At 64.5% G+C, this 57,100-nt stretch carries 49 protein-coding genes, 1 tRNA gene, 1 pseudogene and 1 riboswitch (1 of these 52 cut by a window edge); of the genes and pseudogenes, 37 read left to right on the top strand and 14 right to left on the bottom strand.

Going from position 1 to position 57,100, the window contains the following annotated elements:
• Positions 1-619, bottom strand: partial view of a DUF58 domain-containing protein gene (locus ACHAC9_RS16735; protein ID WP_435761390.1) — the 5' portion only. The gene continues 365 nt to the left of window position 1, outside the view; only the first 619 of its 984 coding nucleotides appear in the window; its start codon is at positions 617-619; its stop codon lies off the left edge, out of view.
• A gap of 10 nt (positions 620-629) precedes the next feature.
• Positions 630-1,550, bottom strand: a complete 921-nt coding sequence (locus ACHAC9_RS16730) for an AAA family ATPase (RefSeq protein ID WP_435761388.1) — start codon at positions 1,548-1,550, stop codon at positions 630-632.
• A 172-nt stretch (positions 1,551-1,722) separates the two neighbouring features.
• Here ACHAC9_RS16730 and ACHAC9_RS16725 point away from each other — a divergent pair, with 172 nt between their 5' ends.
• The 4 genes from ACHAC9_RS16725 to ACHAC9_RS16710 all read left to right on the top strand — a co-directional run bounded on the left by ACHAC9_RS16725 (position 1,723) and on the right by ACHAC9_RS16710 (position 6,185).
• Positions 1,723-2,655 (top strand): histone deacetylase family protein, encoded by a 933-nt coding sequence (locus ACHAC9_RS16725; RefSeq protein WP_435761386.1) that lies wholly within the window; start codon positions 1,723-1,725, stop codon positions 2,653-2,655.
• A 373-nt stretch (positions 2,656-3,028) separates the two neighbouring features.
• Positions 3,029-3,868 carry a hypothetical protein gene (locus ACHAC9_RS16720; RefSeq protein WP_435761384.1) on the top strand — a complete coding sequence of 280 codons (840 nt, stop codon included), beginning with the start codon at positions 3,029-3,031 and terminating at the stop codon, positions 3,866-3,868.
• Positions 3,858-5,120: a choice-of-anchor X domain-containing protein gene (locus tag ACHAC9_RS16715; protein WP_435761382.1), complete on the top strand. Its 1,263-nt coding sequence runs from the start codon at positions 3,858-3,860 to the stop codon at positions 5,118-5,120. Before ACHAC9_RS16720 ends, ACHAC9_RS16715 begins: the two co-directional genes overlap by 11 nt.
• 171 nt (positions 5,121-5,291) lie before the next feature.
• Positions 5,292-6,185: a hypothetical protein gene (locus tag ACHAC9_RS16710; protein ID WP_435761380.1), complete on the top strand. Its 894-nt coding sequence runs from the start codon at positions 5,292-5,294 to the stop codon at positions 6,183-6,185.
• A gap of 68 nt (positions 6,186-6,253) precedes the next feature.
• Here ACHAC9_RS16710 and ACHAC9_RS16705 read toward each other — a convergent pair whose 3' ends face one another.
• Positions 6,254-6,493 (bottom strand): hypothetical protein, encoded by a 240-nt coding sequence (locus ACHAC9_RS16705; protein WP_435761378.1) that lies wholly within the window; start codon positions 6,491-6,493, stop codon positions 6,254-6,256.
• 181 nt (positions 6,494-6,674) lie between these two features.
• On the opposite strand from ACHAC9_RS16705, the gene ylqF reads away from it, so the two are divergent.
• From ylqF to ACHAC9_RS16670, 7 genes are all read left to right on the top strand, one after another.
• On the top strand, positions 6,675-7,622 hold the full coding sequence (ylqF, locus tag ACHAC9_RS16700) for a ribosome biogenesis GTPase YlqF (RefSeq protein WP_435761376.1): 948 nt from the start codon (positions 6,675-6,677) through the stop codon (positions 7,620-7,622).
• A 46-nt stretch (positions 7,623-7,668) separates the two neighbouring features.
• A riboswitch (cobalamin riboswitch) is annotated at positions 7,669-7,896 on the top strand.
• Positions 7,897-7,965: 69 nt separating this feature from the next.
• Complete coding sequence (locus tag ACHAC9_RS16695) at positions 7,966-9,954, top strand: TonB-dependent receptor (protein ID WP_435761374.1); 1,989 nt, start codon at positions 7,966-7,968, stop codon at positions 9,952-9,954.
• Positions 9,954-11,009: a FecCD family ABC transporter permease gene (locus tag ACHAC9_RS16690; RefSeq protein WP_435761372.1), complete on the top strand. Its 1,056-nt coding sequence runs from the start codon at positions 9,954-9,956 to the stop codon at positions 11,007-11,009. The genes ACHAC9_RS16695 and ACHAC9_RS16690 overlap by 1 nt, the downstream gene beginning before the upstream one ends.
• On the top strand, positions 11,006-11,806 hold the full coding sequence (locus ACHAC9_RS16685; protein ID WP_435761370.1) for an ABC transporter ATP-binding protein: 801 nt from the start codon (positions 11,006-11,008) through the stop codon (positions 11,804-11,806). The genes ACHAC9_RS16690 and ACHAC9_RS16685 overlap by 4 nt, the downstream gene beginning before the upstream one ends.
• Complete coding sequence (locus tag ACHAC9_RS16680; RefSeq protein WP_435761368.1) at positions 11,803-12,675, top strand: cobalamin-binding protein; 873 nt, start codon at positions 11,803-11,805, stop codon at positions 12,673-12,675. Before ACHAC9_RS16685 ends, ACHAC9_RS16680 begins: the two co-directional genes overlap by 4 nt.
• A 102-nt stretch (positions 12,676-12,777) precedes the next feature.
• Entirely contained in the window at positions 12,778-13,443 is a 666-nt protein-coding gene (locus tag ACHAC9_RS16675; RefSeq protein ID WP_435761366.1) for a thiol:disulfide interchange protein DsbA/DsbL, read from the top strand.
• Positions 13,440-13,754: a hypothetical protein gene (locus ACHAC9_RS16670; RefSeq protein ID WP_435761364.1), complete on the top strand. Its 315-nt coding sequence runs from the start codon at positions 13,440-13,442 to the stop codon at positions 13,752-13,754. The genes ACHAC9_RS16675 and ACHAC9_RS16670 overlap by 4 nt, the downstream gene beginning before the upstream one ends.
• A 41-nt stretch (positions 13,755-13,795) precedes the next feature.
• Here the strand turns inward: ACHAC9_RS16670 and ACHAC9_RS16665 are convergent, their stop codons facing one another.
• Positions 13,796-15,100 carry an ATP-binding protein gene (locus tag ACHAC9_RS16665; protein ID WP_435761362.1) on the bottom strand — a complete coding sequence of 435 codons (1,305 nt, stop codon included), beginning with the start codon at positions 15,098-15,100 and terminating at the stop codon, positions 13,796-13,798.
• A gap of 340 nt (positions 15,101-15,440) precedes the next feature.
• On the opposite strand from ACHAC9_RS16665, the gene ACHAC9_RS16660 reads away from it, so the two are divergent.
• The 3 genes from ACHAC9_RS16660 to blaOXA are packed head-to-tail and all read left to right on the top strand — an operon-like array spanning position 15,441 to position 17,835.
• A complete protein-coding gene (locus ACHAC9_RS16660; protein ID WP_435761360.1) occupies positions 15,441-16,307 on the top strand; it encodes a MipA/OmpV family protein in 867 nt (288 codons plus the stop codon).
• Positions 16,308-16,315: 8 nt separating this feature from the next.
• A complete protein-coding gene (locus ACHAC9_RS16655) occupies positions 16,316-17,008 on the top strand; it encodes a hypothetical protein (protein WP_435761358.1) in 693 nt (230 codons plus the stop codon).
• Positions 17,009-17,055: 47 nt separating this feature from the next.
• Positions 17,056-17,835 carry a class D beta-lactamase gene (blaOXA, locus tag ACHAC9_RS16650; RefSeq protein WP_435761357.1) on the top strand — a complete coding sequence of 260 codons (780 nt, stop codon included), beginning with the start codon at positions 17,056-17,058 and terminating at the stop codon, positions 17,833-17,835.
• A 4-nt stretch (positions 17,836-17,839) separates the two neighbouring features.
• Here blaOXA and ACHAC9_RS16645 read toward each other — a convergent pair whose 3' ends face one another.
• From ACHAC9_RS16645 to ACHAC9_RS16635, 3 genes are all read right to left on the bottom strand, one after another.
• Positions 17,840-18,544 (bottom strand): response regulator, encoded by a 705-nt coding sequence (locus ACHAC9_RS16645; RefSeq protein WP_435761668.1) that lies wholly within the window; start codon positions 18,542-18,544, stop codon positions 17,840-17,842.
• A 107-nt stretch (positions 18,545-18,651) separates the two neighbouring features.
• On the bottom strand, positions 18,652-20,115 hold the full coding sequence (locus ACHAC9_RS16640; RefSeq protein WP_435761355.1) for an aminotransferase class V-fold PLP-dependent enzyme: 1,464 nt from the start codon (positions 20,113-20,115) through the stop codon (positions 18,652-18,654).
• A 25-nt stretch (positions 20,116-20,140) separates the two neighbouring features.
• The gene (locus tag ACHAC9_RS16635) at positions 20,141-20,551 is read right to left on the bottom strand and encodes a Rid family detoxifying hydrolase (RefSeq protein WP_435761666.1); all 411 of its coding nucleotides are present in this window, start codon (positions 20,549-20,551) and stop codon (positions 20,141-20,143) included.
• A 538-nt stretch (positions 20,552-21,089) separates the two neighbouring features.
• On the opposite strand from ACHAC9_RS16635, the gene ACHAC9_RS16630 reads away from it, so the two are divergent.
• Positions 21,090-21,380 carry a hypothetical protein gene (locus ACHAC9_RS16630; RefSeq protein ID WP_435761353.1) on the top strand — a complete coding sequence of 97 codons (291 nt, stop codon included), beginning with the start codon at positions 21,090-21,092 and terminating at the stop codon, positions 21,378-21,380.
• A 497-nt stretch (positions 21,381-21,877) separates the two neighbouring features.
• Here ACHAC9_RS16630 and ACHAC9_RS16625 read toward each other — a convergent pair whose 3' ends face one another.
• Both ACHAC9_RS16625 and xseA read right to left on the bottom strand, forming a co-directional pair.
• On the bottom strand, positions 21,878-22,456 hold the full coding sequence (locus ACHAC9_RS16625) for a superoxide dismutase (RefSeq protein WP_435761351.1): 579 nt from the start codon (positions 22,454-22,456) through the stop codon (positions 21,878-21,880).
• 110 nt (positions 22,457-22,566) lie between these two features.
• Complete coding sequence (gene xseA, locus ACHAC9_RS16620; RefSeq protein ID WP_435761349.1) at positions 22,567-23,928, bottom strand: exodeoxyribonuclease VII large subunit; 1,362 nt, start codon at positions 23,926-23,928, stop codon at positions 22,567-22,569.
• 1,096 nt (positions 23,929-25,024) lie between these two features.
• Between xseA and ACHAC9_RS16615 the strand changes: the two genes are divergently transcribed.
• The 7 genes from ACHAC9_RS16615 (at position 25,025) to ACHAC9_RS16585 (ending at position 31,254) form a co-directional block, all read left to right on the top strand.
• Complete coding sequence (locus ACHAC9_RS16615; protein ID WP_435761347.1) at positions 25,025-25,633, top strand: MotA/TolQ/ExbB proton channel family protein; 609 nt, start codon at positions 25,025-25,027, stop codon at positions 25,631-25,633.
• Positions 25,633-26,073, top strand: a complete 441-nt coding sequence (locus ACHAC9_RS16610) for an ExbD/TolR family protein (protein WP_435761664.1) — start codon at positions 25,633-25,635, stop codon at positions 26,071-26,073. Before ACHAC9_RS16615 ends, ACHAC9_RS16610 begins: the two co-directional genes overlap by 1 nt.
• Before the next feature lie 88 nt (positions 26,074-26,161).
• A complete protein-coding gene (gene lpxK, locus ACHAC9_RS16605; protein ID WP_435761345.1) occupies positions 26,162-27,166 on the top strand; it encodes a tetraacyldisaccharide 4'-kinase in 1,005 nt (334 codons plus the stop codon).
• On the top strand, positions 27,147-27,317 hold the full coding sequence (locus tag ACHAC9_RS16600) for a Trm112 family protein (RefSeq protein WP_435761343.1): 171 nt from the start codon (positions 27,147-27,149) through the stop codon (positions 27,315-27,317). Before lpxK ends, ACHAC9_RS16600 begins: the two co-directional genes overlap by 20 nt.
• 6 nt (positions 27,318-27,323) lie before the next feature.
• On the top strand, positions 27,324-28,076 hold the full coding sequence (gene kdsB / locus ACHAC9_RS16595) for a 3-deoxy-manno-octulosonate cytidylyltransferase (protein ID WP_435761341.1): 753 nt from the start codon (positions 27,324-27,326) through the stop codon (positions 28,074-28,076).
• A gap of 191 nt (positions 28,077-28,267) precedes the next feature.
• Entirely contained in the window at positions 28,268-28,924 is a 657-nt protein-coding gene (adk, locus tag ACHAC9_RS16590) for an adenylate kinase (RefSeq protein ID WP_435761339.1), read from the top strand.
• 161 nt (positions 28,925-29,085) lie between these two features.
• On the top strand, positions 29,086-31,254 hold the full coding sequence (locus ACHAC9_RS16585) for a sodium-translocating pyrophosphatase (protein ID WP_435761337.1): 2,169 nt from the start codon (positions 29,086-29,088) through the stop codon (positions 31,252-31,254).
• Between the two features lie 48 nt (positions 31,255-31,302).
• Here ACHAC9_RS16585 and ACHAC9_RS16580 read toward each other — a convergent pair whose 3' ends face one another.
• Positions 31,303-31,830: a DsbA family protein gene (locus tag ACHAC9_RS16580; protein ID WP_435761335.1), complete on the bottom strand. Its 528-nt coding sequence runs from the start codon at positions 31,828-31,830 to the stop codon at positions 31,303-31,305.
• 85 nt (positions 31,831-31,915) lie between these two features.
• Here ACHAC9_RS16580 and ACHAC9_RS16575 point away from each other — a divergent pair, with 85 nt between their 5' ends.
• Positions 31,916-32,110 carry a DUF1059 domain-containing protein gene (locus ACHAC9_RS16575; protein ID WP_435761333.1) on the top strand — a complete coding sequence of 65 codons (195 nt, stop codon included), beginning with the start codon at positions 31,916-31,918 and terminating at the stop codon, positions 32,108-32,110.
• A 20-nt stretch (positions 32,111-32,130) separates the two neighbouring features.
• Here the strand turns inward: ACHAC9_RS16575 and ACHAC9_RS16570 are convergent, their stop codons facing one another.
• Both ACHAC9_RS16570 and ACHAC9_RS16565 read right to left on the bottom strand, forming a co-directional pair.
• The gene (locus tag ACHAC9_RS16570; RefSeq protein WP_435761331.1) at positions 32,131-32,607 is read right to left on the bottom strand and encodes a DoxX family protein; all 477 of its coding nucleotides are present in this window, start codon (positions 32,605-32,607) and stop codon (positions 32,131-32,133) included.
• 90 nt (positions 32,608-32,697) lie between these two features.
• Positions 32,698-33,996 carry an acetyl-CoA hydrolase/transferase family protein gene (locus ACHAC9_RS16565; protein ID WP_435761329.1) on the bottom strand — a complete coding sequence of 433 codons (1,299 nt, stop codon included), beginning with the start codon at positions 33,994-33,996 and terminating at the stop codon, positions 32,698-32,700.
• Positions 33,997-34,175: 179 nt separating this feature from the next.
• Here ACHAC9_RS16565 and ACHAC9_RS16560 point away from each other — a divergent pair, with 179 nt between their 5' ends.
• The 5 genes from ACHAC9_RS16560 to ACHAC9_RS16540 all read left to right on the top strand — a co-directional run bounded on the left by ACHAC9_RS16560 (position 34,176) and on the right by ACHAC9_RS16540 (position 42,655).
• The gene (locus tag ACHAC9_RS16560) at positions 34,176-34,814 is read left to right on the top strand and encodes a hypothetical protein (RefSeq protein WP_435761327.1); all 639 of its coding nucleotides are present in this window, start codon (positions 34,176-34,178) and stop codon (positions 34,812-34,814) included.
• A gap of 90 nt (positions 34,815-34,904) precedes the next feature.
• A complete protein-coding gene (locus tag ACHAC9_RS16555) occupies positions 34,905-35,663 on the top strand; it encodes a 3-hydroxyacyl-CoA dehydrogenase (RefSeq protein WP_435761325.1) in 759 nt (252 codons plus the stop codon).
• Between the two features lie 95 nt (positions 35,664-35,758).
• The gene (ggt, locus tag ACHAC9_RS16550; RefSeq protein WP_435761323.1) at positions 35,759-37,540 is read left to right on the top strand and encodes a gamma-glutamyltransferase; all 1,782 of its coding nucleotides are present in this window, start codon (positions 35,759-35,761) and stop codon (positions 37,538-37,540) included.
• Between the two features lie 144 nt (positions 37,541-37,684).
• The gene (locus tag ACHAC9_RS16545; protein WP_435761321.1) at positions 37,685-41,911 is read left to right on the top strand and encodes a two-component regulator propeller domain-containing protein; all 4,227 of its coding nucleotides are present in this window, start codon (positions 37,685-37,687) and stop codon (positions 41,909-41,911) included.
• Between the two features lie 54 nt (positions 41,912-41,965).
• Entirely contained in the window at positions 41,966-42,655 is a 690-nt protein-coding gene (locus tag ACHAC9_RS16540; protein ID WP_435761319.1) for a response regulator, read from the top strand.
• A gap of 7 nt (positions 42,656-42,662) precedes the next feature.
• Here the strand turns inward: ACHAC9_RS16540 and ACHAC9_RS16535 are convergent, their stop codons facing one another.
• Entirely contained in the window at positions 42,663-43,298 is a 636-nt protein-coding gene (locus tag ACHAC9_RS16535) for a DedA family protein (protein WP_435761317.1), read from the bottom strand.
• Between the two features lie 125 nt (positions 43,299-43,423).
• On the bottom strand, positions 43,424-46,075 hold the full coding sequence (locus ACHAC9_RS16530; RefSeq protein WP_435761315.1) for a PKD domain-containing protein: 2,652 nt from the start codon (positions 46,073-46,075) through the stop codon (positions 43,424-43,426).
• 416 nt (positions 46,076-46,491) lie between these two features.
• On the opposite strand from ACHAC9_RS16530, the gene ACHAC9_RS16525 reads away from it, so the two are divergent.
• From ACHAC9_RS16525 to ACHAC9_RS16485, 9 genes and pseudogenes are all read left to right on the top strand, one after another.
• Positions 46,492-46,566, top strand: a tRNA-Arg gene (locus ACHAC9_RS16525).
• A gap of 148 nt (positions 46,567-46,714) precedes the next feature.
• A pseudogene (locus ACHAC9_RS16520) lies at positions 46,715-46,795 on the top strand (hypothetical protein); the annotation flags it as partial.
• 175 nt (positions 46,796-46,970) lie between these two features.
• Positions 46,971-47,915, top strand: a complete 945-nt coding sequence (locus ACHAC9_RS16515; protein WP_435761313.1) for an RNA-guided endonuclease InsQ/TnpB family protein — start codon at positions 46,971-46,973, stop codon at positions 47,913-47,915.
• Between the two features lie 100 nt (positions 47,916-48,015).
• Positions 48,016-49,926, top strand: a complete 1,911-nt coding sequence (locus ACHAC9_RS16510) for an ATP-binding cassette domain-containing protein (protein ID WP_435761311.1) — start codon at positions 48,016-48,018, stop codon at positions 49,924-49,926.
• 268 nt (positions 49,927-50,194) lie between these two features.
• Complete coding sequence (locus ACHAC9_RS16505; protein WP_435761309.1) at positions 50,195-52,156, top strand: alginate lyase family protein; 1,962 nt, start codon at positions 50,195-50,197, stop codon at positions 52,154-52,156.
• A 39-nt stretch (positions 52,157-52,195) separates the two neighbouring features.
• On the top strand, positions 52,196-53,317 hold the full coding sequence (gene wecB / locus ACHAC9_RS16500; RefSeq protein ID WP_435761307.1) for a non-hydrolyzing UDP-N-acetylglucosamine 2-epimerase: 1,122 nt from the start codon (positions 52,196-52,198) through the stop codon (positions 53,315-53,317).
• Positions 53,318-53,401: 84 nt separating this feature from the next.
• The gene (galE, locus tag ACHAC9_RS16495) at positions 53,402-54,406 is read left to right on the top strand and encodes a UDP-glucose 4-epimerase GalE (RefSeq protein WP_435761305.1); all 1,005 of its coding nucleotides are present in this window, start codon (positions 53,402-53,404) and stop codon (positions 54,404-54,406) included.
• Positions 54,407-54,483: 77 nt separating this feature from the next.
• Positions 54,484-55,632, top strand: a complete 1,149-nt coding sequence (locus ACHAC9_RS16490) for a sugar phosphate nucleotidyltransferase (RefSeq protein ID WP_435761303.1) — start codon at positions 54,484-54,486, stop codon at positions 55,630-55,632.
• Positions 55,633-55,646: 14 nt separating this feature from the next.
• Positions 55,647-57,065, top strand: coding sequence for a mannose-1-phosphate guanylyltransferase/mannose-6-phosphate isomerase (locus tag ACHAC9_RS16485; RefSeq protein ID WP_435761301.1), 1,419 nt, complete (start codon positions 55,647-55,649; stop codon positions 57,063-57,065).
• Positions 57,066-57,100: the final 35 nt, after the last annotated feature.

Genomic DNA, 57,100 nt, shown 5'->3' with positions numbered 1-57,100 from the left:
CGCCATCGACACGACTGCTGGCGGGCGCGGGCAGCGGCGGCGCGCCTTCTTCGGGGAAGGGGTAGACCAGGGCGCGCGCATCGGGACGCCAGTAGCTCCAGGCGCGAAACAGCCCGAGCGGAAAACGGGTGCTCAGCGTCAGGCGGGGCGCTTCGAGCCAGCCGCGGGCAAGGCTCGGCAGCGCCAGGCGCACGGTGGCGCTGTCATTCGCAGGCACGTCGACCGCGTGGCGCGGCTCGCCGCTGCCGGCGACATCGACCAGTATCGCGTAGCGGGCGCGCTGCGTCGTGTTGCGCAGCTGGAGTTCAAAAATGGCTTCCTGCCCGGCGAAGACGTTCGGCGCGCGCACGACGTTCAGGCGCAGGTAGGCCAGGTTGCGCCAGGTGAGCACCATGTCGACCAGCGCGCAGGACAGGGCCAGGAAGGTCAGCGCGTAGCCCAGACCCAGGTTGTAGTTGATGGAACCGATCAAGAGCACCAGCAGCAGGGCGCCGAAGCCCAGGCCCGGCCTGGTGGGCAGGATGTAGATGCGGCGCTGGCCGAGCAGCAGTTCGCCGCTGTCGACGGCGGCTGGCCACATGCGCGCCCCCAGGCGCTGGGTCAGGGTGGAGCGCGCCATGTCCCTGTCCCTAGAGGGGCACCGATTTTTGCAGCTGCAGCACCAGGTCGCGGCTGGCCAGCGCCAGGCCTTGCGCTGACTTGAGTGGACGCAGGCGGTGCGCGCAGACCGGCACCAGCACCGCCTGGATGTCTTCCGGCAGCACGTGGTCGCGTCCCTCGAGCGCGGCCCAGGCGCGTCCGGCCTGCAGCAACGCGATCGCGGCGCGCGGCGACAGGCCTTCGGCAAACAGCGACCCGGAGCGCGAGGCCTGGGCCAGTGCCTGCACGTAATCGATGAGGGAGCTGGAGGCGTGGATCGAGCGCAGGGCGCGCTGGGCCTCGATCAGCTCCTCCGGGTTCATGGCCGGCGCCAATGTGCGCAGCATGGCGCGCCGGTCTTCGCCCATCAAGAGCGCGCGTTCGGCGGCCGCGTCCGGGTAGCCTAGCGACAGGCACATCAGGAAGCGGTCGAGCTGCGACTCGGGCAGCGGGAAAGTGCCGACCTGGTGCGCCGGATTTTGCGTGGCGATGACAAAGAAGGGTTCCGGCAGCGGACGCGTCATGCCATCAATGCTGACCTGGCCCTCTTCCATGGCTTCGAGCAGGCCGGACTGGGTCTTGGGCGTGGCGCGGTTGATTTCGTCGGCCAGCAGCACCTGGGTAAAGATCGGGCCCGGGTGGAAGGCGAACCCATTCTTCTCGCGCTCGTAGACCGAAATGCCGGCGACATCGGCCGGCAGCAGGTCGCTGGTGAACTGGACGCGGTTGAATTTCAGGCCGAGCGAGAGGGCCAGCGCATGCGCCAGCGTGGTCTTGCCGACGCCCGGCACATCCTCGATCAAGAGGTGGCCGCCGGCGAGCAGGCAGGTAAAGGCGAGGCGCACCTGCTGGTCCTTGCCGACCACGATCTGGCCGACCTGGCGGGCGCAAGCGTGCAGTTTGTTGAACATGCTGGGTTCCAATCGTCGAATGCTGCGGGGCCGCAGGTGGCATGGTAGATTAGCGTCATTGACAACTATTCTTTCCATGCGGCGGCGCGCCATCCGGATGATTCTATGCGAGAACGGATAATCCCGTTGTATGGCTGAGCAGCAGGCAGGAAACTTACAAATTCGCACCATCATGAGCACAGCAATCTACAGCCATCCCGACTGCCTGCGGCATGACATGGGCGACTGGCATCCCGAGTCGCCGAGTCGCCTGCAAGCGATCGAGGACCAACTCATCCTGGCCCGCCTGGATGGCCTGATCGAGCGCCGCCTGGCGCCGCTGGCCGAGGTGCCGGCCATACTGCGCAACCATACCGAAGGCGCGCTGGCGCTGGTGCGCGACCATATTCCCGCCACGCCGGGCGAGACCTATCCGCTCGATGCCGACACCCTGCTGTGCCACGCCAGCTATGACGCGGCCCTGCGCGCGGCCGGGGCGGCGCTCGCCGCGACCGATGCCGTGATCGCCGGCGACATCAGTAACGCTTTCTGTTCGATCCGCCCGCCCGGGCACCACGCCACCCCAACCCAGCCGATGGGCTTTTGCCTCTTCAACAACGTGGCGATCGCCGCGCGCCATGCGCTCGAGTCGCACGGGCTCGAGCGCGTCGCCATCGTCGACTTCGACGTCCACCACGGCAACGGGACCGCCGAATCCTTCCGCGACGATCCGCGCGTGCTGATGGTCAGCTTCTTCCAGCATCCGTTCTATCCGAATACGGAACCGGAACCGATCACCGCCACCAATGTCAACGTGCCGGTGCCCGCAGGCAGCGGCGGCGAGGTCGTGCGCCAGGTGGTGCACGAGTACTGGCTGCCGGCGCTGCATGCACACCGCCCGCAGATGATCTTCATCTCGGCGGGATTCGATGCCCACCGCGACGACGACATGGGCGGCATGGCCCTGGTCGAAGCGGACTACGCCTGGATCACGCGCCAGATCATGATGGCCGCGCGCGAACACGCCGGCGGACGCATCGTCAGCTGCCTCGAGGGTGGCTACGAACTCTCGGCACTCGGCCGTAGCGTCGTTGCACACCTGAAAGTTCTGGCGGAACTTGATTAAAGGCAAACTGCGCATGGTTTTGCAGTAATACAACGCAATATTCTTCTACCAATTGTTCAGTTGACTCTGATCGGGCCCAGGCATACATTCGGCTGAGCCGCAGAAAGCGGCCACGCCTGGCGCTGCCGGCAGTGAAGGCGACCGATACAGGCGTCCACCATGAGCCTATCCCAGCAGCCCGGAGTCGCTGTTGGCGTGCCTGACAAGCGGGTGCAGCGTTGCTCGTCGTTGCATGGCGAGCCATGCGGCCTCCTCGCGCCTTGCCCGCGCTTGCCAGTCATCGCCACCAGCTTCCCCCGGTCTACTGGGACAGGCTCTACAACGAGGAGATATTGTGAAGAAAGCCTTACAAATGGTAATGGCGGTCTGTCTCATGGCCGTTTCAAGCTTCGCAGCAGCAGCAAACTACACGCTCTGGGTCAACGGCCGCACCGGTGGCGGCGTGGTCGGCAACTACGACAGCTGGACCTACTGGGGCCCCGGCACCACGGCGGCCGGCGTCAACAAGAAATCAGTCAACTGGGATGGCCGCAGCAGCATCGCTTCGCAAAGCGGCAAGATCCGCGACGCGCTCGACTGCTTCTGCACCGGCGGCAACTGGTGCTATGTCGTTACCCACAGCGCCGGCGACCTGATGATGGGCTACACGATGGCCAACTACGGCGGCTCGGCGCGGGTCAAGAAGGACGCCGTCGCGAATTCCTCCGGCGTATGCGGCAACAGCGACGGCAGCGCCCAGACCGGCTGGAACATCAAGTGGGTGCGTGCCGCATCTGGGGCCGCAGGCGGCTCCGAATTGTCGGATGTCGGTTCCTGGACCACCTCCGAGCCGCTCGTGCAAGACCTGAAGACGACCACCGCGCGCGCGATGTACAACCACAACACCACGCGCAACGTCTGGTTCTACATGTATGCCGGCGCCAAGGGCACGGCCTATTCGGGGGTGTTGCCGGGCCAGGACGACGAAGCCGTGGCCTATCACAGCACCGGCGGCGTGGCCGGCAGTTCGGGCGGCTCCTACTGCAATCCGAGCGACTGGCTGTGCAACGACCTGGCGCTGGGTTCGGCGGCCAACGAGGGAGGGAGCCTGAAATGGAGTTATCACTCGGTGAGTTTCCGGGATGATAGCGAAGCCTACAATCACTATGCGAACGGCAACTGGGGCGGCATCGTCGGGGTCGTGCGCAGTGCCGTGGTGAACAGTGCCCTCTGATCCATCACAACCGGGCCGCCCAAACGGCCCACGCCGCCGCTGGCCGCTGGTGCTGCTGGCGGCAGTGCTGGCGGCGGTCCTGTGGCTGGCGCTGAAAGGAGACGAGCCAGGCGTCCCCGCCGCAGCCGTCGCCACGGACGGCGGCCAGCCGCTGGGCCCGCAGTTTTTCGGCCAGGTCGATGGCCAGGCGGTCGCGGTGCTGCCGGGCGAGCGCGCGCGCCAGCGCCAGCAGCTGGTCGACAACTACGCGCTGGCCGACCACACCTATTGCAGCTATCGCGAAGGCAGCATGTACCCGGCCCACTCGCGGCCGATGTCGCAAAATCCGGATCAGGCCTGGCCGAACAAGCCTGTGCTTGAAACCAATCCGATGCGCGGCGACGACCGCCGCAGCAATCCGAACGTCCTCGTGCAAACTTCGCAGTCGCGCGTGTATCTCGCGGCCGGCGAATCGGTCGCGTTTTCGCTGCGCGCGGTCGAGCCGAATGGGAATCTGGTGCCGCTGGTGGTCACGCGCGCGATTGCCGCCGGCATTGTCGCCACAAACGGGCGCGCGACGACCCAGGTGCCGCTGACCTTTGCCGACGATGGAACGGGGGCCGATCCGGTGGCGAACGACGGCGCCTTTGGCGGCGTGCTGACCCCGGGTCAGACCGGATTGGCCGGCTTTCACGGCACCATCCGCACCGAGCTGCGATTCGTGGCGGGCGGCAAGAACGGCGTGGTGATCTTCGACGTGATTTATTCGCCGAAGCTGCCGGCGGTCTGGGTCGGTGCGCCGCGCGAAGTGCTGGAAGACGGCTCGCTTGCCTTTGTCCTGCGCGCCGACGTGCGCCAGCCGGGCCGCTATGTCGTCACCGGCCGCATCGACGATGCGAAAGGGCGTCCGTTCGCCCTCGCCACGTTCAACGAGGCGCTGGGACCGGGACCGAACGACATCAAGCTGGTCGTGTTCGGCAAACTGATGATCGATGGCGGCCCCGCGCTGCCGCTGACCCTGCGCGACGTCGACGGCTACCTGCTCAAGGAAAACACCGATCCCGACCGCGAGCTGATGCCGCGCCTCGAGGGGCCCTTGCTGACCAGCCGCACCCAGTCGCTCAAGGGTGTGTCCGATGCCGAGTGGACCAGCGAGGAGCGCGAGCGCTACCTGACGGAATTTGCCAGGGACCGCAAGGGCGCCGCGGCTGAACTGGCGCGTTTCGATCCTTCGCAGCCGTTGCCGCCGAGTGCTTGCGGGCCGGTGAAATGACCGTCCCCGGCGCCGCTTTGTAGCCGGCGCCGGGTTCTCCCCGCTGTTCGGTATTGTTCCAACAACGTCTCCTCTGTGCGCGATTGACCTGCCGTCCAACTTGTCACACGATTGGCTGTTCGCGGTCGGCCGTCGACACGTCCCACTGCAACCAGAACGATGGAGGATGACATGGGACGTTCCGCACGCCTTGCGCATTTGCCGTACCTGCTGTGCCTGCCCGGCCTCTTTGCCGCCGGGGTGGCCAGCGCCACCGACTACACGCTCTGGATCCACGGCCGCACCGGCGGCAGCGCGATCGGCAACTACAACGATTTCACCTATTTCGGCCCGAACGACACACCAGCCGGCGTCAACAAGAAATCAGTGAATTGGGATGGCCGCAGCGACGTCGCCTCGCAAAGCGGCATCGTCCGCTCCGCGCTCGACTGCTTCTGCACCGGCGAGAACTGGTGCTATGTCGCCGTGCACAGCGCCGGCGACATGCTGATGGGCTACAACCTGGCCCACTACGGCGGCACGGCGCGCCCGGTGACGAATGCCCAGCCGGATGCGTCCGGGGTCTGCACGGCCGGCACCGGGGGCACCCAGACCGGCTGGAACATCCGTTGGGTGAGGGTGGCGGCGGGATCGAGCGGCGGCAGCGAACTGGCCGATATCGGCGCCTGGACCACGAGCGAACCGATGGTCCAGCAGCACAAGGTCAGCACGGCACGTGCCCTGTACAACCACAACGACACGCGCGGCATCTGGTTCTACCGCTACGCCGGCGCAGCCGGCGCCCTGTATTCGTTCGCCCTGCCGGGCCAGGACGACGAGGTGGTGGCCTACCACAGTTCGGGCGGCGCTTCGGGCAGTGGCGGCAGCTCGTTATGCAACCGGAGAGACTGGTTCTGCAACGACCTGACGCTGGGCTCCGGTCCGAACCAGGGCGGGCGCGCCAAGTGGAGTTTCCACTCGGTCGTGTTTCGGGACGATGGGGAAGATTACGGGCACTACACGCGGGGCAGCTGGAGCGGTATCACGGCGCTGGTGCGGCAGGATATGGAAGCGATGGCGCGCTAGAGGGTAACGTCCGGGCTTGCATGCGTGGGCACGTGGTGCCCACCCGACGACCTGCGCATCGCCGACATTCACCCCGCTCCCGCACGCGCCGCCCGCTTCTGCGCCGCACTCGGCCGCTTGCCCACCACGTACACCACATACATCGGCTGGGCAGTGCCTGCCTGCGGCCGGGCCAGCTCCACTTCCGGCGCCACCCCGGCCGTGCTTGCGGGCGCGGCGCGCTCGGTGTTCCCTTCCAGGCAGGCCGCCAGCACCAGAGCCCCGAAAGCCCCAAAGATCCACACCTCGACGTTGCGCATGATACTCATGACGTTCTCCGTTGACCGGCCACAAGCGGCCGTCCAGTCATCGTGCCCGTGCGGGATGACTCGATATTGCAACGAATCAAGTCAAAATCATTCCAAACGGAAACGCAACGACATCGCGGCGGGACGCTCGCGCCGGGTCAGCGTAAAATACCGCCTCGTTCGCAGAATTTGAAAGCACAGCATGTCGATACAATGGTTCCCGGGCCACATGAACTCCGCCAAGAAGCAGGCGGAGGAGCAGATGGAATTCATCGATCTCGTGATCGAAGTGCTCGACGCACGCCTGCCCGAGGCGAGCTGCAACCCGATGGTCGACCGCATGCGCAAGTTCCGCCAGCGCCCGGTCCTGAAAATCCTGAACAAGACCGACCTTGCCGACCCGGTCGCCACCGCCGCCTGGAAGGCCTGGTACGAAGCCCAGCCGGGCGTCACGGCCTATCCGATGACGACCAAGAAACCGCTCGAGGTCGCCCGCATCCCGGCACTGGCCTTGTCGCTGGCGCCGCACCGCGGCGTGCCGACCAAGCCGCTGCGCATCATGATCATGGGCATCCCGAACGTAGGCAAGTCGACGCTGATGAACGCGCTCCTGAAAAAGCGCGTGGCGAAAGTCGGCGACGAGCCGGCTGTGACCAAGGTCCAGCAAAAGCTGTACCTCGACAAGCACACGGTGCTGGTCGACACCCCGGGCCTGATGTGGCCGAAGATCGAGATGCCGAGCGACGGCCTGATGCTGGCCGCCAGCCACGCGATCGGCACCAATGCGCTGATCGAGGAAGAAGTCGCGTTCTTCCTGGGCGACGTCCTGCTCGAGCGCTACGCGCACCTGCTCACGGCGCGCTACGGCTTCCAGACCGAGGGCCTGGACGGCATCGGCGTGGTCGAGCAGGTGGCGGCGCGACGCGGTTTCCGCATGCGCGGCGGCGAGTTCGACGTCGAGAAAGCGGCGCACGTGCTGCTCAACGATTACCGCAGCGGCGCCATCGGGCGCATCAGCCTGGAGTCGCCGCAGTCGCGCGCGGCCAGGCTGGAAGCGCACCGGCTTGAAAAGGCGGAGAAGGAGCGGCTCGCGGCGGAGAAGGCGGCGGCGAAGGCCGAGGAAGCCAACAGGGGCAAGCGCGGTACGTAAGGTGGGCATCTGCCATCGTGTTATTCGATGCTTCCCTTGTCAGGTATATAATCCAATCCGTTCTGGTGCCCGCGTGCGCGATCTGCGCACGCAGTTAAACGGGAAACACGAAGCCACGGTGCCTCCGGCGCCCGGCCAACGTGTGCTGCCCCCGCAACGGTAAACAAGCGTCGCCTTCGGCGACTGGCCGCCTCAAACACCACCGTGTTCAAGCATGGGAAGGTGAGGCGGTCTGCTTGCTAGCCCGGATACCGGCCAGGACAGGTGGACAGGCAATTGCCATGTCCGTTGAATCCAGCTTGCGGGGACGCCGGCTGGATGCACCCTATCGAAGAACCATACCATGACTTTTGCTGCTGTTTCGAACAGCGCGCCGGCTTTCAAGCCGCTCGCGCTGGCCTGCGCTTTTTCCCTCACGATGTTTGCCGCCGCCGCCGCCGCCGCCGCCGCCGCCGCCCACGCCGATGAAGAGGCCGTCTCCACCGTCTATGTCAGCGGCGCCCGCTTCGAGAGCGATCCGGCCTTGCCGCCGGTGGGCGCGACGACCATCACCGCCGCCGAGATCCGCAGCAGCGGCGCGGGCGACGTCAACGCGGCGATCCGCAAGATCGGCGGCGTATACGGTCGCCAGAGCCTGGACGGTTCGCCCGACTTCGGCCTCGACCTGCGCGGCTTCGGCACCAACAGCAGCCAGAACCTGGTGATCCTGGTCGACGGCGTGCGCATGAACGAGAACGAACTGGCCGGCGCCGTCCTGTCGAGCATCCCGGTCGACACCGTCGAGCGTATCGAGATCACGCGCGGCGGCAGCAGCGTGCTGTATGGCGAAGGCGCGACCGGCGGCGTGATCAACATCGTCACCAAGCGCGGCACGCAGCAGGGCTACCACGGCTCGCTGGTGCTCGAGGGCGGCCAGTTCGACCAGCATGACGCGCGCTTGTCGCTGCGCCATGGCGAAGGTCCCCTGTCGTTCGACCTGGCGGCGGCCAACCAGGCAACCGACAACGACCGTGAGAACAATACCTTCCGCCAGAAGACCGTCAGCGGCGGCTTCCAGTGGGCGCAGGATGCGACGCGCCTCGGCATGCGCGTCGAGAGCGCGCGCCAGAAATCGCGTTTCCCGGGTTCGCTGACGCTGGCCGAGTTCAACGCCGACCCGCATCAGACGAATACGCCAAACGACTTCGGCACCCTCGACAGCGACCGCGTCACGGCCTTTGCCGAACACCGCATCGGCAGCGTCGAGCTGGCAGCCGAACTGTCGCATCGTGAACGCGAGGTAGTGGCGGTTTACGACTTCGGCGGCTTCCTGTCGGAAGGCGTCTACAACAGCCGCCAGACCCAGTTCTCGCCGCGCCTGCGCCAGTTGTCACGCTTTGACGGCATGCTCAACGAGTTCGTCGCCGGCGTCGACCTGATCCGCTGGGAACGCAATACCAACTTCGGCTCGAACGCCAGCCAGGATTCAAAGGCGATCTACGCACGCAACGAGCTGCGCTTTGGCGGCACGCGCAATGCGCGCCTGGCGCTCGGCGCGCGCCACGAGACGTTCGAGAAGGAAGAGGGCAATACGATGCTGGGTGTGCCGGACGGCGAGCAGTCGCAGAATGGCTGGAGCATCGAGGGCAGCATCGATCCGGTCGCCGGGGTCACCGTGCACGCCAAGGCAGGGCAAAGTTACCGCCTGCCGAACGCCGACGAGAACGCCGTCCGTTCGGCGCAGGGCCTGCTCGACGTGCAGACCTCGCGCGACCTGGAACTGGGCGTGACCGTGGGCGACAAGGCGCGTCAGGTGTCGGCGCGCATCTTCCGCCACCGTTTGCAGGACGAGATCTTCTACGATCCGACCGCCACCGCGCTCAATCCGTTCGGCGCGAACACCAACCTCGATCCGACCCGCCGCCAGGGCGTCGAGCTCGACGCCCATGTCGACCTGGGCGCGAACCTGCGCCTCTCCGGCCACCTGCAGCACGTGAAAGCCGAGTTCACGGGCGGCCCGAATGCCGGCCGCGAGATGGTGCTGGTGCCGAAGAACGTCCTCACCGCGCGCCTGGCCTGGTTACCGAACAATGGCCACAGCGCCGACATCGGCGCGCAATACGTGTCGAACCAGCGCTATGGCAACGACTTCGGCAACGACTGCAGCGCGCGCATCCCGTCCTACACGACGGTCGACGCGCGCTATGCGCTCAAGCTTGGCGCCTGGGAAGTGGCCGTAAACGCCCTGAACCTGGCCGATCGCCAGTACTTCAGCCAGGCTTTCGGCTGCCGCTCCGGCATCTACCCGAGCGACGGGCGCCAGCTCAAGCTGTCGGCGCGTTACGACTTCTGATGCTCCGCTCCGACGGCGTGAAAGCCTTTCTCGCTTCCTCGTCCGGAGGCCGGCGCGCCACGCTGGCATTGCTCGGCGCCTGTGCGCTGGCCGCGCTGGTCCTGGCCGCGCTGGCGGGATCGGTGCCGCTGCCGTTGGCTGAGCTGCTCCCCGCGTTGGCGAGCCTGCTCGCAGGCGCGCCCGACGGCATGGCAGCGACCTTGCTCGACCTGCGCCTGGGCCGCGCCAGCAGTGCCTTCGTCACCGGCGCGGCGCTGGCGCTGGCCGGTGTCATGATGCAGGCCCTGGTGCGCAACCCGCTGGCCGACCCGTATGTGCTGGGGGTGTCGGCGGGTGCGGCTGTCGGTGCGCTGGCCGCCTTGCTGTTCAGCGCGGCGGTGTGGCTGATCGATCTCGGCGCGCTGCTTGGCGCGGTGGCCGTGTCGCTGCTGCTGTATCTGCTGGCGCGGCGTGACCTCGGCGGTGCGCGCACGGGTGCGCAGGGCGGCGAATCGAGCGTGCTGCTGCTGACCGGCGTGGTGCTGGCCTCGGCCTGCATGGCGCTGGTGACGCTGATGCTGTCGGTGGCGCCCGAGTCGCGCCTGCGCGGCATGGTGTTCTGGATGATCGGCGACCTGTCCGGCACCTCCTGGCGCCTGCTGCCCTGGGTCGTGCTGGGCGCGGCGCTGTTCATGGCCTTGCGCCGTGCGCGCGCCCTGAACGTGATGGCGCTGCATGCCGATGCCGCCGTCGCGCTGGGCGTGAACGTCGCCGGCGAGCGCCGCTTCCTGTTTCTCTGTTCCGGCCTGCTGACGGCGTGCGCGGTGACCACCGGCGGCAGCATCGGCTTTGTCGGCCTGGTGGTGCCGCACGCCTGCCGCCATGCCTTCGGTCCCGACCACCGTATCCTGTTACCCGCCGCCGCGATCGCTGGCGGCGGCTTCCTGGTACTGGCCGACACGCTGGCGCGCACCGTGCTCGCGCCCCAGCAGCTGCCGGTCGGCGTGCTGACGGCGCTGATCGGCGTGCCCGTATTTCTGTTCCAGTTGCACCAACTGCACCTGCGCGCGCGATGATTGAAACCAGTGACCTGGGCCTGTGCGCCGACAAACGCGTGCTGGTCGAACGCCTGAACTGGCGTGTGGCGCCCGGTGAGAGCTGGTGCGTGATCGGCCCGAACGGCGCCGGAAAAAGCACGCTGCTGCGCACGATCGCCGGCCTGCGCGCGCCGGATGCCGGCAGCGTCACTCTGGGCGGCAAAGCGCTGCCCCAGTGGGCGCTGCCGGCACTGGCGCGCGAGCGCGCCTATCTCGCCCAGTCGCGCGGCGATGCCTTTGCCTACCGCGTCATCGAGACCGTCCTGATGGCGCGCCATCCCTACCACGCCGACCGCTACTGGGAAGGCAGCGACGACCATGCGGCGGCCGAAACGGCGCTGCGCACCCTGGATGTGCTGCACCTGGCCCAGCGCGACGTGCGCACCCTGTCCGGCGGCGAGCGCCAGCGCGTGGCGATCGCCGCGCTGCTGGCCCAGGACACGCCGCTGCTGTTGCTCGATGAGCCGGCCAATGCGCTCGACCTGGCGCACCAGGTGGCAATGACCAATTTGCTGGCGCGCCTGTGCCGTGACGAGGGCAGGGCGGTGGTCAGCGTCGGCCACGACCTGAACCTGGCCTGGAGCGGCGCCACCCATGCCTTGCTGCTGCACGGCGACGGACAATGGCGTGCCGGTCCCGTGCAGGAAGTCATGCGCGCCGACCTGCTCGGCGCTTGCCTCGGCCACCCGATCGCCGTCATCGACCATGGCGGACGCACCATCTTCCTGCCCGAGGCGCCGGCGGGCGCGGAAAACCCCATTCGACGAGTCCAATGAAAGCCATTTTCTTCCTCCTGCTGGCGCTGTGCGCCTCCTGCGCCCAAGGGGCCGTAAGCGTCGTCGACGACAGCGGCAAACAAGTCGTGCTGGCGCGCCCGGCGCAGCGCGTGATCTCGATGGCGCCGCACGTGACCGAGCTGCTGTTCGCGGCCGGCGGCGGGGCGCGCATCATCGGCGCGATGAACTACAGCGACTTTCCCGAAGAAGCCCGCAAGATCCCTCTCATCGGCTCGAACAGCCAGATCGATCTCGAGCGCGTGATCGCCCTGAAACCGGATCTGCTGATCGTCTGGCAAAGCGGGAATACGGCGCGCCAGATCGCGCAGTTGCAAGGTCTCGGCATTCCGGTCTTCCACAGCGAGCCGCGCAGCCTGGAAACGGTGGCGAGCAGCCTGGAGCGCTTCGGCCGCCTGCTCGGCTCGGATGGGACCGCGCAGGCCGCGGCTGCCCGGTTCCGCGCGAAAATCGGCGCTTTGCGCACGCGCTACGCCAGCCGTCCGCCCGTGTCCGTGTTCTACCAGGCCTGGGACAATCCGCTCTACACCCTGAACGGCGAGCAGATCGCCAGCGATGCGATCCGCTTGTGTGGCGGCAGGAATATCTTCGCGGAGCTGAAAACCATCGCGCCGCAGGTCAGCGTCGAGGCGGTGGTGCAACGCGATCCGGAAGCCATCCTCGGCGGCAAACTCTACACGCCGCAAGACCGCGGCCTGTCGATCTGGCAGCCGTTCCACAGCATGACGGCGGTGCGCCGCAAAAACCTGTTTACGTTTGACGAGCAATTGCTGACGCGCCCGGGGCCGCGCGTGGTCGATGGCGCCGCGACCCTCTGCACGCGCCTGGAAGAAGCGCGCGCACGGCGGTAACAGCCGTAAGCAAATGCAAAAAACGGCGCGGGCTCCCGAAGGCCGGGCAAAAAAAGTGGTAATCTCGCGTCGTTTTCTTCAATTACAAAACCAAGGATTTCTATGCGCCGTTCCCTGCGTTTCGCCCTCGTTGCCGCCAGCCTGGTCGCCAGCACCGCTTTCGCTTCGCCCACCAATCCGCAGAACGGGGTCGAGTACACGACACTGTCGACGCCGCAGCCGGTCCAGGCGGTCGGCAAGAAAGTCGAAGTCGTCGAATTCTTCGCTTACCACTGCCCGGCATGCTTTTCGCTGGAACCTGGCCTGGCCGAATGGGTCAAAAAGCAGGGTGACAAGATTGTCCTGCGCCGCATCCACTTGCCATTCCAGGGCCCGGCCGATCCGGAAGCGCACCTGCACCTGACGCTCCAGGCGATGGGCAAGGAAGCCGAGATGCACGGCAAGATCTTCCAGGCCGTCCACGTGCAGCGTGTGCGCCTGATGAAGGATGAGCAGATCATCGACTGGGTAGCGAAGAACGGCATCGACAAGGCCAAATTCATGGAAACCTGGAATTCGTTCGGCGTCATGACCAAGCTGCGCCGCCTGCCGCAGGTCACCACCAGCTACCAGGCGACCGGCACCCCGACGCTGATCGTCGACGGCAAGTACCAGACTTCGCCGGGCCTGATTGCCGACAAGCTGAAGATCCAGGACCGTAACCAGATTCTGCAGGCGCACTTCCAGGTGCTGGACGCGCTTGTTGCGAAAGCAGCTGCCACGAAATGAGCGACGGAGAACGCAAAGTCCTCGAGCTGTACGAGGGCGCCCGCCCTCGGGACGAGGAATTGTTCGAGACCAGCCACGTGAACCACGTGGCCTGGTCGCTCGTCGTCGTCCTGTTCGGCCTCGTCCTCTGGCTCTGCATCGCCCTCGTGAATGCAGAGAACCAGCGCCACGCGCTGATGACGAACAAATGTCCGGACCCGGTCTTCGAGAACGGGGTCGACAAGGCCTGCCTGTACACCGTGCGCTCGCGCGACCATTGGTGGGAACACCTGTGGTACGGCTTCACGCATGTGAACCCGGAAGTGAAGTAAGGTGTGAATGTGTCGGCCACCACGGTTACCGGCACATCCCATCACCTCTGCGGCAACACCACCAGAAACCGCGCCCCACCCAGTTCCGACCCTGTCACCTGCACCAGGCCCCCGTGCAAGAGCACCGCCTTGCGCGCAATCGACAAGCCCAGCCCGAAGCCCCCGGTGGCCCGGTCCCGGCTCCGGTCCAGCCGATAAAACGGCTCGAAGATACGCTCGCGCTCGTCTGGCGGAATCCCCGGTCCGTCATCCTCGACCGCGATCGTCACCCGCGCGCCTTCGCGCCGCGCCGTCACCCGGATCGTCGACGCCGCATACTTTTGCGCATTCCTGAGCAAATTCGACAGCGCCCGTCCCAGCAGCCGCGCATCGGCCTCGATCGTTCCGACGTCCGGCGCGCAATCGATCGCCAGCACAGGCTGTCCCGGCGGCAGCGCGGCCTCGACCGTGTGCAGCAGCGCGGCCAGCTCCACCGTCTCCCGCTGCGGCGCCTGCCCGCTGTCGAGCCGCGCCATGCCGAGCAGTTCGCTCACCAGGCTGTTCAGTTCCGATACATCGCCTTCCATTGCCGCAATGCGCTTGTGCAGGGCAGGATCGTCCGTCTTCGCGCCCAGCAGCTCGAGTGCGAATTCGAGGCGCGCAATGGGCGTCCTCAGCTCGTGCGAGACCGAGTGCAGCAAATTCTTTTGCGACACCAAGAGCTCCTCGATACGGTCGGCCATGTGGTCGATCCGCTCGGCCAGCGGGTAAATGCTGCTTGACGGCTGCATGTGCGCCCGCGCCGACAGCTTGCCGGCGCCGAATTCGTCGGCCACGCGCGAGAGCGACTGCAGGCCCTGCCAGTGCGAGCGCGACCACAAGGCAATCGGCACCAGGAGGGCCAGCGCCACGATCACGTAGCGCACCGCCTCCATCTGCAGCGCCAGGCTGACGTCGATCGGCAAGTCCTGCGCATGGATAACCTCGTCTTCGCTGCCGATGTAGCGCTCGCCTTTCAGGTCGACGCGGCGGTAGAAGGACTTGCCGTCGATATCGAGCACGACATCGCCGCGGTCGAGCGCCCCCAGGCTAGTAGCGGGAAGGAAAGAACGGGCTTTCTGCAGCGGGATCAGGTCGTAGCGGGTGTCGGACACCTCGCGCACCCGGTTCAGGCGCGCCAGCCATTCGTCGGCGCGGGCCTTGTCGACATACTGCTCGACGAGGAAGATCTGGGCCGAGGCCTGGCGCCGCGCGATGTCGTCCAGCGGATCGCCGAACAGGCGGCTCATGGCGAAATAGATGACGAAGGTCGCGCCGCTGATCGACAGCATCACCAGCATGAAGAAACGGAAGAAGATCCGGTTCACCCGGCGCCTCGCGCATCGACTTCACCACCTTCTCGTTTCTGAAACATTGAATTTCTCCCAACGCCATTGTAACGGGACAAAATCGATGCTGCTGGCTTACAAATTCACGACAATTACTCGACAACTGCCAAGAGATTGGAAAGAAATTACCCATTAAGATTATTCCTATCAGATTTCCGTTTGCCCACTCAGCATGCGAGTGTCGAGTGGGCTTTTTTATTCCGGCCGCCGCCGTCGAGCGCGCGGCCATTTGGTGGAGGCCGGCGCGGCCGTTATTGAAGAGCTACACACGGGAAACACTTGGGAGCTGGGCTTGCCTCAACGTAAAATACTGGCACCTATGCTTTCCATTCCTTCTCCAATACCCACGCTTCTCGTCCTGGCACTTGCCGCTGTCTCGAACGCAGCCTGGGCGCAGATGCCGGCGACCAACCCGATGCCGGACGGCAGCCACGACATGTATGTCGGACTGGGCATGGTTTCGAGCCCGCGTTATCAGGGGGCGAAGGAGGTCGAGCGTGCGGCGCTGCCGGTGCTGCAGGTCCAGTGGAGCAATGGCGCTTTCGTTTCCGGCATGCGCGCCGGCATTCACCTGTCGCGCACGCCGCAACTCGAGTTCGGTCCCTTGCTGGAGCTGCAAGCGCGCCGCGATGCGGCAGGCGAGGGTGACGAAGCCGTCGGGATCGGCGAGATGCGCATCAACCTGGTCGCCTTGCCGCTGGCCGCCTTCAGCGACAACCGGCTGAGCGGGATGCCCGTCATTCACAGCCGCGTGCAGGGCGGAGGCTTTCTCAACTATTACCTGACGCCCGAGTGGCGCTTTACCAGCAGCCTGCTGTATGGCGCCGGTAACGCGCGCAAGGGCATGAAGCTGGAACTCGGCGTGCAGCGCCTGGCGCTCCAGTTTGGCGCGCACCACCGCCTGGCCTTCGATGGCGGCGTGAGTGTCGCCAACCGCCGCTACAACAGGGCATTTTTTGGCGTCGGCGAGATCGACTCCTTCAGCAGCGGCAATCCCATGTTCGATGCTGGCGGCGGCCTCAAGGACGCGCGCCTGGGCGTGCGCTGGAACTGGGCCTGGTCTCCGTCCTGGATGCTGACCTCGAACGTACAGGCCACCCGCCTGCTGGGCAGTGCCCGCCTGAGTCCGCTAGTCGAGCGGCCGACCAACCTGACGGTTTCCACCGCCATCGCCTACCGCTTCTGACGATGCCAATGGCCTGCCACCTCACCGCCTGCTGCACCCTGCTGCTCGTTGGCTTGGCTGCGTGCGCGCCGGCGGTAGCCGGCGAATGGCTCAGCTACCGTGACGCCTACCGCGCCATGGTGGTGTTCGAAAAATATGGCGGACAGAAGAATTTCCTGCAAAGCCAGTTGCAGGTCACGCCGCGGGAGCGCGGCGCCTCGCTCGACGGCGTGCAGCTGACGCTGGCCGGCAAGACCAACCAGGTCAACCTGCCGCTCGATCCGCTCGGCCGCACCGCCTTCCCTCTGCTCAAGGGCGCCTACGACGAGAACGTCGCCTTGCTGCTGAGCCGCAAGATCGGCAGCTTCAACATGCGTCCGCGGGTGTCGATCGCACTCCAGCCGGACGGCGTCTACGAGGATGGCGAGCTGCGCGCCGCCTGCGAGCAGGCGCTCGGCTTTGCCCGCTATGGCGACGGCTCCTTGCGTACGCGCCAGTGCGCCGGCGTGCGTTTCGTCTTCGCGAAGCGGGCCGGGGAGGTGGGCGTGCGCGTACGCCGCTCGGACGGTTCCGACGCCACGCTGGCGGTGACCCCGGGCGTGGCCTTTCCCGGCGACGCCGACGACAGCTTCCCGACCGTGCTGTACCGCTTCGCGGGCAGTGAGCGGGGCCAGCTGGTCACAAGCTATCCGCCCCTGGCGATCGTGCCGCTGTTCGAGTAGGAGCAGTGGGCTACAATTCTTGTTCAATCACCCGACCAGGATCTTCCATGCGCCGTTTGCTCCCCCTGCTGATGTTACCGTTTTGCATCCTGGCCCAGGGCGCCGAATGGAAAGAGAGTGCCCAGCTGGCCCAGCTGTTCCGCCAGGAAGGCGTGAGCGCAACCTTCATCGTGCACGACGTTTCCAAAGACGCGTACATCGTCCATGACCGGGAGCGCGCCGGGACACGGTACCTTCCCGCATCGACCTACAAGATCGCGAACAGTCTGATTGGTCTCTCCAGCGGCGTGGTGACGAACGTCGACCAGGTGCTGCCGTATGGCGGCGGGGCGACGCGGCGTCCGGAATGGGCGCAGGACATGTCGCTGCGCGACGCGATCAAGGTCTCGAACGTGCCGGTCTACCAGGGCCTGGCGCGTCGCATCGGCATGGAACGCATGCGCAAGGGTTTGCAGGCGCTTAATTACGGCAACATGGATCCGGGCACCGTGGTCGATACCTTCTGGCTGGACGGGCCATTGAAGATCAGCGCGCTTGAGCAGACCATGTTTCTCGACAAGCTCGCGCAGGACAGCTTGCCCGTGCCGAAGGCGGCGATGGCCGGCGTGCGCGAGATCCTGCGTCAGGAGGGCAGTGGCGAGTTGTATGCCAAGACCGGCTGGGGTACGCCGGGCGCAGGGCCCGACATCGGCTGGTGGGTGGGCTTGGTGAAGAAGGACGGCAAGCTGTATACGTTTGCACTGAACCTGGATATTCCGGACGATGCCACCGGCGCCAAGCGCGTACCGCTGGGCAAGGCCAGCTTGCAGGCGCTGGGATTGTTGTAAGCCTTTAAGCCCAGGCCGAGGGCGAGAAGAGGTAGCCCTCGCCCCACACCGTCTTGATCTTTTCCGACTTGGCATCGTCGAACTTGCGCCGCAGTTTAGAGATGCAATTGTCGATGCTGCGGTCCAGCCCGTCGAATTCGATGCCGCGCATTTTTTTCAGCAATTCGTCGCGCGACAGCACACGTCCGGCAGCCTCGGCCAGCACCAGCAGCAGCTTGTATTCGGTATTACTCAGCACACAGAGTTCGTCGCGCCAATACACGGTGCGGTCGGCGCCGACGATGCGCAGCGCCCCGAACACGAGCTCGCCGCTGTCCGGCGCGGCTTTCTGCTGGGTACGGCGCAGCAGGGCGCGCAGGCGTGCCAGCAGCACGCGCGGCTGGACCGGCTTGTTGACGAAATCGTCCGCTCCTTGCTCCAGGCCCGACACCTCGTCATACGAATCCTCGCGCGCGGTGAGGATCAGGATCGGCACCTCCGACAGCTCGCGGATCTGGCGGCACACCACCATCCCGTCCAGGCCCGGCAGCATCAGGTCGAGCACGACGACGTCGGGCGCAAACGCCTGGAAGCGTGTCAGTGCTTCGTCGCCGCGGGTCACCAGTTCGACCGCGAACTCGTAGCCGGACAAATATTCGGTAACGAGCTCGGCCAGGCGCGCGTCGTCTTCCACCAGTAATACTCGGTACATGCTGTTCTCCTCCCCGATATTGTATCGAAGCAATCGGCCTGGCGCAGGATTACTACATTCTGCCGACAGTTGCGTACATTTTCGGTACAAATCGGGGAGGGTGCAAAGCGCCGCCTGGTGCCAGGTCAGCCCATCTTCCTGCTCAGGTCCCACATCGAATCGACCAGGCGGTCGACGTCGGCGACGCTCGTCCACAGGTGCGTCGAAATCCGCACGACGTAGTGGTCGCTCGGTGCGCCGATCACCGGGACATTCACGTTACGGATCACGAACCCCGGGTTGTAGTCGCTCAGCATGCGCGTCACGAACTGGCCCGACTTGACGCTGTTGAGGACGTCGGCTGCGTTCACGAACGGATTGAACGAGGTGATCGCGGAGACCAGCTTCGGGTCGTCCTTCGGCGAATACAGGCGGTCGGCGCCCCATAGTTGCGTAATGAGCTCCTTCAGGTAGGCCGACAGGGTCAGGTCGTAGGTTTCGACCTTCTTGCGCCCGATCTGGTCCCACACGCCGCAGGCCGACACCAGTGCACGGAACATCGGGGTGTGCAGGCTGCCGCAGGCGGTGATGACCGACCCGATGTCATACGTCGCGGTGCCGTTGGTGGTGCGCGCGCGCGGCGTCCAGCTGCTGGTATGAATCGGGTACCAGTTCGGCAGCGGCAGCGGATTGGACGGCCGGATCTTGTTGCGCACGACCAGGATGCCGGTCGAGCCGGGGCCGCACTGCCACTTGTGCCCGGCACCCGACATGAAGTCCATGCCGAACCCGCTGTAGTCGTAGGCCATCATCCCGGGCAGATGGGCGCCGTCGACGATGCTGATCAGCTCATGGCGCCTGGCCACTTCCATCAGCTCGGCGATCGGCAGCATCGTGCCGGTCTTGTAGGTAGGCGACGACCACATCATTGCCCGCACCCGCTTGCCTTGGGTGCGCAATGCGCGGATGCGGTCGTCGAACAGGGCGACATAGGTCTGCGCGGTCTGGTTGTTGCCTACCGGGAGCGCAACGCGCGAGATTTCGATGCCGTAGCGCGCGGCGGCGATCGCGAGCGGAACGTCGCCACCGGGATGCTCATGGTTGGTCGTGACGACGACGTCGCCCGGGTTCCACACGATGCCCAGGATCGCGTGGCACATGCCGGACGAGGTGTTCGCCGAGAACGCCAGCTCGTCGGGATCGACGCCGAAGCCTGGCGCGACCTGGGTGCGCTCGGTCAGCAGGTTGGTGTAGCCGCTCAGCGAATCGGCAGCCTTGGCGCGGTTCTCGAGGTCGAACAGGTCGAGTGACACCTTCGGCATCGAGCCGGCGGTGCCGATGTTCATGAAACGCCTGGCCGGATTGAGCGGGAACATCGCGTTGACGTCGGCCCAGAATCGTTCGTCGGCCAGCAGTTGCGTGCGCAGCTCGTCGCTGCGGCTGCTGGCGTTGCCGCTGCTGCAGCCGGCGAGCGGGCCGAGCGTGGCCGCCAGTGCGCCCGACCCGAGGATGCGCAGGAAATCGCGCCGGTTGCGGCCCCAGTGTTCGGGTACGGCGGGGAAGTCTGTCCTGGAACCTGTTTCGTCATGCTCTGCTGTGCAATTGCGCATCCTGGTCTCCTGTAGTGTTGTTAACTCAGCGGCGCGCCGCAATCACGGCGATCTCGATTTTCACGTCCCGCGGCAGCCGTGCCACCTCGACTGTGGCGCGGGCGGGCGGGTCCTTCTGGAAGTAGGTGCCGTAGATGCGGTTCATGGTGGCGAAGTCGTTCAAGTCCTTCATGTAGACCGTGCTCATCAGGACATCACCGTAGTCCAGTCCCTGCGAACCCAGCTGCAGGCCGATGTAGTCGAGCACCAACTTGGTCTGCTCTTCGATCGTCGCGCCCTCGACCGCGGTGCCGGCTTTGTTCAAGGGGATCACACCCGAGAAATAGATCAGCTTGCCGTGGCCGACCATCTGCGAGTACGGCCCGATTGCCGGATAGGTCTTGTCCGTCGACAGCACGACCTTGCCGCCCATGCCGGGCACGGCGCAGCCGCTCATTGCCAGTGCGCCGGCAACGCAACAGGCCGCGGCCAATAGTTTGTGGATGGTCACGTGTTTTCCTCCTCGATAGTGGGGCAGTTTGGTTTGCATCAGGAAATGTACCGAAACCATTAAACGCCCCAATACGCACCAAAATGAGGCATTGGCGTGAAGACTTGTTCTAGATCAAGTTTGTCGTCGGTAAATCGTTGTCATGGCGCACTGGGGCGTGGCCGCGAAAAGAAACGCCCCGCTTCATTCGCTGGCTGATCCGGAATGCGATAATCGGACGAGAAGATAGGGCGAAGCCGAACGATGGATAAGGCACACAAGTTTTACGCATCGCTCGGGTTTGTCGAGACTAATATTGATGAGCTTGGCGAGATGATTGCAGAAATATTGCTGTAAGTGGCAGCGCACTTGACCTGGTTCGCGGCAATGGATTTCCCCTCAGTGCTGGTTAGTCGTGTCTGCTTTGGATCGGTTACGGTTATTCAGCAAGGGTCGGAATCGACCCGGAAGCAGTCATCAACTAGCCTGGAAAAAGAGTTTGACAATGGAGAACTTGGATACCGTGCTGGCCTACAAGGCAATGGTCCGTTTTTTAGAAAAACATTATGCGTCAACGAACGCAGACGAGATCGGTGCACTTCTGGGAAGCATGAGTATGGAGATATTTCAAGACGATGATCCAGCAGACCCTGCGATGTGGGAGGACTGGTTGCAAGCCATACGAGAAGCGAATGCCTGCCTTGCGCACATCGGCGTCGGGTCGAAAGCAGACGCTCCCGAACGACCGCAAGCTGCCAGAGGAAGACCGCATAGAACTCGTCTCATTTATCAATGACTCCAAGCAAAATGAAGAAGTTTTTTTTTACATCTTTTTGTAGCGATGATGTCAACGTTAGTCTCTAGCCTTGTGCCTCGCGAGGTCGTCGCGCTGATACCAGGAAGCATGGACTGCGTTCAGGGCTGCACCTTTGTAGCCGGAGGTTGGCCTGTCGCATACTTAGTTGACCATCACGGAATCTCGCCTTCTGGCTCGGTATCGTTAATGATGGGATTCGTCGGCGCGGATCACATCCGGAAGATAGAATTTCTACAGACATTCACGTTCTGGTTAATGGTCTCGGTAGTCCTATGGAATGGGTTAAAGCGTCTGCAACTACACAAATGATCAGGATACAAGACCGGCTCCGGGCCGGAAGTAGACGCCAGGCGCTCTTTATCTGAGCGGGCGTTGAAATGGAAAAAGCCCGCATCAGCGGGCTGTGAGTCAGGCCAGAGGGGTTCCGCATTAATCAAGTTGTTCCGAACTTGATCATGACGAAACAGCTTCTGTTATTACGCCATGTTCTTGCTGACGAATTCCCAGTTGACCAGGTTCCAGAACGCTTCCACGAACTTGGCGCGGGCGTTGCGGTAGTCGATATAGTAGGCGTGTTCCCAGACGTCGCAGGTCAGCAGGGCCTTGTCGTCCGACGCCAGCGGGGTGTGCGCGTTCGAGGTGTTGACGATGTCGACGCCGCCGTCGGCCTTTTGCACCAGCCAGGTCCAGCCCGAACCGAAGTTGCCGAGGGCCGACTTCGAGAACTCTTCCTTGAACTTGTCGAACGAACCCCACTTGGCGTTGATGGCGTCAGCCACCGGGCCGGTTGGCGTGCCGCCGCCGTTTGGCGTCATGCAGTTCCAGAAGAAGGTGTGGTTCCAGACCTGGGCCGAGTTGTTGAAGATGCCGCCCGAGGACTTCTTGACGATTTCTTCCAGCGACATGGCTTCGAACTCGGTGCCCTTGATCAGGTTGTTCAGGTTCGTCACATAGGTGGCGTGGTGCTTGCCGTAGTGGTATTCCAGGGTCTCGGCGGAGATGTGCGGCTGGAGTGCGTCTTTCGCGTACGGCAGCGGTGGCAGAGTATGTTCCATGTCTTATTCCTTTATTGGTTGGAAACGAATTAATGCTTCGAAAACATCGCATATTCTAAACCGGATAGGCAGGCGCTGCTCGTTTGCTGCCAATCCCGCGTCAGGCGCGCTTATTCGATCCGCGCCTGGACACTTGAAACCTTCACTTCGGCACTGCCCTCGGCCAGGCGCACGGTCAACATCTGGCGCGCCTTGATCTCTCCCGGCGCGCGCAAGGCATGTCCTTCGGCATTGCTGACAATCGCATAACCGCGCTCGAGCGTGCGTTGCGGGTTGAGCAGTTCGAGCTGGGCAGCCAGGCCGCCGAGCGCATCGCGCCGGCGTTTGACAGCACTGCACAGGCTTGCGTTCAGGTGGCGTCCTTCCGAGATGATCTGGCCGCGCAGTGAGCGCACATCGGGCCGGTGGCGGGCCCAGCGCTGCTGGAGTTGCGCCAACAGCACGCCGCCGCGATTCACGGGCGCGCGCACCACGTGGGTCAGGCTGGAGGCCATCGCGCGCAGTGTCAGGCGCTGGTGCGCGATCTGCGCCGTCGGGCTCAAGAGGCGCCGGCTGAGGTTGTCGAGCCCCTGGTTCGCTTCCGACAACTGGCGCCGCATGGCGCGCCGCAGGTCGGTCGCGTCCGCCGCTAGCGAACTCATCCAGTCGTCGCGCGGCGTGGCTGCCAGCTCAGCGGCGGCCGTCGGTGTCGCGGCGCGCATGTCGGCGGCAAAGTCGGCGATGGTGACGTCGGTCTCGTGGCCGACGCCGGCAATCACGGGCATGCTGCAGGCGGCGATCGCCCGGGCCACGACTTCTTCGTTGAAACTCCACAGGTCTTCGATCGAGCCGCCGCCGCGGCAGACCAGCAGCACGTCGACCTCGGCGCGACGTGAGGCGGTCATGATCGCTTCGGCGATCTTGTCAGCCGAAAACTGCCCCTGTACGGGCGCCGGATACAGCACGATGTTCACATGCGGCGCGCGCCGCTTGAGGGCAGTGAGAATATCGCGCAACGCCGCAGCCTGGAGACTGGTGACGATGCCGATTGAGCGCGTAAACAGCGGCAGCGGGCGCTTCCGGTCCTGGTCGAACAGGCCCTGGCTCGAGAGTTTTTCCTTCAGGCGCAGGAAAGCCTCATACAACTGGCCCACGCCGGCGCGCCGGATCGCTTCGACATTGATCTGGTAGTCGCCACGCGCGCCATACAGCGTGACCAGGGCGCGCACCTCGACCTTGTCGCCTTCGCGCGGCACGAAGCCGGCGTACTGGGCACGGCCGCGAAACATGACCGAGCGCACCTGGGCGGCGTCATCCTTCAAGGTGAAATACCAGTGGCCGGAACTGGCACGGGTGAAGTTCGAGATTTCGCCGCCAATCCAGATCAAGGGAAACGAACGCTCGAGCAGGCGCGCGACCTGGACGTTCAGTGCGGTGACGGTAAGGACGGGCGGGGCGGCATAAGCGGCGTCGGAATCTGGATCGTTCAACATGGGCATGGTTGCGGATTGGTGGAGCCGACAGCTTATGGCATAAGCGTGGCTCCGGGACAAGGGCTATTCGTGCCGAATCGCATGGCCGCGCTGGGCGCCTTATTTGCTTGCAGCAGGGGCTGGTTTGTTTAAAATCAAGTACTTGCAGCAAACTGGATGCAGTTGAGCACAATCTTATCCACAGAAAATGTGGGGAACTCAACAGTGACACTTGTCCACTGCTGCAAAAGCGGGCAAGGGGTAGTTTATTGTTTAGAATCAATCGCTTAAGCAGACCTTACTGATCTTGCGCACATTGTTTTCCACAGTTTGTGTGCACAGAAGCCTCTTACTGCTGAGATTCCACGGCAGAGTGGCGCAAACCCAATTAAATATGCGGCAAAAAGGCGTCGGGACGCCATTTTCGCCAGTGTGCGACATTTTTATGCACAAGCAATTTTCTGTTTTAAATCAAGGCACTTGTGCTTCCTCAAGAAGTTTCCACACAATTTTATCCACAGAAAATGTGCAGAACATTCTGCGCTGCGGGATGGGTGGTCGGTCCAGGAATGCACCGGGCGTCGTGGTTAACAATCGCCGTGCCTGCCAAAAAAACACGCACGCATCTTAATCTGAATCGAATCAAGGACTTAAGCCAGCACAAGCAGGCTTGCGCACATTCTTTTCCACAGAAAGTGTGCACAGACGCGTCAGCGGTCAATATGGCGCGGCTGAACTTCGCTAGTGAACGGGACTGGCGCAAGGCCGATGTGGATAAGCTGCGGTGCTCGATTTGACGCCAGTAAGAAATTTATTTTTAAAATCAATAGCTTAACGACCAGAGAAGCGCATTGCGACAATTTTATCCACAGAAAATGTTTGCAAGTCAAAAGCTGCGGTCGGGCTCGTGCATGCCGTGGTCCGGCAAAAGCGCAGAGTTTCCCACCTTGCCACATTATTGCGCATAGCAAAAATTCCCTTAAGAATCAACATGCTTTGATGCCGATCAGCGCATTGCGCACAATTTTATCCACAGAACTTGTGCAGAACTGCACTTGCCGCATTGCTGCCAACTTGCTACATTGCCGGATTCGTTTCTCATCCTTCAGGAGTTCACTTGTTCGCTATTCTTCAAGCCGCCGGCTGGCCCATCTGGCCATTGCTGATTGCCTCCATCGTCGCCCTGGCCTTGATCATCGAACGCCTGATTTACCTGCGCCGTGAAAAGATCTTGCCGAAGCAGTTGCTCGGCGAAGTCATCCAGGTTCACCGCAGCAAGAAGGTCACACCCGAGGTCATCCAGACGCTCGAGCAGAACTCCCCGCTCGGCACCGTGCTGGCCGCCGCGCTGCGCAATGTCGACGCGCCGCGCGACGTGATGAAAGAGTCGATCGAGGAGGCCGGCCGTGGCGTCGCCCACATGCTGGAACGCTTCCTGACGACCCTCGGCACGATTGCCTCGCTCGCTCCCCTGATGGGCCTGTTTGGCACGGTGGTCGGCATGATCGAGATTTTTGGTTCGCAAAATGCCACGGGCGGCGCCAACCCGGCCCAGCTCGCCCATGGCATTTCGGTGGCGCTGTACAACACCGGTTTTGGTCTCGCCATCGCGATGCCGGCGCTGGTGGCCTACCGCCACTTCCGCGCCCTGGTCGACAGCTTCATCATCGACATGGAACTGCAAGCCGTGAAATTCGTCGACGTCGTCCACGGGGCGCGCAAATGATGAATTTCCGCCGCGGCCAGAAGCGCGAGGATCCGGAGATCAACCTGATCCCGTTCATCGACGTGCTGCTGGTCGTCCTGATCTTCCTGATGGTCTCGACCACCTACAGCAAGTTCACCGAGCTGCAGATCACGCTACCGACGGCCGATGCCGACAAGGTCGCGGACAAGCCGTTCGAGATCAACGTCACGATCGATGCCAAGGGAAATTACACCGTGAACAACACGCCGGTCTCCTTCAACAGCGTGGCCGGCCTGGCCGACGACCTGAAGGCGGCGGCCCGTTCCGGCGCGAACGGCCAGCCGGTGCTTGATCCGGTCATCATCGTCAATGCCGATCAGTTCGCGATGCACCAGATGGTGATCAATGTGCTGGAAGCGGCGCGCGTGGCCGGCTATGACAAGCTGACCTTCGCTGCCCAGACCGGCGGCAAGAAGTAAGCGGTCGCTTGGGAGCGGTGCCGCGCGGTGCTGCTTCTGTTCTCCTATGTCGAAAAACAATTCCCCGAGTTTCTCCTTAACGTCGATCATGACGCGCGCCTGGCTGCGCCGCGGGCCGCTCGCCTGCGCGCTGTGGCCGGTCTCGTTGCTGTTTAGGGCCCTGGCGAGCCTGCGTGCCGCCCTGTACCGGGCGGGCATCCTGAGGGCGGGGCGCCTGCCGGTGCCCGTTATTGTGGTCGGCAATATCTTTATTGGCGGCACCGGCAAGACCCCGCTGACGATCTGGCTGGCGCATGCCCTGGTGCAGGCTGGATTCAAGCCCGGCGTGATCTCGCGCGGCCACGGCGCCGAAGGCGAGGCGCCGCGTGAGGTGACGCCCGCTTCCAATACGCTTGAGGTGGGCGACGAGCCGCTCCTGATCGCGCGCCGCACTGGCGTCCCGGTTGTGGTCGCACGCAAACGGTTCGAGGCGGGCAGGGCGCTTTTAGAAGCGCATCCCGAAGTCGATGTCCTGATCACCGACGACGGCCTGCAGCATTACGCCCTGGCGCGCGACATCGAAGTGCTGCTGTTCGACGGGCGCGGCGTTGGCAATGGCTGGTTGTTGCCGGCCGGACCCCTGCGCGAAGGACCGGCGCGCCGGCGCGATGTCACGGTCGTCAACGCGCCGGAGATCACGCCGCAGCTGGCAGCGAGCGTGGGCGGCACACCGTTTCGCATGCAGCTGGTGGGCGAGTGGGCCGAGCTTTTGTGCGACCCGGCGCAGCGCCGGCCCCTGTCCTCCTTTGCCGGGCAGCGTGTGCTGGCGGCAGCCGGGATAGGCAACCCGGGCCGCTTCTTTACCCTGCTGCGCGGCGCCGGGCTCGCGTTTGCCGAGCTGCCCTTGCTTGATCACTACGATTTCCGCGACAACCCATTTGCCGGCGTCGATGCCGATGTCATCCTGATCACCGAGAAGGATGCAGTAAAATGTGGGCAACTTGAAAACCTGAAGGACGATCCACGGCTGTGGGTGGTCCCGGTCACCGCGCGCATCGATGCCGCGCTGGCCGAACATATTGTGGAGAAATGTCGTGGACGCTCGCCTGCTTGATATCCTGGTCTGCCCGTTGTGCAAGGGACCGCTCGAATACGATAAGAAGGCCCAGGAACTGACGTGCCGCCCCGACCGCCTGGCATTCCCGATCCGCGACGGCATCCCGATCATGTGGGCCGACCAGGCGCGCAAGGTCGAGCCTGTGTAAGCGCACATGCGTTTTACCGTCATCATCCCGGCCCGGCTCGCCTCGACCCGCCTGCCGAACAAGCCGCTTGCCGATTTGGGGGGCAAACCGATGGTCGTGCGCGTTGCCGAGCGCGCCCGCGAGTCGGGCGCCGCGCGCATCGTCGTCGCCACCGACCATCCCGATATCCTCGCTGCCTGCGCGGTGCATGGCGTCGAGGCGCGCATGACACGGGCTGAGCATCCGTCGGGCACCGACCGCATTGCCGAGGTGGCGCGCGCGATGGGCCTGGCGCCTGACGAGGTGGTGGTCAACCTGCAGGGCGACGAGCCGCTGATCGATCCGACGCTGCTGGCCGCCTGCGCCAGCCGCATCAGCCTTGACGTGCCGATGGCTACCTGCGCCCATCCGCTGCATTCTGTAGACGACGTATTCAATCCGAACGTCGTGAAAGTCGTACTCGACAAGGCGGGCAGGGCGCTGTATTTTTCGCGCGCCAGCATTCCCTGGCACCGCGACGCCTTTGCCGCCACACGCGACGCGCTGCCCCCGGGCTACGCCCCGCTGCGCCATATCGGCCTGTATGCCTACAGCAACGCCTTCCTGCAAGCCTATCCCGGCTTGGCGCCGGCACCGCTGGAGCAGATAGAAGCGCTGGAACAGTTGCGCGTACTCTGGCATGGCTACCCGATCGCGGTCCACGTGACCGACAGCGCGCCCGAGGGGGGTGTCGACACACCGGAAGACCTGGCGCGGGTACGCCTGCGGTATGCGTCTTGATCCGCGTGGCAATTGATTCCTGGACTAGCTGTGGTATCTCAATAAACCCGATGAAGCAACAGCCGGGATTGGCGTTGAGGCTTACTTTTGTGGTAAGTTTCGTACCAAGGTAGTCAGATATGCATCAACCGCAATTCTTTGCCAACACAATAACAATTTTCAACATCTACCATCCGTCTTAGGAATTTTTCATGCGTCTCATTCTGTTAGGAGCGCCTGGCGCCGGCAAAGGCACCCAGGCTAACTTCATCAAGGAAAAATACAATATCCCGCAGATCTCCACCGGCGACATGCTGCGTGCGGCGATCAAGGCCGGCACCGAACTGGGCATGGCGGCGAAAAAAGTAATGGACGCAGGTGGGCTGGTGTCGGACGACATCATGATCGGGCTGGTCAAGGACCGCCTGCAGGCGGCCGACTGCGCGAATGGCTACCTGTTCGATGGTTTCCCGCGCACCATTGCGCAGGCCGACGCCATGAAGGACAAGGGCATCAATGTCGACTATGTGCTCGAAATCGACGTGCCGGACGAACTGATCGTCGAACGCATGAGCGGGCGCCGCTCGCACCCGGCCTCGGGCCGCGTGTACCACACCAAGTTCAACCCGCCGAAGGTCGCCGATCTTGACGACCTCACCGGCGAGCCGCTGGTGCAGCGCGACGACGACAAGGAAGAAACCGTCATGAAGCGCCTCTCGGTCTACCATAACCAGACCGAAGTGCTGCTCGGCTATTACAACAATTGGGCCCAGTCGGGCCTGCCCGGCGCCCCGAAATACCGCAAGATCACGGGTGTGGGACCAGTCGAACAGGTACGTGACGCGGCATTCGCCGCGCTCTCGGAGTAAGACAGCAAGCGGACAGCGATGTCCGCTTTTTTTTCGTCCCGGATGGCACCATAGGTTTGAATCAAAGTAGTGCAGTACGCAGTGAGGCAGACTGCTTCGCCGAAGAGGTGAGCATCTTTCAATGTGTGTTTGTGACTTGATCTAAAAACTAAGGGGACGATATGGCTGCAAACTATCTTGCGTTTGCCGTGGCATGCGGCGTCATCGCGGTACTGTACGGGCTCTGGGCCCGCGCCTGGATTCTCCGGCAGGACGCCGGCAACGCGCGCATGCAGGAGATCGCGCAGGCCATCCAGGAGGGCGCCGCGGCCTACCTCGGGCGCCAGTACCGCACCATCGGCATCGTCGGGTTGGTCTTGCTGCTTGCGATCTACGCACTGCTCGGCGCCGGCACGGCGCTCGGCTTCTTCATCGGCGCGGTGCTCTCGGGCGCTTGCGGCTTCATCGGCATGAACGTTTCTGTGCGGGCCAATGTCCGCACGGCGCAGGCCGCCTCGGTCGGCATGAAGCAGGCGCTCAGCGTGGCCTTCAAGGGCGGCGCGATCACCGGCATGCTGGTGGTCGGCCTGGGCCTCCTGGGCGTGACCCTGTTCTACTGGTACCTGACCAGCATGGCCGAAGGCAACGGGCAGTCGCGCCACGACGTCATCGTGCCGCTGATCGGGCTGGCCTTCGGCGCCTCGCTCATCTCCATCTTCGCGCGCCTGGGCGGCGGCATCTTCACCAAGGGCGCCGACGTCGGCGCCGACCTGGTAGGCAAGGTCGAGGCCGGCATCCCCGAAGACGATCCGCGCAACCCCGCCGTGATTGCCGATAACGTCGGCGACAACGTCGGCGACTGCGCCGGCATGGCGGCCGACCTGTTCGAAACCTATGTCGTGACCCTGATCGCCACCATGCTGCTGGGCGCGCTGCTGGTGGGCGGCGAAAACGGCGCGGCCGTCGTCTACCCGCTGCTGCTGGGCGCGGTCTCCATCCTCGGTTCGATCGTCGGCTGCTCGATGGTGCGCCACCGTCCGGGACGCAAGATCATGTCGGCCCTCTACACGGGCCTGTGGTGGGCCGCCGGACTCTCCTTGCTGGGCTTCGTGGCCGTCACCTGGCTGGTCTGGGAAGACGCGGACATGCGCGCCAGCATGCTCGGATGCGCGGTCGTCGGCATCGTGCTCACCGGCCTGATGGTCTACATCACCGAGTACTACACCGGCACCGATTTCAAGCCGGTGCGCCACATCGCCGAAGCCTCCACCACCGGCCACGGCACCAACATCATCGCTGGCCTGGGCGTGTCGATGAAGTCGACCGCCTACCCGGTGCTGGTAGTCTGCATCGCGATCCTGGCGGCTTACCAGCTCGGGCAGCTGTACGGCATCGCGATCGCGGCCACGGCCATGCTGTCGATGGCCGGCATCATCGTCGCGCTCGACGCCTATGGCCCGATCACCGACAACGCCGGTGGCATCGCCGAAATGAGCGGCATGCCCGATGCGGTACGCGCCATCACCGACCCGCTGGACGCCGTCGGCAACACCACCAAGGCCGTGACCAAGGGCTATGCGATCGGCTCGGCCGGTCTCGCGGCGCTGGTGCTGTTCGCCGATTACACCCATGCGCTCGACATGGCCGGGATGTCGACGGCGTTCGAACTGTCGAACCCGATGGTGATCGTGGGCCTGTTCATCGGTGGCCTGATTCCCTACCTGTTCGGGGCGATGGCGATGGAAGCGGTGGGGCGCGCCGCGGGCGCGGTCGTGGTCGAGGTGCGGCGCCAGTTCCGCGACATCCCCGGCATTATGGCCGGCACCGGCAAGCCGGAGTACCACAAGGCGGTCGACATGCTGACCGCCTCCGCGATTCGCGAGATGATCATTCCCTCGCTGCTGCCGGTGGTGGTGCCGGTGGCGGTCGGCATGCTGCTCGGACCGGCGGCGCTCGGTGGCCTCTTAATGGGCACCATCGTCACCGGCCTGTTCGTGGCGATCTCGATGACGACCGGCGGCGGCGCCTGGGACAACGCCAAGAAATACATCGAGGATGGCCATTTTGGCGGCAAGGGGTCGGACACGCACAAGGCGGCGGTCACCGGCGACACGGTCGGCGACCCGTACAAGGACACGGCGGGCCCGGCCGTCAACCCGCTTATCAAGATCATCAACATTGTCGCGCTGCTGATGGTGCCGCTGTTGCCGGCCGCGGGCTGGGTTGCCGTATCCGAGCCGGAGATCGCGCAACTCAAATGGTCGGCCAAGCCGCCGGTGCAAGGGACGGTGCAGCCGGCCGGCGCAGCGACGGTGCGCACGGTGGCGCAGGAGCCGCGCGCGCACAATTGAGTGCGCGGGCAGCGCGCGCCCTTGACGGGCGCCGCGCCGCCCGCTGCTTCAGGCCTCGCCGAGGGCCTTCTTCAGCGCCGAGGCCAGCGAGGCGTGGTCCGAATCGCCGTGATAGCGCTCGCCGTTAATGAAAAAGCTTGGCGTGCCGCGGGCGCCGAGCGCGCGCCCTCCCTCTGCTTGCTGTTCGACCCGGGCGCTGTGTGTTCCATCGGCCAGTTCGCTAGCGAAGCGCCCCGCGTCCAGGCCCAGGTTCGAGGCCAGCGCCGGCAGCGCGTCTTCGTCAAACCTGCCCTGGTTTTCGAACAGGGCGTCGTGCATCTCCCAGAATTTGCCCTGGGCGCCGGCGGCCTCGGCCGCTTCGGCTGCCGGCGTGGCGAAGGGGTGCACGTCGCCAAGGGGCAGGTGGCGGTAGACCAGCGCCACGCGCTCGCCATGCTCCTGCATCAGTTCGCTCAAGGCCGCATGCGCGCGGGCGCAGTAGGGGCATTCGAAATCGCCGTATTCGACCAGCGTGACCTGGGCGTCGCACGAACCGCGCAGATGGTCGTGTTCTTCAATCCTGATGCTGTCGCTCATCGTTTTTCCTATAGTCGGGTCTGCTTGAAGTGCCGCCGCCAGCACCTACACTGAGGGCATGGATAACCCTGCTGAGGAGTTCATCATGGCACGCAAATACATCGATTGCCGCGAGTTTCCGAGCGACATGAATTGCTCGGTGACGATTGCGGCGGATAGCGAACAGGAATTGATGGCGGTCGCGGTCCAGCATGCGGTCAGTGTGCATGGGCACAGCGACACGCCGGAACTGCGCGCGCAGTTGAAGCAGACGATGCGCGACGGACCGCTACCCGCGTAAGCGGGCGCGCTCATCGGTCATTAGACAAGCGCGTGTGCCCGCCGCGGTCGCCAGGTGCTCCACAGGATCAGCCAGAGCAAGCCGGCCTGGATCGGCAAGCGCAGCCAGAGTGCCCAGAGCGGTACGGCGAAAAGCGCCGGTTGCTGCAGCATGTAGACATGCGCGGGCGTGACTGCCAGCGTCAGCACGAACAGTCCGACACCGGCCAGCCTGCGCGTTGGCGCCAGCAGGATACCGAATGCGCCCAGCAGTTCGAAGACGCCGCTGACGATCACCGCCGCCACCGGCCAGGGCACATAGGGCGGCACGATGCGCGCCTCGAGGTCGGTCGCGACAAAATGCATGATGCCACCGATGAAGAACCATAGAAACACGAACGTCAGCCCGGCGACTTGCCAACCGCTGACCTGGCGTGCCTTCCAGTACTGGCGCAGGCGAGCGCCGACCTCCAGGCGATCGGCAGGGGCATGAGGCAGGCTGTTGGGTTGTTCTGGCATTCGTTGTCCATGGCTGTGCAGTGCGAGGCGCGCCTCATGATGGCATGGCCAACGCTGCGGTGCCGCGAGATTGCGCCGCGCCAGCGCCCGTCAGAACACGCACATCCTGTTTGCCTGTTCGCGCAGTGAGGCCCGGAAATCCGGGTGCGCAATCGCAATCAGTTCCTGCGCCCGCTGTTTCGCCGACTTGCCACGCAGCTGGGCCACGCCGTATTCGGTGACGACGTAGTTGACGTCGTTCTTGCTGGTCGTCGCATGCGTCCCGGGCGTGAGGGTGGATACGATGCGCGAAATCGTGCCGTCTTTCGCCGTGGAGGGCAGCACGATGAACGACTTGCCGCCGCGCGAACGGTTCGCCGCGCGCACGAAATCGACCTGGCCGCCGGTGCCTGAATAGGGCAGGTGGGCGATGCTTTCGCTGCCGCACTGGCCGAGCAGGTCGACCTGCAAGCTGGCGTTGATCGACATGAGCTTGTCGTTCTGGCCGGCGATATACGGGTCGTTGGTGAAATTCGAGGGATGCATTTCGAGCATGGGATTGTGGTGCATGAAGTCGTACAGGCGGCGCGAGCCGAGTGCGAAGGTCGCCACCATCTTCCCCGGCAGCAGGGTTTTCCTGCGGTTCGTGACCGCGCCGCATTCGACCAGCGTGAGGATGCCGTCGCCGATCATCTCGGTATGCACGCCGAGGTCGTGCTTGCCTGTGAGCTGCATCACGACAGCATCGGGGATGCCGCCATAGCCGATCTGCAGGGTCGAACCGTCCTCGATCATGTCGGCCACGTACTTGCCGATCGCTTCCTGGACCGGGCCAATACCGGGGAGTCCGACTTCGAGGATCGGATCGGTGCTCTCGACCAGGCTCGTTACCTGCGAAATGTGGACATGACAGTGTCCATGCGCGAAGGGGACGTTTGGATTGACTTCCAGCACCACAGCGCGCGTCTTGGCGACGGCGGCCATCGTGTAGTCGGTGCCCAGGCTGAGCGAAAAATAGCCTTGCGCATTCATGCTCGACGCCATCGCGAAGACGACGTCGGCCGGCATCAGGTCGCGCTCGATCAGGGTCGGGATTTCAGAAAAATAGTTGGGGATGAAATCGCACCACCCCCCCTGGCCGCTGGCGCGTGAGGCGCCGCCGAAAAACAGGGCGGCGTGGCGCACGTGCTGCGCCGTGTCCTGGTCAAAATAGCCGTATTTGCGCATGGCGAGGATCTGCGCCACGCGAATGCCGCGCCAGCGCATGCGCTCGTCCGACAGCGCAGTGAGCAAGGTGGGCGGCTCACCGACGCCGGTCGGCACGATGATCATGTCGTCGTCGCGCAGGTGCGCCAGCGCGTCCGTGGCGCTGCCGCGTTTGGCCTCGTAGAGATCGAGTACGGTCTGCATTGGGTCTCCGTTGATTGTCTGGTTGTCGCACACGCCGATGGTTCGCCAGCGTAACGCGCGAAGCTGACGCGGACATGACAGGCTCGCTACAGCTGCCAATTGCCAGGGTGAGGCGCGCGCCATTCCGGTTCATGGCGGCAGATAATTGCTTCATCGGCAAATTGCCCATGGAGACGAGCATGAAGCACGCAAAACATTCCAGGCCGCTACGCGCCGCTCACATTGCGGTGGCACTGCTGGTGGCGCTGGCGGCCAGTACCGCCGCGCAGGGAGCCTCAGCCCAGGCAGGGCAGTCCCAGGCGCAGGCAGGCCAGTATCGGCCGGCCGAGCCGCAGCGCGCTCCGGACCCCACCGGTCCCAGCTACGGCCCGGTACTGCATTCGCCGCCCATCAAATCCGAACCGGGGGCCGAGCCCGGGCAGAGCCCACAAGCGCAGCAGGAAAAGGCCGGCGCCAACCCGGCGGCGCGCCAGCTGGAAGTCGATCCATCGGCGCGTCCGGCCCCGCAGCCGAAGGATCCGGCCAAGGTCGATGGGCGCAAGGGGCAGAAGAAGGGCGCCGACCGGTCCGCGCGCAGTTCCGCTCCTCAGCGCGTCGACATCGTTCCGGCGGTCGCGCCGGGTGCGCCCCTGCGGTCGCCCTTGCCGCCGCCCCAGCCGACCGCGATTGTCCCGGGGCCTGCACAGATCAACAATTGTGTGGGCGGCATCTGCACCGACACCGGGGGCACGATCTACAACACCGGCGTCGGCAACGCAGCCGTCAACAGCGCGGGGCGCCTGTGCACCCGCAGCGGGAATACGATGCAATGCTTTTAAGCTAAACCTGGTTTTTCCAGCCGAAAGTTCGCTACAATCTTCCGGGTTGACGTTAACGTAAACGTCAAAAGAACGCGATAAAGGGAAACCATGCAAATTCAAAACAATGTGTTCATCATCACCGGCGGCGCGTCGGGCCTGGGAGCGGCTACTGCGCGCATGATCACGGAAGCGGGCGGCAAGGTCGTCATCGCCGACGTGCAGGTCGAGGCCGGCACCGCGCTGGCGGCCGAACTCGGTGGCCAGTTCGTCAAGTGCGACGTCACCCTTGAAGCCGACGGCCAGGCGGTCGTGGCCGCCGCCGTGGCCCTGGGCACGCTCCGCGGCCTGGTCAACTGCGCCGGCGTGGCGCCGGCGGTGAAAACCGTCGGCAAGGACGGTCCGCACCCGCTGGACGTATTCCAGCGCGCCGTGAACATCAACCTGGTCGGTACCTTCAACATGTCGCGCCTGGCAGCCGAAGCGATGGGCAATACCGAAGGTGCCGAATACGGCGAACGCGGCATCATCATCAACACCGCATCGGTCGCGGCCTTCGATGGCCAGATCGGCCAGGCGGCCTATGCTTCCTCGAAAGCGGCCGTGGCCGGCATGACCCTGCCGATGGCACGCGACCTGGCGCGCAGCGGCATCCGCGTGATGACGATCGCCCCGGGCATTTTCGAAACGCCGATGCTGATGGGCATGGCCCAGGAAGTGCGCGATTCGCTGGGCAAGATGGTCCCGTTCCCGCCGCGTCTTGGCATGCCGAAGGAATTTGCCCACCTGGCAAAAGCGATCATCGAAAACGTCATGCTCAATGGCGAAACGATCCGCCTCGATGGCGCGATCCGCATGCAACCGAAATAGGCTTTGGAATGAGCCGTCTGGCAATTTGATGTAGGATGCCAACCGTATCGGGCGCGCGACCCAGGTCGCGCGCCCGTTTTGCTTTTGGAGACCCGATGATCAAGTTGAAAACCCTGGCCTGCGCGGCGGCATTGCTGGCGCTTGCGCCGCTGCCGGGCACCGCCCTGGCACAAGACACCGCCCAGCGCGCCCCCGAAATCGCGACCGGCTATGCCGACAAGGCAGGCTGGGCCGCGCGCAAGTACATGGTGGCAGCCGCCAATCCCCTCGCGGTCGAGGCCGGCTACGAAATGCTGAAAAAGGGCGGCACCGCGATCGATGCCGCGATCGCCACCCAACTCGTGCTGACCCTGGTCGAGCCGCAAAGTTCGGGCATCGGCGGCGGCGCCTTCCTGATGCATTACGACGGCAAGAAAGTGCAAGCCTTCGACGGCCGCGAGACGGCGCCGAAGGCCGCCGACGAACGCCTGTTCCAGAATCCGGACGGCACGCCGGTGTCGCGCACGGTCGGCGTGGTCGGCGGACGTTCGGTCGGCGCCCCGGGCGTGCTGCGCATGCTCGAGCTGGCGCACAAGCAGCACGGCAAGCTGCCATGGAAAACCCTGTTCGGCCCCGGCATCCGCCTGTCCGAACGCGGCTTTGCGGTCAGTCCGCGCCTGAATGGCCTGCTCACCTGGGACGCCCACATCCGCAAGGACCCGGCGGCGGCCGCGTATTTCTATGACCCTGCCGGCCAACCCTGGCCGGTCGGCCACATCCTGAAGAATCCGGCGCTGGCGAAAACCCTGCGCGAGATTGCAGGAGGCGGCGCCGACGTCTTCTACAAGGGCCATATCGCACGCGAGATCGCGGCCAAGGTCAAGGCGCACCCGACGAATCCGGGATTGTTGACGGCAAAGGACATTGCCGACTACCGCCCGAAGCTGCGTGCGCCGGTCTGCAGCGACTACCGCGCTTACACGGTGTGCGGCATGCCGCCGCCATCCTCGGGCGGCATTGCCGTGGCCCAGATGCTCGGCATGTTCGAGACGCGCGACATGGCGAAGCTCGCCCCGCGCGACGGCGTGCCGGGGATCGATGCCGTGCACCTGTTCTCCGAAGTCGGGCGCCTGGCCTATGCCGACCGCAACCGCTACGCGGCCGACACCGATTTCGTCCCGCTGCCGGGACGCGGCGTCCCTAGCCTGATCGACAAGACCTACCTCGCCCAACGTGCCGCGCTGATCGGCGAACGTTCGATGGGCGAAGCGCCGGCCGGCAATCCGCCGGGAATGGACGTGGCCTGGGGCAAGGACAACGCCATCGAAACCCCGTCGACCTCGCACCTGGTCGTGGTCGACGCCCACGGCGCCGGGCTGTCGATGACGACGACGGTCGAAGACGCTTTTGGTTCGCGCCAGATGGTGGGCGGCTTCATCCTGAACAACCAGCTGACCGATTTTTCCTTCAATTCGAAGGATGCGAACGGCCCGGTCGCGAACCGGGTCGAGCCCGGCAAGCGTCCGCGCAGCGCCATGTCGCCCACCGTCGTGTTCGACAAGAAGACCGGGCAACTGGTGCTGGCGGTCGGTTCGCCCGGGGGCCCGGCGATCATCAACTATGTAGCGAAAGTGCTGGTCGGGACCCTCGACTGGGGCCTGAACGTGCAGCAGGCGATTGCGTTGCCGAACTTTGGCAGCCGCAATGGTCCGACTGAGCTGGAAGCCGGGCGCTTTCCCCAGACCTCCGTCGATGGGTTGAAAGCACGCGGGCACGCGGTGCGCCAGAGTGAACAGAATTCCGGCCTGCACGGCATCATGCGCCTGCCGATCCACGGCGAGCCGTGGTGGTTCGGTGGTGCCGATCCGCGACGCGAAGGGGTTGCAAAAGGCGATTAGCAGTGGCTTTAAGGCAATAAATTCCCTCAGCTCCTGCTTTGTTTGATAACCTTGCGAAGTGGACCGTCAACCAACACCCTACCTCTTCGTCGCCGGCGCCGGAAAGCCTGTTTTCCGGCCGGTGCATTCGCCATTGCGCGCCGCATGAGGGCGCTGCTGTTCATATGGCTGCTGGCGCTGGCCGGCTGGCCAGGCGCGTCGGCCCTGGCCGCGCCGACACCGACGCTGCGCTTCGAGCACCTGAGCGTCGAAGACGGCATGGCCCAGGAAACAGTGCTGGCGATCACGCAGGACCGCGACGGCTTCATGTGGTTCGGCACCCAGAACGGCCTGTCGCGCTTCGACGGTTACCGCTTCGTCAATTTCCGCAACGTCGTCGGTGACCCGACCACGCTGGGCAGCAACTATATCCGTGTGCTGCACGTTGATCCAACAGGGCGGCTGTGGATCGGCACCGATGGCGGGCTGGCCCTGTACGACGCGACGACCCAGTCGTTTCGCCGGTTTCTCCCGCGCGACGAGTCTGCACGGCGCGGCAGCGGCAACCGCCACGTGCTTGCCATCGCCGACGCCGGCAAGAACGGCCTGTGGCTGGGAACCAGCGACGGTCTGCAGCACTTCGACATCGCCAGTGCGCGCTTCACAACCTGGAACCACGTCGCGGGCGACCCGAACAGTTTGGCCAGCGACGAGGTCAACGCACTTGCCCTCGACAGGCGCGGACGTCTATGGATTGGCACAGGCGCCGGCGTCGACAGCTTCGACCCCGCGCTGCGGCGTTTCGAGCACCATGCACTGTCCTCGGGGCTGCGCGAAACGGTGCAGGCACTGCTCGTCGATCGCAGCGACAATCTCTGGATCGGCTTGCTCAGCGGGCTTGAACGGATGCCGCTTGCTGCGGCCGGTGCGGCGTCGCGCCGGTATGGCCCCGCGGACGGCATCGGGCGGGTATCGATCTCCAAGATTTACGACGATGGCAAGGGGCAGGTATGGGTCGGCGCGCACGATGATGGCCTGTACCGCTGGGAACCGGCGCGCGACGCTTTCGAGGCGCACCGCCGCGTGGTCAGCGACAAGAACAGCCTGGCGGACGACCACATCACGTCCTTGTTCCGCGACCGTGTCGGTACTTTCTGGGTCGGCACCTGGTATGCCGGCGTGTCGCGTGTCGATCTCGGCAGCGGAGGCTTCGCGCGCCTCCTGCGTGAGCAGGATGGCACCGGCAAGCCCGCGGACAACCGGGTGCGCGCTATCGACAACGATGGCAGCGGCCGGCTGTGGCTGGCCAGTGGCAACACCCTGCAGCTGTACGACCCCTCGAAAAGCGGTGCTGACGCCTACCGCACCTGGCGCCATGAGCCGGACAATGCGAACAGTCCGATCGACTCCTCGATCAATGCCGTCGTGCGCGGCCGCGACGGCATCGTCTGGGTCGGCGGGCGCACCGGTATCACGCGCTTCGACGTGGCCGCTGGACGCTTCACACGCCAGGTGCTGGTCCCCGGTGACGTGAACGCCAACACTGTGCGCGCGATGGCACTTGCGCGCGACGGCATGGTCTGGATCGCCACCCGCGGCGGGCTGCACCACCTCAACCCGCGCACGCGCGCGGTCGAGACCTACCGCCATGACCCTGAGCGCCGGGCCAGCCTGTCGGACAACATGGTGCGTCCTGTGCTCGAGGACCGGCGCGGCCGGCTCTGGATCGGCACCTTCAATGGTCTTGACCTGCTGGACCGTGCCAACAAGCGATTCCGTCATTTCCGCCATGATGCCTTCGACGTCACCAGTCTCGGCCATGACGAAGTCCATGCCTTGCTGGAGGACCGGGCCGGCAATGTCTGGGTCGGCACCGCAGGCGGCCTCGACAAGATGGTGACGGCCGCCGACGGCTCGGTCAGCTTCGTGCACTACACGACGCGCGACGGCCTGGTCGACGATGCGGTGGCCGCGATGCTGGAAGATGCCGATGGGGTGATCTGGGTCAGCACCAACAACGGCCTGTCGCGTTTCGACCCGGCCAACAACAGCTGGCGCAGTTACACCGCGGCCGACGGTACCATCGACGGCGCCTACTTCGACGGTTCGGCGATGCGTGCGCCCGACGGCACCCTGTACTTCGGCGGCTTCCACGGCATCACGGCATTCGATCCGAAGGCCTTGCGCCACAACCGGATCGCGCCGCGCGCGGTCATCACCGGCATCCAGGTCTTCAACCGCCCGCTACAGGAGGCCTACCCGGGCGTGCTGTCCGGCCCGGTGGAAAGCGTGCGCGCGATCACGCTCTCCTCGACACACTCGGTCTTCTCGCTCGAATTTTCGGCTCTGCACTACGCGGCCCCGAAACGCAACCGCTTCGCCTATAAACTCGAAGGCTTCGACCATGGCTGGGTCAACGCGGACGCCGGAAAACGCTTTGCCACCTACACCAACCTCGATCCGGGCGAGTATGTGTTCCGGGTGCGCGCCGCCAACAAGGACGGGGTCTGGAGCGAGACCCCGGCCACGCTTGCCATCACAATCGAGCCGCCGGTCTGGGGCAGCTGGTGGTTCCGCACCATCGCCGCATTCCTGTTCATGGGCGCCTGCTACGGCGGCTACGCGCTGCGCGTGCGCGGCCTGTCGCACCAGAAGGCGCGCCTCGAACGCCTGGTCAGCCAGCGTACCGAGGAAATCGCCTCCCAGAACAGCCTGCTCGAGCGCCAGACCGAGGAACTGCGCGAGCGCGAGCGCGAAGTGCGGCGCAATACCGACGAACTGGCAGGGGCCAACCGCGCCCTGTATGAAAACGAGCAACGCCTGCAACTGGCCAGGCAGCGCGCCGAGGACGCGGCACGCCAGAAGGCGGAGTTCCTGGCGAATATGAGCCACGAGATGCGCACGCCCCTGGCCGGGTTGATCGGCATGCTCAGCTTCGCACTGCGCGACGGGAGCGTGCGCGACAGCACGCGCGAGCAGATCGCGCGCGGCCAGGCGAATGCCGAGTCGCTGCTGGCGATCATCAACGACCTGCTCGATTTCTCGAAAATCGAGGCCGGCAAGCTGACCATCGAAAACATCGACTTCGCGCTCGGCGCGGCGATTAATAACGTGGTCGGACTGTTCGGCGAACAGGCGGCGGCGCACAGCGTCGGCTTTGCGATCGACCTGGCCGACGACCTGCCGCGCTTCGTGGTGGGCGACCCGACGCGCCTGCGCCAGGTCTTGATCAATCTCGTCGGCAATGCTTTTAAATTCACGCCGCACGGGCAAGTGATGTTGCGGGTCGAGCGCCGGCTTGAAGACCAGGCACCCGGGACGCAGCATATGATACGTTTTTCGGTGCAAGACACCGGAATCGGTATCGCTTCCCATGCGCTGCCGCGGCTGTTCCAGAAGTTCGAGCAGGCCGACACGACCACGACGCGCCGCTACGGCGGCACCGGGCTGGGCCTGGCGATCTGCCGCCAACTGGTGGATTTGATGGGCGGCACGATCGGCGTGACGAGCACATTGGGGGAGGGCAGCACCTTCAGCTTCGTGCTGCCGCTGCCTGACGGCATGGAACCCCCGACGGTCGAGCACGCGCCGCGCATGCCCCACACCCATCGCCTGCGCGTGCTGTGCGCCGAAGACTTTGCCACCAACCAGATCATCGCGCGCATGATGGTCGAGGAAATGGGCCACCAGATCGACGTCGTCGAAAACGGCGCGTTGGCCGTTGCCGCCTGCGCGCGCACGCGCTTCGACATCATCCTGATGGACGGGCGCATGCCGGAAATCGACGGCGCCACGGCCACGCGCCTGATCCGTGCCGGCGGTACGCTCGATGCACCCGTGCTCGACCAGCACTTGATGATCGTCGCGCTGACCGCGAACGCCAGCGACGAAGACCGCGACCGCTACCTTGCCTGTGGCATGGACGGTTTCCTTGCCAAGCCGATCGACGAAACGGCGCTGCACTATCAACTGAGCCGTGCCATCGAGCGCCAGCTGCAGCGCGGCATCGACCTGCCGTCGATGGGGGCCGCCAGGCCGACCACGGCCGAACTGGACGCCATGTTCGGTGTGGGGAGTACGCACGCCCCGTCCGCGCCGCCGCCTGAGGACCGGGCCGTTGCCCTGCATGCACGCATGCGTGCGGCGTTCGCCGCCGACCTGCCGCGCCGCCGTGCCGAACTTCGGTCAGCGCTCGACACGGGCGACCTTGACGCCTGCGCGCGCGTGCTGCACGGGCTGCGCGGCAGTGCCGCGCATCTCGGGGCAACCGAGCTGGCCACGCTGTGCGCGGCACTCGAAACAGCGGCCGACAGGGGCCTGTACGCCGACCTCGCGGCAGCGCTGCCGCAGCTTGACGCCTTCCTGGGCACGTTTGAACGGCTTCCTGCCTGATCCGCGCAAGAAACGTATAATGTTCCTTATGGCAACTAAATTCCAGGGGCGGCAATGAAGGTGCTGGTGGTGGATGACGATGTGGTGTCGCGCATGATGCTGATGCATCTGGTCGACAACTGCGGAAAATACGAAATCCTGGAAGCCGAGGATGGCGCCGACGCCTGGCGCCAGCTGCAAGCCGGGCTGCGTCCGGCCATCGTCTTTTGCGACCTGCGCATGCCCTGCCTGTCGGGCACCGAGTTGCTGGCGCGGGTGCGCAGCCAGCCCGGAATGGCCACACTGCCGTTCGTGCTGGTATCGGCGGCGAACGATGGGGAGACCATCGGTGAAGCCGAGGCGCTGGGCGCGAACGGCTATGTGATCAAGCCGTTCCGGATCGAGGGCTTGCGTCCGCACCTGCTGGCACTCGAACCGGACGAAGGGCCGGCGGCCTGCGCCCAGCGGCTCGGCGTCGACAGCACGCGCCTGGCGCTCTACCTGGGCGGCCTGGAGCGGCAGTTGCTCGATGCCGAAACGGCCATCGAGGCAGCCTTGGCGCAGGGCGACACGCGCTCGGTGCTCGAGCGCTTGCGGCGCCTGTGCGAAGGCTGCGTCATGCTTGGTTTGCGCCATGCGGCAACGGATCTGGCGCGCGCCGAAGCGGCTCCCCACGCAGCGGCCGTTGCGCAGGCGCTGCTGGCCGCGCGCGCGGCGGTTGCGCAGCAGGCCGCCTCTCTCGAGAGGGAATTCAACCGGCCCTGAATGTTGCTCAGTTCGTTTCGTGCTCCGTCTCCCGGCTGTCGGCCGTGGCCGGCTTGCGCCAGGTGATCACGCGGTACAGGTACCAGGCCAGCATGGCGCCGAGGACGGTCTTCGAGACTGGATCGACATACTTCGCCACGTCCTTGTAGTTATTCTCGAGCAGGAAACCGGCCGCCGTCAGCAAACCGGTCCAGGCCAGCGAGCCAATGCTCGAATACAGCAGGAACTGTCCGAGCGACATATTGCCGAGACCCGCGGGAACCGAAATCAGCGTGCGTACGGCGGGAATCAGGCGCCCGAACAACACCGCCTTGCGCCCATGTTTTGTGAATGCCCCAACCGCCGTGTCGATATCCTCGGCACTCACCGTCAGCCAGTGCGCATGGCGTCCGGCCAGGTGCTTGAGGCGTGCGCAGCCATATACCCGCGCGGCGTAATACCAGGGCAGGGCGCCGGCCACCGAACCGGCCGTGCCGGCCAGCAGCACGCCAACGAGGTTCAGGTTGCCGCGCGCGACGACGAAGCCGGCGAAGGGCATGATCATTTCCGAGGGAATCGGTGGAAAGATATTTTCCAGCGCCATCAGCGCGAACACGCCCAGGTAGCCGCTCTTTTCCAGGAACTCGGTAATGAACTCGAACATCGCACGCTCCAGGCAGGCTCAGGAGCGAGGATGATAGCGCGGATGGAGGGAAGGGCTCCGCACACCCGGGCCCATCGAGCGGCCCGGGCGGGGAGAAGGGCGCGGCGGGAAGCCGCGCCGCCGGTTCAGCGGGTGAGGACGAGGTAGTACTTCAGGCCCGACGAGTTGGAGGCTGCGCCACCGGTTTGCACCAGGGCGACATGGTTATCGTTCGCGCTGTGGAAGATCGATAGGCCATAACTCTGGTTGCCGCCGATGACGGGCAGCGCGATGTTGGCATCTGCAAAGAACAGGGGTCCCGTATAACGGTGGTAGCTAGACGCGTAGGTATGGATGAGCATGTAATTACTTCCCACCCAATCATAGGTCCTGGTGGACGCGACAGCGATGGCCTCGTCGTTGACCGCCGAATGGCTGAGCGCGACGATGCCGGGCAGGTTCAGCGTGCCGACATAGGCTAGAGTGTCGGTGCGGAAATAGCTGCCGTTGCCGGTGAAGATCAGGTTTTCGTTCGCGCTCAGGAACAGTGGCGCGGGGGCAGTATTGCTGTAGTAATACGGCCCCCGTTCGATCGTCGTTACCACGCCGCCGGCGTCGAGCGAGAAGTAGTTCAGTTCAGAGGAATAGTCGCCGGCCCAGAACGCCTTGCGCGTAACGCCCGAGTAGATACCGCGCGCATTGCCGGTGGAGTAGTAATTATTTGCGGTCAGATTGTGCGTGGAACTGACATCCTCCCCGGTTTTGCCGTTCACCACGACGACAAGCGGGCCCGGCGACCAGCTGCCGCTATAGCCGATCAAATACACAAATCCGGCATTGGTCACGAACGCCTCGGTCTGCGTGCCGCCCGTCGAGCTCGAACGCAGCAGCGCGGCGTTGTCGAGGTCGACCAGACTGACCACGCCTTCGTGCAACACCGCCGCCAGTTTGCCGTCCGGGCTGAGCGACAGGGACTTGACCGCGGCCGGCAAGGGAACCTGGCGCAGCGTGCCAGTGTAGGGATCGACAACGCTCAGCAGGTTCGGTACGGCCGATATCGCCACCAGGCGGTCCAGGCCGCGGCTATAGCGCGTGATGAGCGGCGTGAACGGCAGGGTGGTCGTGGTCGTGACTGCAGACAGCGCCTTGATGGTGACGTAGGCGGTGCTGCTGGCCTTGCCGTCGCTCACCGTGAGTGCGGCAACGTAGGTGCCGGCGATGTCGGGCGTAAAGGCCAGTTGTGCGCTTGACGAGCTGATCGTGGCAGTCGAGGCAGCCGGCTTGGCGTCGAGCGCCCAGCTGTAGCTGAGCGAGTCGCCATCGTCGTCGTAGCTGTAGTTCGCACTTGCCGCGATCGCGGTGGCGGCGAGTACCGACATGCGGCTCTTGTCGACGACCGCCACCGGTGCGGCGTTGCCGCTGGCAACGATCAGGGTCTGCTCGGAGTAGGCGCCCGTCGTATCGGTCACACGCAGGACGACGACATACGAGCCGCTCTGGTCCGTAGTCAGCTGGACGGTCGACAGGTTCGATGCAGACAGGCTGGCGGCGCTGCCCACCGGTTTCGATTGCAGGGTCCACGCATAGGTGAGCGCGTCGCCGTCGGCGTCGCTGCTGGTGGTGCCGCGCAGGGTCACGAGCGTGTTCGCGGGCAGGCGCAAGGTCGGACCGCTCGGCAGGGCGACCGGGACCGCATTCGTCCCGATCGCAGCCTGCGGACGGCGGTTTTTCACCGATACCGTGGTGGTGTAGCTACTGGCGACGCCGGATGGTGCCGTTGCCACCATGCGCACGACATAGTCGCCGAGCACGTCGGGAGTCAGCTGCGAGAAGGCACCGGTCGCGCTGTCGAGCACGGCAGCGCTGGCGGCCGGCTTCGATACCAGCGTCCAGGCGTAGGACAGCGCGAGTCCATCCGGATTGCTGCTGCCGGCGCCGCTGAGGGAAATCCTGTAGCCGGTGGTGCCGTTGATGGTGGTGCCGCCGGCGTTGACAGGACCGTTGTCGATTGAGGCCACCGCCACCACCGTTGGGGCGGTGCCAACCGCTTCGAACGGGTACACAGCTTCGCTATAGGCGCCGAGTGGATCGGTGGCGCGCGCACGCACCTTGTAGACGCCGGCCACGTCCGTGCTCAGGCGCGCGGTCTTGCCATCGATAATCAGGCTGGCCCGGCTGCCGGCCGGACTTTCAATCACGTCCCAGGAGGTCGTGACCGGATCGCCGTCGGCGTCGCGGGTGTTGGTGCTGTCGAGCAGGAGCGTCGCGCCAACGGTCACGGTGATGACAGGCGCGACACTGGGCACAGCGGCGTAGCGGGCGCTGACGGCAACCGAGCCGACTGGCGCTGCGTTGGCGGATACGACGATCGACGCCTGCTTGTCCACCATGGCGCCCTTGCCGTCACTGATCCGTACGCTGACGACATAGGTGCCGGCAATATCGGGTTTGACGACCAGCTGGTTGCTCGTGTTCTGGATCGTCACGCTGCTGCCGTTCGGCTTGGAGACGAGTGTCCAGTTGAAGGAGAGGGTGTCGCCATCCGGATCGCTGCTGCCGCTGGCATCGAACTTCACGTCCGATCCCATGAAGGTCCCGGCATCGGCGCTGCCGGCTGCCGATACCAGGACGCCGGAAAGCTGCAGTCCTGCCGCCGGCGCACGGTTCTGGGAAACAGGCGGCGCCGGCGTTGCCGTGTCGCCACCACCACCACCGCCGCCGCAACCGGCCAGCAGTGCGCACGCCAGCGCTACTGCCCCAAACGGAGCGCGCAGGACGCTCCCAAAAGTTGTTTTCATGTAATTAATTATTAATGGAAATGTCCTAAAGTATATATTCGTATTGGCAACATTTTAATAAAAAGTAGTCCATTGGCAGGGGCGCCCGCGTCCGGTCGTGGTTGATTTGGCACAGGGTGAGAATGTGTGATGCGTGACTGCGCTTGCCGAGGCGTTCAGGTGTGAATTTGTGTGATGTTGGAGCGGGCGCGAACGGTTCGGCAACCCTGCGGACAGTCAGTTCAACGGCAGGCACGCATGCAACGCACTACGGCGCCGAATTAGCCTCATGTGCCAAATGGATAGTGTCAACGCCTGCATCACTAACCTACTTACACCCGTTGTCCTGGGAGCTGGTACGCGCCATCTGCGCAACTCCTCGACGTGCCCGCGTTTCCCACGATAATTGCCATCCCTGTATAATTTAAGATTCGTGTGTCGCCATCGTACAATGGATAGTACAAGGTCCTCCTAAGACTTAGATGTGGGTTCGATTCCCGCTGGCGATACCACTTGTTCGCATCCTGCCTCAAAAATTCCGTGTATTTCTTCCTTTCGCCATCTGCTCGCCCGGAAACCGATATCTATAGAATTCGGCACAAATTTTGGGGAAATCTTTGACAGACTGGCTGGGTGTACCGGTCAAGATGCTCAAGCAGGATGCATTCCATGTTGCTGGACCATAGCATTCGCCTCGACGCTACCCCCGCACAGTGCGACTACTTCGCACGCGCGGCTGGGACCGCACGCCGGGTCTGGAACTGGGCGTTGGCCAAGTTGCAACGCCAGATCGCCGCAGGCCTGCGAGCCGACGCGATGGCGCTGAAAAAACAGTTTAATGCCATCAAGTACGCCCATCCCGACTGGCTTGCCACCGACGGCCTGTTCTGGCTGCGAACGATCCACCGCGACGCGCATGCGCAACCGTTCGCACACCTTGGAAAAGCCTGGACCCGATTTACGCGAGGCCGATCACTGGTTCCTGGCCATCCAGGTCGAGCTGCCCGATGGGGTCGCCCAGCGGCGGCGCACGGGCGTCGTCGGCGTCGACCTCGGCGTGTTGGCAGCGGCCACGCTGAGCAGGGGCGAGAAGATCGCAGCGCCACGCCCGCTGCGCTCGGCACTGCGGCGCTTGCGCATACTTTCGGGCCGCCAGTCGAGGAAGGTGCAGGCGGCAAAGGCCGCCGCCGGAATTTCCGGCAGTTTCCCAAGGGGCAGACGCTTGCCGCACTCTGCCAACCAGGTCAAGGGCGCGCGGCGCCTGGCGCGCCTGGATGCGCGGATCGCCCGGCTGCGTGCGGATTTTATCCACAAGCTCACGACACGCCTGTGCCGTAAAAACCAGGCGGTGGCGATCGAGGATCTGCACGTTAAGGGAATCCTGGCCAATGCGCGCCTGGCGCGCAGCATTGCCGATGTCGGCTTTCATGAGATCCGGCGCCAACTGCAGTACAAAGCGCACCGCTACGGCACGGTGATCGTGCTGGCCGACCGCTGGTATTCGTCCAGCAAGCTGTGCTCTGCGTGCGGACAGAAGAAGGGTACGCCGACCCTGGCCGAACGCGCGTGGACGTGCAGTTGCGGCGTCCGGCACGACCGCGACATCAACGCGGCCATCAATTTACAAGGGCTCGCAACCGGCGCCCTTGCGGCGCGCACTGCGCTACCCGTGGCGAGCCCGTCGGCAACGCCGGGCACTGCCGCCGGAATGGTTCCGGCGGCAGGCGGGGAAGTCACGCCTGCCGGGCACGAACACGGTCAGCAGGACGGTTCGGGGCAGGAAGAGGACGTTGCGCACGTTTTTGATAGCAGGCATGTGCACTATCCATTGTGTTACGGGGCGGATATTTGGAAGTGTTGACGCCGCAATCGGTACAATGGCGGCTTCTTTCACCTTTTCCGCCGCACCGCGCCTCTTCGAGACCTCTTATGGACGGGCGCGGGCGGCCTGCTCATAGATCATGGCTGTCATTTCCCTCTCGTCCGCGCAACTCGCGTTCGGTCACGTCGCGCTGCTCGACCACGCGGACTTTTCCCTCGAAACCGGCGAGCGCGTCGGTTTAATCGGTCGTAACGGCACCGGCAAGTCGTCGCTGCTGAAAACCATTGCCGGACGCTTCAAGCTCGACGATGGCCTGCTCGTCATGCAGCAGGGTATCAAAATCGCCTATGTCGAGCAGGAGCCGACGTTCGACGCCGAGTCGACTGTGTTTGATGCCGTTGCCGCCGGTATGGGCGCGCTGCAAGGCATGCTGGCCGAATATGAAGCCTTGACCGGCCAGTTCGGCCAGGGCGACGACGACGCGCTGATGGAGCGCATGCACGACTTGCAGGTCAAGCTCGACGCGACCGATGGCTGGAACCTCAACAACAAGGTCGACACCACGCTGGACCGCCTGGGCCTGAACCGCGAAGCGAAGATGGGCACGCTCTCCGGTGGTATGCAGAAACGCGTCGCGCTGGCCGTGGCGCTGGTGTCGGCGCCCGACGTGTTGCTGCTCGACGAGCCGACCAACCACCTCGACTTCAAGTCGATCCTGTGGCTCGAAGGCTTGCTGCGCGACTTCCGCGGCTCGGTCCTGTTCATCACCCACGACCGCAGCTTCCTCGACAATGTCGCCACGCGCATCGTCGAACTCGACCGCGGCCGCTTGCTTTCGTTCCCAGGCAACTTCACCACCTACCAGGAGCGCAAGAGCGAACTGCTCGCCAACGAAGAAGTCGAAAACGCCAAGTTCGACAAATTCCTGGCCCAGGAAGAAATCTGGATCCGCAAGGGCGTGCAGGCCCGCCGCACGCGCGATGAAGGCCGCGTGCGCCGCCTGGAAGCGCTGCGCGACCAACGCGTCGCGCGCCGCGACACCCAAGGCCAGATCAAGCTCGACGTCGGCATGGGCGAGCGTTCCGGCAAGATCGTCGCCGAACTCGACAACATCTCGAAGTCATACGGCGAGAAGGTGATCGTGTCGAACTTCACCGGCACCATCCTGCGCGGCGATAAAGTCGGCCTGATCGGCGCGAACGGCGCCGGCAAGACTACTCTGCTCAAGATCATCCTCGGCGAGGAAAAGGCCGACAGCGGCACCACGCGCCTGGGCACCAAGCTCAATGTTGCGTATTTCGACCAGATGCGCACCCAGCTCAACGAAGAGGCGAGCCTGGCCGACACCATCGCACCGGGCAGTGACTGGGTCGAAGTCAATGGCCAGCGCAAACACGTGATGACTTACCTGAACGACTTCCTGTTCGCACCCGAACGTGCCCGTTCGCCGGTCAAGTCGCTCTCGGGCGGGGAGCGCAACCGCCTGCTGCTGGCACGCCTGTTCGCCAAGCCGGCCAACTGCCTGGTGCTCGACGAGCCGACCAACGACCTCGATATCGACACCCTCGAACTGCTCGAAGAGCTGCTCGAGGAATACACCGGTACCGTCTTCCTCGTCAGCCACGACCGCACCTTCCTCGACAACGTCGTGACCCAGGTCATCGTCGCCGAAGGAGAAGGCATGTGGCGCGAATTCGTTGGCGGCTACAGCGACTGGGAACGCGTCAAGGCGCTCGCACCCCAGCAAACGGCCGCCGTGGCCAAGGCCGCGCCGGCGAAGGCCGCCGAGGCGCCTGCCGCCGACGTCGCGAAGAAGGTCAAGCTCAGCTACAAGGAGCAGCGCGAACTGGACGAACTGCCGAAACTCATCGCCTCGCTCGAGGACGAGCAGTCGGCCATCACCGCCCAGCTCAACGGACCGGACTTCTACAAGACCAACCCGGCCGACGCGCGCCGCATCAACGCTCGCTACGCCGAGATCGACGACCTGCTGCTCGACGCCCTCGAGCGTTGGGAAAAGATCGAGGCGCGTTCGCGCGGCGCCGCTTAAACCTCCGATGGTCGCTTCGGGCCAAGTGCCCGAAGCTGTCTGCGATTGCGCCCTGCTCGAAAACCCACACATTCGAATGACTGTTCTCGCGGCCGAACCGTGCGCGGAAGGCGCAACTGTTGATGTATGATCGAAATATTGTGCCTTTATCAAGACTGGTGAATCTTTCTTCTGACATCAGATTTGCGCGCGCGCGCGGCGCAACACTATTTACAGAAGCGGTATGTGGCCGCTTGGCTGCGATCTACAACGATTTGGCGGGGATTCGATGAACGCAACAGTACGCATGGTGTGGTGGATGAATCGTCTGCGCTGCATGTCGGTGGCCGAAATCGGCTACCGTGTGCGCCGGATGGCACGCACGAAAATGGCCCGTGGGGCCGCCTCGCGCGCCGCGCCCGCGCCGCTGCCGGGGGCACGCACCTTCCATGTGCATGGCGCACCCGCCCTGGGCCCGCTTCAAATCGACGCCCTGCTGGCAGAGGCCGACCGCATCTGCGCCGGCCACGTCGTGCTGTTCGCCGACCGCAGTTTCGACGTCGGCGTGCCGACCGTCTGGAACCGCGATCCTGACAGCGGCGTCACCGGCCCGTCCGTTTTTTCCGGCGACATCGCCATCGACAATCCCGAGCTGGTCGGCGACATCAAGCATGTCTGGGAGCTGAACCGCCACCTGCACCTGGTGCGCCTGGCCCAGGCCTGGAGCGTCAGCGGCGACGTGCGCTGGCTGCATGCGCTCGAGCAGCAGCTGCGCAGCTGGCTCGACCAGTGTCCACCGTTGACTGGCCCGAACTGGACCAGCCCGATGGAGCTGGGCATCCGCCTGATCAACTGGGCGCTCCTGTGGCAACTGGTGGGCGGCGAGGCGAGCACGCTGTTTGCCGGCGAGTCCGGGCAGCGCCTGCGCGCCGATTGGTTAGACAGCATCCATGCCCATTGCCGCACCATCTCGCGCAACCTGTCGCGCCATTCCTCGGCCAACAACCACCTGATCGGCGAGCTGTCGGGCTTGTTTGTCGCCGCCTCGGTCTGGCCCTGCTGGAAGGCGTCCGGCGCCTGGATGGAGCAGGCGCGGCGCGAACTCGAGCAGCAGGCGCGCTCCCAGTATTCGCTCGACGGCGTGAACCGCGAGCAAGCCTTCGGCTACCACGTGTTCGCGGCCGAGTTTTTATTTGTCGCCGGCCTGGTCGGCCAGGCCTGCGATGTCGCGTTTTCGCGCACTTACTGGAGCGTGCTGCAGCGCGCGCTGCGTTTCCTGCGCTCGGTACGCGACGTTGGCGGTCACGTGCCGATGGTGGGCGACAGCGACGACGGCAGTGTATTCCGGTTGGACGCCGCCGGCAGCGACCGCGCGGCCCAGTTGCTGGCGCTCGGCGAGACCGTGTTCGGCGCCCAGCCGCCCGATCACCCGGGCGTGCGCTGGCTGCTGCATGCACTCCCGGGCAAGCGCCCCGACGCCGATCCCCACGAGTCCGACACTGGCTGGGCCTTCCCGGACGGCGGCTACCTGCTGTTCGGCGCGCACTTCGGCGAGGAAAACGAGATCAAGGGCATGCTCGATTGCGGCCCGCTCGGCTACCTCGGTATCGCCGCCCATGGCCACGCCGATGCCCTGTCGATGACGCTGTCGGTGGCGGGCGAGCAGGTGCTGGTCGATCCCGGCACCTACTCGTACTGGCAGGAACAGAAGTGGCGCGATTATTTCCGCGGCACCTCGGCCCACAACACGGTGCGCGTGGACGGGCGCGACCAGTCGGTCTCGGGCGGGCGTTTCATGTGGCTGCGCAAGGCGCGCGCCAGCATCGAGCGCATGCCGGCCTCGCCCCAGGAGTTCGACTTCCGCGGTTCGCACGACGGCTATGCGCGCCTGTCTGACCCGGTGCGCCACCTGCGCAGCGTGCGTTTCGACGCCGCCAGCAGCACCCTGGTCGTGCGCGACGAAGTGGCCGCGAAAAAGGCCCATCCGCTGGAGTTGTTCTGGCATTTCGCGCCGGAACTGAACGTGCGCCTGACCAGCGCCGGCCTGCACGTGCGCGGCAAGCGCTTCGTACTGCAGATGCAGGCCAGCGGGGCCGATCTCAAGCTTGAACTCGTGCGCGGCGCCGAGAATCCACCGCTTGGCTGGTATTCGCGCTGCTACGAATCGAAGGAGCCGAGCGACGTGTTGCGTATCTCGACGGTATCGTCCGCCGTTCCGGTGGAGTGCAGGTTTACAATCACGTTTGTCTAATTCATTTCCATAATTGCTATAGTTTCAGGACAGTCCAATATGCTTATTTATCTGGTCGCGGGCGCAAGGCCCAATTTCATGAAGATCGCACCGATCGTGCGTGCCCTGCAGGCGCAATCGACGCTGTCGTTCAAGATCATCCATACCGGTCAGCACTACGACCGCGACATGAACGACGTGTTCTTCGAGGAACTTGGGATCCCGCAACCTGACGTCTTCATGGCCGCCGGCGGCGGCAGCCATGCCCAGCAGACTGCCAAGATCATGGTCGGCTTCGAGGAGCTCTGCGTGACCGAGCGTCCGGCCGCCGTACTGGTCGTCGGCGACGTCAATTCCACGCTGGCCTGCTCGATCGTCGCCAAAAAAATGAATATCCCGGTCGCCCACGTCGAGGCCGGCCTGCGCAGCGGCGACATGTCGATGCCGGAGGAAATCAATCGTCTGGTTACCGACAGCATCTCGGACTGGTTCTTTGCCACCGAGCCGGCCGCCGTCGAGCACCTGCGGCGCGAAGGCAAGGCGGACTCCGCCGTGCATTACGTCGGCCACGTGATGGTCGACAATGTCCTGTTCCAGGCCGACAAGCTGACCCGCGCCGACACCTCGGGCTTCGAGACCGCCGCCTTCAAGGCCACGGCGCAAAAAGACGGCGGCCGCTACGGCGTCGTTACCATGCACCGCCCGAGCAATGTCGACGATCCCGTCATGTTCGCCCGCATTGCCGGCGCGCTCAAGGAAATCGCGGGCGAACTGCCGCTGATCTTCCCGGTGCACCCGCGTACCCGCGCCAATATCGAGAAATTCGGCATCGACCTCGGCCCGAACGTGACCCTGGCCGGCCCACAAGCCTACATGGCCTTCCTGAACCTCTGGAAAGACGCGGCGGTGGTGCTGACCGATTCCGGCGGCCTGCAGGAAGAAACGACCGCGCTCGGCGTGCCGTGCGTGACCATCCGCGAAAACACGGAGCGGCCAGTGACGGTGGACGAAGGTTCGAACGTGCTGGCCGGCACCGACCCTGAAAAAATCATGGCTGAGGCGCGCAAGGTGCTGCGCGGCGAAGGCAAGCAGGGCCGCCGCCCGCACCTGTGGGATGGCAAGGCCGCCGAGCGTATCGTGGCAGTGTTGGCGCAGGAATTAGCGCACACGCGCAAGCAGTAATCGCAGGATAAGAGGGGGGCGGTACCGAATACCGTTCTGGAGCGCCGAAACAGGCGCGCACTAATGTTTAAGAGAGTAACGACAATGAAGATTCTGGTTACGGGCGGCGTGGGCTACATTGGTTCCCACACCGTCGTCGAGTTGCAAAATGCCGGGTACGACGTGGTCGTGGTCGATAATCTCTCGAACGCCCGGCGCTCGGTCCAGGACCAGGTGCAGCGCATCACGGGCAAGTCGTTCGACTTCGTCGAAGCCGACATCCGCGACCGTGCGGCCATGGAAGCGGCCTTTGCCGCCCACAAGGTCGATGCCGTGATCCATTTCGCCGGCCTGAAGGCCGTCGGCGAATCGGTGGCGCAGCCCTTGCGCTACTACGACAACAATGTCTCCGGCAGCGTCGTGCTGTTCGAGACGATGGCCAAGTTCGGCGTCAAGACGCTCGTGTTCAGCTCGTCGGCCACGGTGTATGGCGACCCGGCCTCGGTCCCGATCACCGAAGATTTCCCGCTGTCGGCGACGAATCCTTACGGCCGCAGCAAGCTGATGATCGAAGACATCCTGCGCGATCTCATCAAGGCCGAGCCCGACTGGCGCATTGCGCTGCTGCGCTACTTCAACCCGGTCGGCGCCCACGAAAGCGGCTTGATCGGCGAGTCGCCGTCGGGCATTCCGAACAACCTGGTGCCTTACATCGCCCAGGTCGCCACGGGCCAACGCGAGAAGCTGTCGGTCTATGGCGGCGACTACCCGACCCCGGACGGCACCGGCATGCGCGACTACATCCACGTCGTCGACCTGTCGATCGGCCACGTCAAGACGCTGGACAAGCTGGCACAGGGTCCGGGACTGGTGACCTATAACCTCGGCACCGGCAACGGCAACAGCGTGCTGGAAATGGTGCGCGCATTCGAAGCGGCCAGCGGACGTCCGATCGCTTACCAGATCGTCGACCGCCGGCCCGGCGACATCGCCAAGTGCTACGCCGATCCGGCGCGCGCGCGCGACGAACTGGGCTGGGTTGCCACGCGTGACGTCGCGCAGATGTGCACCGACACCTGGCGCTTCCAGACGGCAGCCGGAACGGCCTGAGCGGCAAAAACCTGACGCAATCCCGACAAGCCATTACAGCCACACAGCGCAACAGCACACAGAATAAGGACGCTTCAATGAAAGCAATGATTCTCGCGGCAGGCAAGGGCACGCGTGTTCGCCCGCTCACATACGACCTCCCGAAACCGATGATTCCGCTGCTCGGCAAGCCAGTGATGGCTTACCTGGTCGAACACCTGAAAAAGCACGGCGTGACCGAAATCATGGTCAACGTCAGCTGGCTGCATGAAAAGATCGAAGAGTATTTCGGCGAGGGCGAGCAGTTCGGCGTCCAGATCGGCTATTCGTTCGAAGGCTATACCACCGACGACGGCACCATCGTGCCCGAGCCGATCGGCTCGGCCGGCGGCATGAAGAAGATCCAGGAATTCGGCCAGTTCTTCGACGACACGACGATCGTCATGTGCGGCGATGCGCTGATCGACCTCGACCTGAAGGCGGCCCTGCTCGAACACCGCCGCAAGGGTGCGATGGCGACGGTCATCACCAAGGAAGTGCCGTGGGACAAGGTGTCGTCGTATGGCGTCGTCGTCACCGACGAGGAAGGCCGCATCACTGAATTCCAGGAAAAGCCGAGCCAGGACGACGCGAAGTCGAACTTCATCAGCACCGGTATCTATATCTTCGAACCGGAAGTGATCGACCTGATTCCGTCGGGGGTGAGCTTCGACATCGGCTCGGAACTGTTCCCGTTGCTGGCCGAGCGCGGCCTGCCGTTCTACGCCCAGGGCCGCCCGTTCAACTGGCTCGACATCGGCACCATGTCCGACTACTGGGAAGTGCTGCAAACCGTGCTGACCGGCGAAGTCGCCCACATGGTCGTCCCCGGCACCCAGATCGAACCGGGCCTGTGGGTGGGCCTCAATACCAGCATCGACTGGAACGGCACGACCATTGAAGGCCCGGTCTATATCGGCTCGGGCGTGCGCATCGAAGCGGGCGTGCACATCGTCGGACCGACGTGGATCGGCCACGGCAGCCACATCTGCGAGGGTGCCGAGGTTGTCCGTAGTGTCCTGTTTGAATATACTCGCGTGTTGGACGATGTAACGCTCAACGAAATGATTGTGTTTAAAGAATATAGTGTCGATCGCGCCGGAGAAATGAAGCACGCGTCCGAATACAGTTCCGAGGAATGGCTGAATGCACGCGATCGCCGCCGCAGCAGCCGTAAAGAAAACGCCGGCCAGAAAAGTAATAGTTGATAGAAAGTGAACGCATGAAAATTTATCCAGTGATCCTCTCCGGCGGCGCCGGCACCCGCCTGTGGCCGCTGTCACGCGCCGTGCTGCCGAAGCAGTTGCTGCCGATCGTGGCCGACAAGACCATGCTGCAGGACACCGCCCTACGCGTGGCCGGTCTGCCGGGCCTGATGGCACCGCTCGTCGTATGCGGCAACGACCACCGTTTCATGGTGGCCGAGCAGCTGCGCGCGGCCGGTATCACGCCGCTGGGGATCCTGCTCGAGCCGGTCGGCCGGAATACCGCGCCGGCCGTGGCTGCCGCCGCTCATTTCCTGAAGTCGATCGATCCGGAAGCGGTCATGCTGGTGCTGCCGGCTGACCACGTCATCACGGACACCGAAGCGTTCAAGGAAGCCGTCACCCGCGCCGCCACCCTGGTCAAGGACGGCGGCCTGGCGACCTTCGGCATCGTGCCGAAGTCGCCGGAAACCGGCTACGGTTACATTCGCCGCGGCGCAGCCTTGCCGGCCAGCGACGGCTGCTACCAGGTCGAACGTTTCGTCGAGAAGCCGGACCTGGCCACCGCCGAAACGTTTGTCGCCGATGGTGGCTACTACTGGAACAGCGGCATGTTCATGTTCGCGGCCGAGCAATATCTCACCGAGCTGGCCAAGTTCGCGCCGGCAATTGCCGAAGCGTCCGAACGCGCCGTCACGACGGGCTCGAGCGACCTCGATTTCTGCCGCCTCGACGACGCTGCGTTTTCGAGCTGCCCGTCGGACTCGATCGACTACGCCGTCATGGAGCACACCGCCAACGCGGTGGTCGTGCCGGCCGATATCGGCTGGAGCGATGTCGGCTCCTGGTCGGCCTTGTGGGAAGTGCAGCAGCACGACGCCAACGGCAACGCCATGCGCGGCGACGTCTACCTGGACGGCGTCAAGAATTCGCTGGTGCGCGCGGAAAGCCGCATCGTGGCTGTCGTCGGCCTGGAAGACGTGGTCGTGGTCGAGACCAACGACGCCGTGCTGGTGGCGCACAAGAGCGCGGTGCAGCGCGTCAAGCAGGTGGTCGATCACCTGAAGTTGACGGAACGCACCGAGCACCTGCACCACACCAAGGTCTACCGTCCGTGGGGCCACTACGAGGGCATCGATGCAGGCGACCGTTTCCAGGTCAAGCGCATCACCGTCAAGCCGGGCGAGAAGCTGTCGCTGCAGATGCACCACCACCGCGCCGAGCACTGGGTCGTGGTGTCGGGCACGGCACGCGTGACTTGCGGCGAGAAGGTGACCCTGCTGTCGGAAAACGAGTCGACCTATATCCCGATCGGCATGAACCACCGCCTCGAGAACCCGGGCAAACTGCCGCTGCACATCATCGAAGTCCAGTCCGGCAGCTACCTCGGCGAGGACGACATCGTGCGCTTCGAGGACATCTACAAGCGTTCGTAAAACGTTTGGACACGAAGAAAACGGGCAGCGATGCC

Source organism: Massilia sp. CMS3.1, assembly GCF_051262535.1.
Taxonomy (GTDB): domain Bacteria; phylum Pseudomonadota; class Gammaproteobacteria; order Burkholderiales; family Burkholderiaceae_D; genus Telluria.
This window is presented reverse-complemented; position numbering and strand designations above follow the sequence as displayed.

Bases quoted from the DNA above. Each gene is read 5' to 3' on its own strand.
- ACHAC9_RS16610 (WP_435761664.1), top strand. From the start codon at position 25,633: ATGAATTTCCGCCGCGGCCAGAAGCGCGAGGATCCGGAGATCAACCTG.
- xseA (WP_435761349.1), bottom strand. From the start codon at position 23,928: ATGTTGAACGATCCAGATTCCGACGCCGCTTATGCCGCCCCGCCCGTC.
- ACHAC9_RS16545 (WP_435761321.1), top strand. From the start codon at position 37,685: ATGAGGGCGCTGCTGTTCATATGGCTGCTGGCGCTGGCCGGCTGGCCA.
- ACHAC9_RS16710 (WP_435761380.1), top strand. From the start codon at position 5,292: ATGGGACGTTCCGCACGCCTTGCGCATTTGCCGTACCTGCTGTGCCTG.
- ACHAC9_RS16725 (WP_435761386.1), top strand. From the start codon at position 1,723: ATGAGCACAGCAATCTACAGCCATCCCGACTGCCTGCGGCATGACATG.
- ACHAC9_RS16685 (WP_435761370.1), top strand. From the start codon at position 11,006: ATGATTGAAACCAGTGACCTGGGCCTGTGCGCCGACAAACGCGTGCTG.
- ACHAC9_RS16695 (WP_435761374.1), top strand. From the start codon at position 7,966: ATGACTTTTGCTGCTGTTTCGAACAGCGCGCCGGCTTTCAAGCCGCTC.
- ACHAC9_RS16540 (WP_435761319.1), top strand. From the start codon at position 41,966: ATGAAGGTGCTGGTGGTGGATGACGATGTGGTGTCGCGCATGATGCTG.
- blaOXA (WP_435761357.1), top strand. From the start codon at position 17,056: ATGCGCCGTTTGCTCCCCCTGCTGATGTTACCGTTTTGCATCCTGGCC.
- kdsB (WP_435761341.1), top strand. From the start codon at position 27,324: ATGCGTTTTACCGTCATCATCCCGGCCCGGCTCGCCTCGACCCGCCTG.
- ACHAC9_RS16555 (WP_435761325.1), top strand. From the start codon at position 34,905: ATGCAAATTCAAAACAATGTGTTCATCATCACCGGCGGCGCGTCGGGC.
- ACHAC9_RS16515 (WP_435761313.1), top strand. From the start codon at position 46,971: ATGCGCAACCGTTCGCACACCTTGGAAAAGCCTGGACCCGATTTACGC.
- ACHAC9_RS16575 (WP_435761333.1), top strand. From the start codon at position 31,916: ATGGCACGCAAATACATCGATTGCCGCGAGTTTCCGAGCGACATGAAT.
- ACHAC9_RS16565 (WP_435761329.1), bottom strand. From the start codon at position 33,996: ATGCAGACCGTACTCGATCTCTACGAGGCCAAACGCGGCAGCGCCACG.
- ACHAC9_RS16635 (WP_435761666.1), bottom strand. From the start codon at position 20,551: ATGAGCGGCTGCGCCGTGCCCGGCATGGGCGGCAAGGTCGTGCTGTCG.
- ACHAC9_RS16570 (WP_435761331.1), bottom strand. From the start codon at position 32,607: ATGCCAGAACAACCCAACAGCCTGCCTCATGCCCCTGCCGATCGCCTG.
- ACHAC9_RS16505 (WP_435761309.1), top strand. From the start codon at position 50,195: ATGAACGCAACAGTACGCATGGTGTGGTGGATGAATCGTCTGCGCTGC.
- ACHAC9_RS16675 (WP_435761366.1), top strand. From the start codon at position 12,778: ATGCGCCGTTCCCTGCGTTTCGCCCTCGTTGCCGCCAGCCTGGTCGCC.
- ACHAC9_RS16680 (WP_435761368.1), top strand. From the start codon at position 11,803: ATGAAAGCCATTTTCTTCCTCCTGCTGGCGCTGTGCGCCTCCTGCGCC.
- ACHAC9_RS16690 (WP_435761372.1), top strand. From the start codon at position 9,954: ATGCTCCGCTCCGACGGCGTGAAAGCCTTTCTCGCTTCCTCGTCCGGA.
- ACHAC9_RS16625 (WP_435761351.1), bottom strand. From the start codon at position 22,456: ATGGAACATACTCTGCCACCGCTGCCGTACGCGAAAGACGCACTCCAG.
- ACHAC9_RS16660 (WP_435761360.1), top strand. From the start codon at position 15,441: ATGCTTTCCATTCCTTCTCCAATACCCACGCTTCTCGTCCTGGCACTT.
- ACHAC9_RS16655 (WP_435761358.1), top strand. From the start codon at position 16,316: ATGGCCTGCCACCTCACCGCCTGCTGCACCCTGCTGCTCGTTGGCTTG.
- ACHAC9_RS16580 (WP_435761335.1), bottom strand. From the start codon at position 31,830: ATGAGCGACAGCATCAGGATTGAAGAACACGACCATCTGCGCGGTTCG.
- ACHAC9_RS16630 (WP_435761353.1), top strand. From the start codon at position 21,090: ATGGAGAACTTGGATACCGTGCTGGCCTACAAGGCAATGGTCCGTTTT.
- ACHAC9_RS16640 (WP_435761355.1), bottom strand. From the start codon at position 20,115: ATGCGCAATTGCACAGCAGAGCATGACGAAACAGGTTCCAGGACAGAC.
- ACHAC9_RS16490 (WP_435761303.1), top strand. From the start codon at position 54,484: ATGAAAGCAATGATTCTCGCGGCAGGCAAGGGCACGCGTGTTCGCCCG.
- ACHAC9_RS16485 (WP_435761301.1), top strand. From the start codon at position 55,647: ATGAAAATTTATCCAGTGATCCTCTCCGGCGGCGCCGGCACCCGCCTG.
- ACHAC9_RS16530 (WP_435761315.1), bottom strand. From the start codon at position 46,075: ATGAAAACAACTTTTGGGAGCGTCCTGCGCGCTCCGTTTGGGGCAGTA.
- galE (WP_435761305.1), top strand. From the start codon at position 53,402: ATGAAGATTCTGGTTACGGGCGGCGTGGGCTACATTGGTTCCCACACC.
- ggt (WP_435761323.1), top strand. From the start codon at position 35,759: ATGATCAAGTTGAAAACCCTGGCCTGCGCGGCGGCATTGCTGGCGCTT.
- ACHAC9_RS16720 (WP_435761384.1), top strand. From the start codon at position 3,029: ATGGCCGTTTCAAGCTTCGCAGCAGCAGCAAACTACACGCTCTGGGTC.
- lpxK (WP_435761345.1), top strand. From the start codon at position 26,162: ATGACGCGCGCCTGGCTGCGCCGCGGGCCGCTCGCCTGCGCGCTGTGG.
- ylqF (WP_435761376.1), top strand. From the start codon at position 6,675: ATGTCGATACAATGGTTCCCGGGCCACATGAACTCCGCCAAGAAGCAG.
- ACHAC9_RS16560 (WP_435761327.1), top strand. From the start codon at position 34,176: ATGAAGCACGCAAAACATTCCAGGCCGCTACGCGCCGCTCACATTGCG.
- wecB (WP_435761307.1), top strand. From the start codon at position 52,196: ATGCTTATTTATCTGGTCGCGGGCGCAAGGCCCAATTTCATGAAGATC.
- adk (WP_435761339.1), top strand. From the start codon at position 28,268: ATGCGTCTCATTCTGTTAGGAGCGCCTGGCGCCGGCAAAGGCACCCAG.
- ACHAC9_RS16705 (WP_435761378.1), bottom strand. From the start codon at position 6,493: ATGAGTATCATGCGCAACGTCGAGGTGTGGATCTTTGGGGCTTTCGGG.
- ACHAC9_RS16670 (WP_435761364.1), top strand. From the start codon at position 13,440: ATGAGCGACGGAGAACGCAAAGTCCTCGAGCTGTACGAGGGCGCCCGC.
- ACHAC9_RS16730 (WP_435761388.1), bottom strand. From the start codon at position 1,550: ATGTTCAACAAACTGCACGCTTGCGCCCGCCAGGTCGGCCAGATCGTG.
- ACHAC9_RS16510 (WP_435761311.1), top strand. From the start codon at position 48,016: ATGGCTGTCATTTCCCTCTCGTCCGCGCAACTCGCGTTCGGTCACGTC.
- ACHAC9_RS16585 (WP_435761337.1), top strand. From the start codon at position 29,086: ATGGCTGCAAACTATCTTGCGTTTGCCGTGGCATGCGGCGTCATCGCG.
- ACHAC9_RS16535 (WP_435761317.1), bottom strand. From the start codon at position 43,298: ATGTTCGAGTTCATTACCGAGTTCCTGGAAAAGAGCGGCTACCTGGGC.